Source organism: Candidatus Methylomirabilota bacterium, from assembly GCA_035315345.1.
Lineage (GTDB): Bacteria > Methylomirabilota > Methylomirabilia > Rokubacteriales > CSP1-6 > CAMLFJ01.
In genome coordinates, this window is the sequence record DATFYA010000074.1 from 1 (window position 1) to 56797 (window position 56797).

The 56797-nt window shown below is 70.6% G+C and carries 54 protein-coding genes and 2 tRNA genes (1 of these 56 cut by a window edge); 26 read left to right on the plus strand and 30 right to left on the minus strand.

Annotated elements, in window-relative coordinates; translation table 11 throughout:
- A partial coding sequence (locus tag VKN16_09015) for an Ldh family oxidoreductase (protein ID HME94341.1) occupies window positions 1-1004 on the plus strand: 1004 nt, incomplete at its 5' end.
- Between the two features lie 41 nt (window positions 1005-1045).
- On the opposite strand, the gene VKN16_09020 is transcribed toward VKN16_09015, so the two are convergent.
- Together VKN16_09020 and VKN16_09025 are read right to left on the minus strand one after the other, a co-directional pair.
- Window positions 1046-1975 carry an alpha/beta hydrolase gene (locus VKN16_09020; protein ID HME94342.1) on the minus strand — a complete coding sequence of 310 codons (930 nt, stop codon included), beginning with the start codon at window positions 1973-1975 and terminating at the stop codon, window positions 1046-1048.
- Between the two features lie 98 nt (window positions 1976-2073).
- Window positions 2074-3309, minus strand: coding sequence for an MFS transporter (locus VKN16_09025; GenBank protein ID HME94343.1), 1236 nt, complete (start codon window positions 3307-3309; stop codon window positions 2074-2076).
- Between the two features lie 140 nt (window positions 3310-3449).
- Here VKN16_09025 and VKN16_09030 point away from each other — a divergent pair, with 140 nt between their 5' ends.
- From VKN16_09030 to VKN16_09040, 3 genes are all read left to right on the plus strand, one after another.
- A complete protein-coding gene (locus VKN16_09030; GenBank protein ID HME94344.1) occupies window positions 3450-3701 on the plus strand; it encodes a hypothetical protein in 252 nt (83 codons plus the stop codon).
- A 48-nt stretch (window positions 3702-3749) separates the two neighbouring features.
- Window positions 3750-3944 (plus strand): hypothetical protein, encoded by a 195-nt coding sequence (locus VKN16_09035; protein ID HME94345.1) that lies wholly within the window; start codon window positions 3750-3752, stop codon window positions 3942-3944.
- Window positions 3945-4244: 300 nt separating this feature from the next.
- Complete coding sequence (locus tag VKN16_09040; protein HME94346.1) at window positions 4245-4391, plus strand: hypothetical protein; 147 nt, start codon at window positions 4245-4247, stop codon at window positions 4389-4391.
- On the opposite strand, the gene VKN16_09045 is transcribed toward VKN16_09040, so the two are convergent.
- The 4 genes from VKN16_09045 to VKN16_09060 are packed head-to-tail and all read right to left on the minus strand — an operon-like array spanning window position 4379 to window position 9207.
- Entirely contained in the window at window positions 4379-5446 is a 1068-nt protein-coding gene (locus VKN16_09045) for an ABC transporter substrate-binding protein (GenBank protein ID HME94347.1), read from the minus strand. The genes VKN16_09040 and VKN16_09045 overlap by 13 nt on opposite strands.
- A 23-nt stretch (window positions 5447-5469) precedes the next feature.
- Window positions 5470-6336 carry an aldo/keto reductase gene (locus tag VKN16_09050; GenBank protein HME94348.1) on the minus strand — a complete coding sequence of 289 codons (867 nt, stop codon included), beginning with the start codon at window positions 6334-6336 and terminating at the stop codon, window positions 5470-5472.
- Entirely contained in the window at window positions 6333-8675 is a 2343-nt protein-coding gene (locus VKN16_09055; GenBank protein ID HME94349.1) for a xanthine dehydrogenase family protein molybdopterin-binding subunit, read from the minus strand. The genes VKN16_09050 and VKN16_09055 overlap by 4 nt, the downstream gene beginning before the upstream one ends.
- Window positions 8676-8694: 19 nt before the next feature.
- Window positions 8695-9207 carry a cupin domain-containing protein gene (locus VKN16_09060; GenBank protein HME94350.1) on the minus strand — a complete coding sequence of 171 codons (513 nt, stop codon included), beginning with the start codon at window positions 9205-9207 and terminating at the stop codon, window positions 8695-8697.
- Window positions 9208-9369: 162 nt separating this feature from the next.
- Between VKN16_09060 and VKN16_09065 the strand changes: the two genes are divergently transcribed.
- From VKN16_09065 to VKN16_09080, 4 genes are read left to right on the plus strand one after another with little or no spacing between them, the layout of a single operon-like run.
- Window positions 9370-10215 carry a hypothetical protein gene (locus tag VKN16_09065; protein HME94351.1) on the plus strand — a complete coding sequence of 282 codons (846 nt, stop codon included), beginning with the start codon at window positions 9370-9372 and terminating at the stop codon, window positions 10213-10215.
- Window positions 10212-10427 carry an Os1348 family NHLP clan protein gene (locus VKN16_09070; protein HME94352.1) on the plus strand — a complete coding sequence of 72 codons (216 nt, stop codon included), beginning with the start codon at window positions 10212-10214 and terminating at the stop codon, window positions 10425-10427. Before VKN16_09065 ends, VKN16_09070 begins: the two co-directional genes overlap by 4 nt.
- A gap of 9 nt (window positions 10428-10436) precedes the next feature.
- A complete protein-coding gene (locus VKN16_09075; GenBank protein HME94353.1) occupies window positions 10437-11285 on the plus strand; it encodes a fumarylacetoacetate hydrolase family protein in 849 nt (282 codons plus the stop codon).
- The gene (locus VKN16_09080; protein ID HME94354.1) at window positions 11282-12640 is read left to right on the plus strand and encodes an amidohydrolase family protein; all 1359 of its coding nucleotides are present in this window, start codon (window positions 11282-11284) and stop codon (window positions 12638-12640) included. The genes VKN16_09075 and VKN16_09080 overlap by 4 nt, the downstream gene beginning before the upstream one ends.
- A 27-nt stretch (window positions 12641-12667) precedes the next feature.
- On the opposite strand, the gene VKN16_09085 is transcribed toward VKN16_09080, so the two are convergent.
- Window positions 12668-13465 carry an SPOR domain-containing protein gene (locus VKN16_09085; protein ID HME94355.1) on the minus strand — a complete coding sequence of 266 codons (798 nt, stop codon included), beginning with the start codon at window positions 13463-13465 and terminating at the stop codon, window positions 12668-12670.
- 256 nt (window positions 13466-13721) lie between these two features.
- Between VKN16_09085 and VKN16_09090 the strand changes: the two genes are divergently transcribed.
- Window positions 13722-14558: an SDR family NAD(P)-dependent oxidoreductase gene (locus tag VKN16_09090; GenBank protein HME94356.1), complete on the plus strand. Its 837-nt coding sequence runs from the start codon at window positions 13722-13724 to the stop codon at window positions 14556-14558.
- 91 nt (window positions 14559-14649) lie between these two features.
- Here the strand turns inward: VKN16_09090 and rnhA are convergent, their stop codons facing one another.
- The 13 genes from rnhA to VKN16_09155 form a co-directional block, all read right to left on the minus strand.
- The gene (rnhA, locus tag VKN16_09095; GenBank protein ID HME94357.1) at window positions 14650-15072 is read right to left on the minus strand and encodes a ribonuclease HI; all 423 of its coding nucleotides are present in this window, start codon (window positions 15070-15072) and stop codon (window positions 14650-14652) included.
- An 81-nt stretch (window positions 15073-15153) separates the two neighbouring features.
- Window positions 15154-15861, minus strand: coding sequence for a C4-type zinc ribbon domain-containing protein (locus tag VKN16_09100; protein ID HME94358.1), 708 nt, complete (start codon window positions 15859-15861; stop codon window positions 15154-15156).
- 13 nt (window positions 15862-15874) lie between these two features.
- Window positions 15875-15950, minus strand: a tRNA-Ile gene (locus VKN16_09105).
- 23 nt (window positions 15951-15973) lie between these two features.
- A complete protein-coding gene (gene rpoD, locus VKN16_09110) occupies window positions 15974-17791 on the minus strand; it encodes an RNA polymerase sigma factor RpoD (protein HME94359.1) in 1818 nt (605 codons plus the stop codon).
- Window positions 17792-17815: 24 nt separating this feature from the next.
- The gene (dnaG, locus tag VKN16_09115) at window positions 17816-19741 is read right to left on the minus strand and encodes a DNA primase (protein HME94360.1); all 1926 of its coding nucleotides are present in this window, start codon (window positions 19739-19741) and stop codon (window positions 17816-17818) included.
- Between the two features lie 72 nt (window positions 19742-19813).
- On the minus strand, window positions 19814-22318 hold the full coding sequence (locus VKN16_09120; protein ID HME94361.1) for an endonuclease MutS2: 2505 nt from the start codon (window positions 22316-22318) through the stop codon (window positions 19814-19816).
- A gap of 4 nt (window positions 22319-22322) precedes the next feature.
- The gene (pth, locus tag VKN16_09125) at window positions 22323-22865 is read right to left on the minus strand and encodes an aminoacyl-tRNA hydrolase (GenBank protein HME94362.1); all 543 of its coding nucleotides are present in this window, start codon (window positions 22863-22865) and stop codon (window positions 22323-22325) included.
- Entirely contained in the window at window positions 22866-23561 is a 696-nt protein-coding gene (locus tag VKN16_09130; GenBank protein ID HME94363.1) for a 50S ribosomal protein L25, read from the minus strand. It abuts the gene before it with no gap.
- Window positions 23562-23600: 39 nt separating this feature from the next.
- Window positions 23601-24542 carry a ribose-phosphate pyrophosphokinase gene (locus VKN16_09135; protein ID HME94364.1) on the minus strand — a complete coding sequence of 314 codons (942 nt, stop codon included), beginning with the start codon at window positions 24540-24542 and terminating at the stop codon, window positions 23601-23603.
- A 220-nt stretch (window positions 24543-24762) separates the two neighbouring features.
- Window positions 24763-24836, minus strand: a tRNA-Gln gene (locus VKN16_09140).
- Window positions 24837-24842: 6 nt separating this feature from the next.
- Window positions 24843-25703 carry a 4-(cytidine 5'-diphospho)-2-C-methyl-D-erythritol kinase gene (locus VKN16_09145; protein ID HME94365.1) on the minus strand — a complete coding sequence of 287 codons (861 nt, stop codon included), beginning with the start codon at window positions 25701-25703 and terminating at the stop codon, window positions 24843-24845.
- A gap of 68 nt (window positions 25704-25771) precedes the next feature.
- Complete coding sequence (locus VKN16_09150) at window positions 25772-26554, minus strand: hypothetical protein (protein HME94366.1); 783 nt, start codon at window positions 26552-26554, stop codon at window positions 25772-25774.
- Complete coding sequence (locus VKN16_09155; GenBank protein ID HME94367.1) at window positions 26526-28799, minus strand: DciA family protein; 2274 nt, start codon at window positions 28797-28799, stop codon at window positions 26526-26528. The genes VKN16_09150 and VKN16_09155 overlap by 29 nt, the downstream gene beginning before the upstream one ends.
- Window positions 28800-28928: 129 nt before the next feature.
- Between VKN16_09155 and rlmD the strand changes: the two genes are divergently transcribed.
- From rlmD to VKN16_09175, 4 genes are read left to right on the plus strand one after another with little or no spacing between them, the layout of a single operon-like run.
- On the plus strand, window positions 28929-30302 hold the full coding sequence (gene rlmD / locus VKN16_09160) for a 23S rRNA (uracil(1939)-C(5))-methyltransferase RlmD (GenBank protein HME94368.1): 1374 nt from the start codon (window positions 28929-28931) through the stop codon (window positions 30300-30302).
- Window positions 30299-31216 carry a nickel ABC transporter permease gene (gene nikB / locus VKN16_09165; protein HME94369.1) on the plus strand — a complete coding sequence of 306 codons (918 nt, stop codon included), beginning with the start codon at window positions 30299-30301 and terminating at the stop codon, window positions 31214-31216. Before rlmD ends, nikB begins: the two co-directional genes overlap by 4 nt.
- Window positions 31216-32142, plus strand: a complete 927-nt coding sequence (locus VKN16_09170; protein ID HME94370.1) for an ABC transporter permease — start codon at window positions 31216-31218, stop codon at window positions 32140-32142. The genes nikB and VKN16_09170 overlap by 1 nt, the downstream gene beginning before the upstream one ends.
- Window positions 32143-32145: 3 nt before the next feature.
- The gene (locus tag VKN16_09175) at window positions 32146-33345 is read left to right on the plus strand and encodes an amidohydrolase family protein (GenBank protein HME94371.1); all 1200 of its coding nucleotides are present in this window, start codon (window positions 32146-32148) and stop codon (window positions 33343-33345) included.
- Between the two features lie 36 nt (window positions 33346-33381).
- Here the strand turns inward: VKN16_09175 and VKN16_09180 are convergent, their stop codons facing one another.
- The 8 genes from VKN16_09180 to VKN16_09215 form a co-directional block, all read right to left on the minus strand.
- Complete coding sequence (locus VKN16_09180) at window positions 33382-34836, minus strand: Nramp family divalent metal transporter (GenBank protein HME94372.1); 1455 nt, start codon at window positions 34834-34836, stop codon at window positions 33382-33384.
- The gene (locus VKN16_09185) at window positions 34833-35405 is read right to left on the minus strand and encodes a VanZ family protein (GenBank protein ID HME94373.1); all 573 of its coding nucleotides are present in this window, start codon (window positions 35403-35405) and stop codon (window positions 34833-34835) included. Before VKN16_09185 ends, VKN16_09180 begins: the two co-directional genes overlap by 4 nt.
- A 58-nt stretch (window positions 35406-35463) precedes the next feature.
- Window positions 35464-36528, minus strand: a complete 1065-nt coding sequence (locus VKN16_09190) for a HupE/UreJ family protein (protein HME94374.1) — start codon at window positions 36526-36528, stop codon at window positions 35464-35466.
- Complete coding sequence (locus VKN16_09195; GenBank protein ID HME94375.1) at window positions 36525-37085, minus strand: hypothetical protein; 561 nt, start codon at window positions 37083-37085, stop codon at window positions 36525-36527. Before VKN16_09195 ends, VKN16_09190 begins: the two co-directional genes overlap by 4 nt.
- On the minus strand, window positions 37070-38605 hold the full coding sequence (locus VKN16_09200; protein HME94376.1) for a Gldg family protein: 1536 nt from the start codon (window positions 38603-38605) through the stop codon (window positions 37070-37072). The genes VKN16_09195 and VKN16_09200 overlap by 16 nt, the downstream gene beginning before the upstream one ends.
- Before the next feature lie 7 nt (window positions 38606-38612).
- The gene (locus tag VKN16_09205; GenBank protein HME94377.1) at window positions 38613-39314 is read right to left on the minus strand and encodes an ABC transporter permease subunit; all 702 of its coding nucleotides are present in this window, start codon (window positions 39312-39314) and stop codon (window positions 38613-38615) included.
- On the minus strand, window positions 39311-40261 hold the full coding sequence (locus VKN16_09210; GenBank protein ID HME94378.1) for an ABC transporter ATP-binding protein: 951 nt from the start codon (window positions 40259-40261) through the stop codon (window positions 39311-39313). The genes VKN16_09205 and VKN16_09210 overlap by 4 nt, the downstream gene beginning before the upstream one ends.
- Before the next feature lie 77 nt (window positions 40262-40338).
- Window positions 40339-41148, minus strand: coding sequence for an N-acyl homoserine lactonase family protein (locus VKN16_09215; GenBank protein HME94379.1), 810 nt, complete (start codon window positions 41146-41148; stop codon window positions 40339-40341).
- A 331-nt stretch (window positions 41149-41479) separates the two neighbouring features.
- Here VKN16_09215 and VKN16_09220 point away from each other — a divergent pair, with 331 nt between their 5' ends.
- The 4 genes from VKN16_09220 (at window position 41480) to VKN16_09235 (ending at window position 47900) form a co-directional block, all read left to right on the plus strand.
- Window positions 41480-43831: a DEAD/DEAH box helicase gene (locus tag VKN16_09220; GenBank protein ID HME94380.1), complete on the plus strand. Its 2352-nt coding sequence runs from the start codon at window positions 41480-41482 to the stop codon at window positions 43829-43831.
- A 12-nt stretch (window positions 43832-43843) separates the two neighbouring features.
- Entirely contained in the window at window positions 43844-45103 is a 1260-nt protein-coding gene (locus tag VKN16_09225) for a ribonuclease H-like domain-containing protein (protein ID HME94381.1), read from the plus strand.
- 154 nt (window positions 45104-45257) lie between these two features.
- A complete protein-coding gene (locus tag VKN16_09230; protein ID HME94382.1) occupies window positions 45258-46244 on the plus strand; it encodes an extracellular solute-binding protein in 987 nt (328 codons plus the stop codon).
- A gap of 27 nt (window positions 46245-46271) precedes the next feature.
- On the plus strand, window positions 46272-47900 hold the full coding sequence (locus VKN16_09235; GenBank protein ID HME94383.1) for an iron ABC transporter permease: 1629 nt from the start codon (window positions 46272-46274) through the stop codon (window positions 47898-47900).
- On the opposite strand, the gene VKN16_09240 is transcribed toward VKN16_09235, so the two are convergent.
- Both VKN16_09240 and VKN16_09245 read right to left on the minus strand, forming a co-directional pair.
- Window positions 47897-48955 (minus strand): ABC transporter ATP-binding protein, encoded by a 1059-nt coding sequence (locus VKN16_09240; GenBank protein HME94384.1) that lies wholly within the window; start codon window positions 48953-48955, stop codon window positions 47897-47899. The two genes, VKN16_09235 and VKN16_09240, sit on opposite strands and share 4 nt — an antisense overlap.
- A 2-nt stretch (window positions 48956-48957) precedes the next feature.
- Window positions 48958-49953 carry a D-glycerate dehydrogenase gene (locus tag VKN16_09245; protein HME94385.1) on the minus strand — a complete coding sequence of 332 codons (996 nt, stop codon included), beginning with the start codon at window positions 49951-49953 and terminating at the stop codon, window positions 48958-48960.
- A gap of 158 nt (window positions 49954-50111) precedes the next feature.
- Between VKN16_09245 and groES the strand changes: the two genes are divergently transcribed.
- From groES to VKN16_09290, 9 genes are all read left to right on the plus strand, one after another.
- The gene (gene groES / locus VKN16_09250; protein HME94386.1) at window positions 50112-50399 is read left to right on the plus strand and encodes a co-chaperone GroES; all 288 of its coding nucleotides are present in this window, start codon (window positions 50112-50114) and stop codon (window positions 50397-50399) included.
- Between the two features lie 93 nt (window positions 50400-50492).
- The gene (groL, locus tag VKN16_09255) at window positions 50493-52112 is read left to right on the plus strand and encodes a chaperonin GroEL (protein HME94387.1); all 1620 of its coding nucleotides are present in this window, start codon (window positions 50493-50495) and stop codon (window positions 52110-52112) included.
- Window positions 52113-52257: 145 nt separating this feature from the next.
- Window positions 52258-52611 (plus strand): 30S ribosomal protein S6, encoded by a 354-nt coding sequence (gene rpsF / locus VKN16_09260; protein ID HME94388.1) that lies wholly within the window; start codon window positions 52258-52260, stop codon window positions 52609-52611.
- Complete coding sequence (locus VKN16_09265; protein ID HME94389.1) at window positions 52611-53021, plus strand: single-stranded DNA-binding protein; 411 nt, start codon at window positions 52611-52613, stop codon at window positions 53019-53021. Before rpsF ends, VKN16_09265 begins: the two co-directional genes overlap by 1 nt.
- A 28-nt stretch (window positions 53022-53049) precedes the next feature.
- A complete protein-coding gene (gene rpsR / locus VKN16_09270; GenBank protein ID HME94390.1) occupies window positions 53050-53295 on the plus strand; it encodes a 30S ribosomal protein S18 in 246 nt (81 codons plus the stop codon).
- A gap of 25 nt (window positions 53296-53320) precedes the next feature.
- Window positions 53321-53764, plus strand: a complete 444-nt coding sequence (gene rplI, locus VKN16_09275; protein HME94391.1) for a 50S ribosomal protein L9 — start codon at window positions 53321-53323, stop codon at window positions 53762-53764.
- A gap of 2 nt (window positions 53765-53766) precedes the next feature.
- Complete coding sequence (gene dnaB, locus VKN16_09280) at window positions 53767-55125, plus strand: replicative DNA helicase (protein HME94392.1); 1359 nt, start codon at window positions 53767-53769, stop codon at window positions 55123-55125.
- A gap of 40 nt (window positions 55126-55165) precedes the next feature.
- Complete coding sequence (locus VKN16_09285; protein ID HME94393.1) at window positions 55166-56521, plus strand: sigma 54-interacting transcriptional regulator; 1356 nt, start codon at window positions 55166-55168, stop codon at window positions 56519-56521.
- A 222-nt stretch (window positions 56522-56743) separates the two neighbouring features.
- Window positions 56744-56797 carry the 5' end (the start) of a hypothetical protein gene (locus VKN16_09290; protein ID HME94394.1) on the plus strand. It continues 144 nt past the right edge of the window, so the window shows 54 of its 198 coding nt (coding positions 1-54); it begins with the start codon at window positions 56744-56746; its stop codon lies beyond the right edge, outside the window.

Here is a 56797-nt window from a genome sequence, read left to right on the forward strand (position 1 = left end):
CAATGGTCACCGCCGAGATGATGGTGGAGACCGATCTGCGGGGCGTGGACTCGCACGGCATCTCGATGCTGCCGACCTATGATCGCGAGCTGCGCGCGGGTCGGCTCAACATGCGCCCGCAGTGGAAGACGGTGCGCGACCGTCCCGCCATGGCTCGCATCGACGCGGACCGCTCGCTCGGCCATCCGGTGTCGGCACACGCGATGAACCTGGCGGTGGACAAGTGCCTGGCCACCGGGGTCGCGGTGGTCTCGGTGTTCAACTCGCATCACTTCGGGGCGGCCGGCTGCTATGCCAAGATCGCCGCCGATCGCGGCGTGATCGGCATGGTGACCTCGGCCACCCGCGGCGTCACGCTGGTGCCGACGTTCGCGGCCGAGCCGGTGATGGGCACGAACCCGCTCGCCTTCGCGGCGCCGGCCCGCACGAACGCCCCCTTCCAGCTCGACATGGCCACCACCACGGTGGCCGCGGGGAAGGTGAAGGTCCACAAGCTCAACCACAAGCCGGTGCCCGCGGGCTGGGTGGTGGACGGCGACGGCCGCGCGGTCACCGACGAGACGCAGGCCTTCCGCCACGTGTTCGAGACGCCGGAGGGCGGGATCACCCCGCTGGGCGGCCCGCGCGACCTGGGCGGCCACAAGGGCTACGGGCTCGCGGTGCTGGTGCACATCCTCGGCGGCACGCTGGGCGGCGCGTCGTTCTCGCCGCTGCGCAACCGCACCCAGCGCGACTCGGACCCGCACAACATCGGCCATTTCTTCATGGCTATCGATCCGGGCGCCTTCCGCGATGCGGGCGAGTTCGAGCGCGACCTCGACGACGTGATCGACGTGCTGCACGGCGCCAAGCGCGCCGATCCGGCGCAGCCGGTGCTGGTGGCCGGCGATCCCGAGCGCCTCACGCGCGCGGAGCGGCTCGAGCAGGGTGTGCCGATCCCCGACGACCTGATGACGCAGCTCCGCGCGGTCGTGGAGACCGCGCGGGTGCCCTTCCTGCTGTAGGGCCTCACCCTGCCCTCTCCCGGGAAGGGAGAGGGAGAGCGTCAGGCCAGGGCCTTGCGCAGCGCGGTCGCCACCTCGTCGAGACCCGCGCGGGCCTGATCGAGGATGCGAGTCATGCGCATGAAGCCGTGGAACATGCCGGGATACTGCGTGACCGTCACCGGCACCCCCGAGTCGCGCAGCCGCGCCGCGTAGGCGTCGCCCTCGTCGCGCAGCGGATCGCAGCCCGCGGTCATCACCAGCGCGGGCGGCAGGTCGGCGAGGCTCTTGGCCCGCATCGGAGAGGCGGTCACCTCCTGGCCCTGCTCCTCGCGCGAGAGGTAGTGGCGCCAGAACCACCGCATGTCCTCGGTGGTGAGCAGGTAGCCGGTGGCGTTCTCGACGTAGGATTTCGCGCCGAAGTCGTGGTTGGTGACCGGGTAGACCAGCACCTGCAGGAGGATGCGCGGCCCGCGCCGGTCACGCGCGAGCAGGGCCATCACCGCGGCGAGGTTGCCGCCGGCGCTGTCGCCGCCCACCGCGAGGCGCGCCGAGTCGAGCCCGAGGCGCGGGCCGTTGGCGGCGACCCACTTCAGCGCGGTGTAGGAATCCTCCACCGCGACCGGGAACTTGAACTCGGGGGCGAGCCGGTAGTCCACCGACGCCACCGCGCAGCCCGCCGCGTTGACGATGGAGCGGCAGAGCCCGTCGTGGGTGTAGAGGTCGCCGATGACCCAGCCGCCGCCGTGATAGAAGACCAGCACCGGATGCGGGCCGACGCCGGCCGGCGCATACAGGCGCACCGTGATCTCCCCGCCCTCCACCGGCACCCGGTGGTCGGCCACTGCGGGCACGTCCTCGACCGGGCCCAGCCCGGCGGTGCGGGTCCGCATGGCCTCGCGCGCCTCCGTGGGCGTCGAGTCCTTGATCGGCTTGAGATTGAGCGCGGCGATCGTGTCGACGACTCTCTGGGCCTGCGGATCCAGTGGCATGGGCGCCTCCTTCGCGGCGGCAGGTGGATTCGACGACACTAGTGGCTCCGAGGCGCTCCGTCAAGGGCGCCCCCCGCGCGGGCCCGCCGCGCGTCCCGTCAGTGCGCGGCGCCGCGGCGCAGCCGGCGCGCGCCGATCAGCAGGAGGCCCGCGGCCAGCCACGCCAGCGCGCCGTCGAGGACGAAGGCCCCGGACAGGCTGAGCGCGGCCAGCCCGCCGCTGACCAGCGGACTCGCCGCCGTGCCGATCTGCACGCTCAGCGCGAGCCAGCCGAAGGCGGCGCCGCGCCGCTCGCCGCTCACCAGCGTGCCGCCGATGGAGTAGGCGAGCGTCAGCGCCCCGCCGAGGAAGAGCCCGGCGAGACAGCGCAGCGCCATCAGGCTCTGCCATCCTCCCGCGAACGCCATCAACGCGCACGGGAGACCGCCTCCGAGGAGGCCGACCAGGAGCAGCCGCTCGGGCGGCCATCGCTGCGCCAGCCGGCCCGCGAGCAGGGCCGAGCCGGTGGCGCAGATCGCGGCGAGGGAGATGATCTCGCCCGCGGTCGCCGCGATGCGGGTGACGTCGGGCAGGACCGCGACCTTCAACGGCACGAGCAGGGAGAGCCCGCGATCGATGAACTGCCCGGCGAAGAGCAGGGCGAGCACCACCGGGAACCCGCGGGTGGTCCACACCTGCCGCAGCGTGAAGCCGGTCTCGTCGGTGGCGGTCACCGGCCCGCTCGGGCCGAGCGGCCGGCTCTCCGTGAACAGCGCGATGAGCCCGACCAGCGCCAGCGCGCACATGCCGGCGGTGACGAAGAAGGCGTAGCGCAGGCCGAAGTGCGAGGCGACGTACCCGCCGGCGGCGGGGCCGATGGCCACGCTCAGGAGCTGCGCGCCCTGCACGCGCCCGATGGCCACCGGCACCTTGTCCTTCGGGCACGACACGCTGGCCAGGGCCATCGCGAACACCGAGAAGCCGGCGATGACGCCCTGGAGCACGCGCAGCACCAGCAGCTGGGTGACCGAGGTCACCAGCCCCATCGCGGCCACGATGAGGACGAACCCGGCGAGCGAGCGGATCATCATCATCTTGCGCCCGACCCGGTCCGCGAAGCTGCCCCACAGCGGCCCGAGCAAGCCCGCGACCGCGGGCGTCACCGCGGTGAGCACGCCGGACCAGAGGGCCACCCGGGTGGGATCGGTGACGCCCAGCTCCATCACGTAGAGCGGCAGGAACGGCGAGAAGAACTGGAAGCCGACGAAGGCGATGAACACGACGAGGGCCAGGGCCCAGACGTTGCGCTCCCAGCTCTCGAATGTGAGACGCCGTCTCGGGCCGCCGGTCGTCACGCCACCCGGGAGCCTACTACGCGATCGCGTCGTTGCCCACCGCGGTATCGGGTTCTTGCGGAATCCGGGCGACGCCGGCAGCCCGCCCTCCGGCTCGTTCGTCTCAAGGGTGAGCGGTCAACCAGGAGGAGGATCCGGACATGAGCAGAACAGCCATCGTGACCATCGGGTTGTCGATTCTGGTGGGGACGGGTCTCGGGACCACGGTGAGCGGCCTCGGGGCGCGCCCGGCGAGTGCCGACGTGATCCTGCAGCCGGTGAGCTGGGGCGACACCGGCGGCGAGAAGGGCGAGGTGGAGGCGCCGCGTGGCATCGATCAGATCGCCGACGGGCAGAGCGCGCCGCCGCCGCGCTGGGGCGAGCAGGGTGAAATCGAAGCCCCGCGTGCGTGACCCGCACGCCGATGAGTCCCGCGTGAGTGACCGGCGGAGGCCAGCCCGGTGAGACAGCTGGGGCTGCTGCTCCTAGTGCTCGTGGGGCTGGCCGTCGCGCTGGCCGGGCTCGTGCTCGCACGCGGTCAGCCCGCGGCTGACTGCGCGAGCCGCGTGGTGATCGCCCGCGGACCGCACGGCGAGCCGGTGGAGTGCGTCTGCATCGGCGGGCGCCTGTCCACGTGCTTCGATCCCGGTCCCTGAGCGTCGCCACCGGGCCGGGCGGTGGCCAGGGGCTGGCCGGCACGGAATCTCCCCGAGTCCAGGAGGAGTTACGACGGATCTCTCTTCGCGCCGCCTCGCGGCTGGCCGCCGCCGGGCTCGTGGTGATGACGGTGGCGCCGCCCGTGCTGGCTCACGTGGTGGAAGCGGCCGCCTCGATCCCGTCCGAGCACGGGGGAGGACCGCGAGACGCTCGATCGCGCGATCCAGTCCGCCATCGACGACCTGGTCGCTCACGCGATCGCGTTCGAGCCCACCATCGTCTCGCTGCTCGACGCCAAGGTGGTCGGCGACCGGATCTACCTCTTCGTGCTCATCGCCGGCCGCGACGGCGAGGGGGTGATCCGCCTCCTCCTGGCCGATCGGGCCGCGCGGAGGCCCGGGGCGGCCCCGGCGCCTCGGGAGCCCGAGGCGAGCTACCGGCTGTAGCGGTAGGCCGCGGCCTCCGCGGCGATCTTCGCCGGGTCCATGCGGTTGATCTCGTCGATCATCTCGTTGGTGATGAGGTCGCCGGTCGGCACCTTCTGGGTGATCACGCTCCACTTGACCAGGAAGTCGACGTAGGCGCCGTAGTTGGCCTCGGAGCTCTCGCCCCAGCGCTTGACCCCCGCCGGCTCGAGCTTGTAGTGGGGCATGCGGGCCTCGAGGACCTTGATGTCCTCGCGGACCGCGGTGGCCTCGTCCTTCCCGGTGGGCCTGGTCTGGGGGAACATCTCGTAGACGATCCGCACCGCCGCCTCCGGGTTCGCGATCGTGAAGATCGTGCCCTTGGCGTACGACCGCGCGAAGCCGATCAGCTCCTTGCCGCGCGTCTTCAAGGTCTCCTCGGAGGCGAGGAAGCCGTTGCCGGGGAAGCGCTCGATGTCGCGCCGGTCGAGGTAGCGCACCCGCACCCCCGCGTTCTCCACCATCGCGTACTGGGTGTCGAACTGGCTGAGGGCGTCGACCTGCCGGTTGCGCATCATCGCCGCGGTCTGGGCGCCCTCGCCGGCGACCACGATCTGCACGTCGCGCGCCGGATCGAGCCCCGCCGCGGCCACCTGGGCGCGCGCCACCACCACGCCCGCCGAGGCCAGGCTGGTCACGCCGATGGACTTGCCGCGCAGCTCGGCCGGGCTCCGGATCGCGCTGTCCGCGGGCACCGCGATGCCGTACCCGTTGGTCTGGTAGGCGGTGTAGTAGATCTTGGCCTTCACGCCCTGCGGCCGCCCGTTGGCCAGCGGCTCCACGCTCGGCAGCGAGATCGGCACCTCGCCGGTGGCCACTGCCTTCACGCAGTCGGTCGAGCCCGGCAGCGGCACGATCTCCACCTCGAGCCCCTCCTGCTTGAACCAGCCCATCTTCATGGCCACCGCGAAGGGGGAGCCGACCCCCATGCTGATGGTGCGCGCGCAGATGGCCACCCGCAGCTTGGTGGTCTGGGCGAGCAGGTCGGCGGGCGAGAGCCAGAGGATCAACGCAACGGCCAGGACGGCGTGGCGCATGGGGCGATGGTCTCCGGTCGAGATCACGTGGGAAGTCCGAAGAGCGACGACATGCGCGTCGCGTCGTGCAGGGCCGTCATTGCCTCGTCGGAGGGGCGGCGCTGGAACCGGCTGGCCGCGTCCAGCACGCGCGGCAGCAGCGCGAGATCGCCCGCGGTGTTGAGGAAGATGCCGGGACGCCCGAGCACCCAGTGCACCGCGCGGTCGATGTCCTCCTGGCGCTCCAGCGGCTGGTACCAGGTGGCGTGCGTGCGGTCGGCGGCGCCCCACGCCCCGCGCGCGATGCCCTTGATGGTCTGCACCGCCACGTTGCGCTCGCGGCAGATCGCCGCGACCTCCTCGAAAGCCTCGCGATAGCGCGGGCTCTGGTCCATGAAGTAGTTGTAGGGGAGCAACACCGAGTCGAAGTCGAAGCGGGCGAGGCTCCGCCGGTGCATCGCCGCGATGGTCCAGCCGTGCCCGGTGACCCCGATGGCCCGCACGAGCCCTTGCTGCTTCGCCTCGACCAGCGCCTCCAGGGCGCCGCCCGGTCCCATGGCCCGGTCCCAGTCGTCGGGATGCGCGAGCGAGTGCAGCTGGATCAGGTCCACCGAGTCGACTTTCAGTCGCTCGAGCGAGCGATGCAGGTCCTCGCGCGCCTCCCGGGCGCCTCGCGAGCCGGTCTTGGTGGCGAGGAAGAAATCGCGGCGGTGCCGGGCCATCCAGGGCCCGATGCGCACCTCGGAATCGCCGTAGCGGGCGGCGGTGTCGATATGGTTGACCCCGTAGCGCAGCAGCACCTCCAGCGCGCGGTCGGCCTCGTCCTGGCTGACGCGGGCCAGCGCGGCGGCGCCGAACAGGGTGACGGTGGACTGATGCCCGGTGCGTCCGAACGGCCGGCGCTCGATCATGATCGCGTCTCCTCCCGGGGCCGGGCCGGCCAGCGGCCGGAGGCCCGCAGCAGCTCGAAGACCCGCGCGGAGGTGACCGGCGGCCGGTCGATCTCCACGCCGTAGTCGGCCAGCGCGTCCTCGACCGCGTTGGCCACCGTGGCCGCCGGGGCAATCACCCCGCTCTCGCCCACCCCCTTGATGCCGAGCGGGTTGATCACGGATGGGAAGTCCATGTGCACCACGTCGAGCGGCGGCATCTCGTCCGCGCGCGGCAGCGGGTAGTCCATCAGGGTGCCGGTGAGGAGCTGGCCCGCCTCGTCGTAGATGAGCGACTCGCCGAGCGCGCTGCCCAGCCCCTGCGCGATGCCGCCGTGGAGCTGGCCCTCCACGATCACCGGGTTGATCGCCCGCCCGCAGTCGTGCATGGCGGCCAGCCGCAGCAGCGAGATCGCGCACGACTCCAGATCCACCTCGGCCACGACGCCCTGCACGCCGAAGGCCCACGTCACGGTGTCGGGATAGAAGAACGCGCAGGCGCTGAGCCCGGGGCCGCCGGCCTCGGCCACCGCCCGGCTCCGCACCGCGGCGCGCGCCACCTGGCCGAGGGTCACGCGCTGGTCCGGCACCCCGCGCACGTGCACGTGGCCGTCGGCCAGCACCACGTCGTCCGGCGCGCACTCGAACAGCTCGGCGCCGACCAGCCGGGCCTTGTGGGCGACGGCCGCCGCGGAGCGCTGCACCGCGGGGCCTCCCACCGCGGCCACCCGGCTCGCGATGGTGCCCATGCCATAGCCGACCAGGCTCGTATCGCCCCCGACCACCACCACCGACTCGAGCGGGACGGCCAGCTCGTCGGCGGTGATCTGCGCGAGCGTGGTCTCGTGGCCCTGGCCCTGGGCGCACACGCCCAGGTGCACGAACACGGTGCCGTTGGGATCGACCCGGATGTCGGCGCCCTCGAAGGGCCCGATGCCGGTGCCCTCGACGTAGGCGCAGAGGCCGATGCCGATCGGCCGCGGGCCGCCGCGCCGCTCGGCCTGCCGCGCCCGCCAGCCCTCGTAGTCGAGCGTCTCGAGCAGGCGCTCGAAGGCGGCCGGGTAGTCGGCGGGATCGTAGATGATCGGCGCGCCGTCGCGGTAGGTGAGCCCGGTCGGGCTCGGCATCTCGTCGGGCCGGATCAGATTGCGCCGCCGCAATTCGGCGGGATCCATGCCGAGGCGCCGCGCCGCGCGATCGAGCAGGCGGTCGAGGACGAAGGCGGCCTCCGGGCGACCGGCGCCGCGATAGGCGGCCGCGAAGGTCTTGTGGGTGACCACGTTGCGGCCGGCCCCGCGATAGTGCGGCACGCGATACGGGCCGGGCAGGTGATTGATCGTATTCAGGGTGATGGCCTCGCCCAGGGTGGGTGCGGCACCGTGATCGCGGGTGAAGCGCGTCTCGATGCCCACGATGCGGCCGTCGCGCTCCACCCCGATGCGCGCCTCGTGGACCTGGTCGCGATCGCCCGCGGCGATGAGGCAGTGCTCGGTGCGGGTCTCGGTCCACTTCACGGGCCGGCCCAGCCGTCGCGCGACCGCGGCCACGAGAATGTCCTCGGGATAGACGTGGCCCTTCACCCCGAAGCCGCCGCCCACGTCGGGCACCAGCACCCGGACGCGCTCCTCGGGCAGACCGACCACCGGCGCGATGCCGCTGCGCACCGCGAAGGGCACCTGCGTCGACGTCCACACCGTGAGGCCGCCGCCGATGGGATCGGGCGCGGCCAGCACCCCGCGCGTCTCGAGCGGCATGCCGGCCACGCGCGGATAGGCCAGTCGCGCGGAGACGACCAGCGCGGCGCCGGCCAGCGCGCCGGCCGGGTCGCCCGTGCCGCCGCTCGTGACGGAGGCCACATTGTCGGGCCACTCGTCGTTGACGCGCGGGGCCCCGGGCGCGGTGGCCGCCTCGGGGCCGAGCGCGGCGGGCAGGGGATGGTAGGCGACCGCGACGCGCTCGGCGCCGTCGGCGGCCACGTACGGATCGCTCGCCACCACCACCGCGACCGCCTCGCCCACGTGGCGCACGCGGCGCCCGGCCATCACCGGGTGGATGTAGCGGCGGCCGCCCGGCTCGGGCACGAGCGGCGGCACGGTGGCGGCGGCCAGCTCCGGCAGATCGTCGAGCGTCCACACCGCGACGATGCCGGGCAGCGCGCGGGCGGCGCCGCCGTCGACGCCGAGCACGCGCGCGTGCGCGTGCTGGCTCCGCACGACCACCAGATGGAGCAGGCCGTCGACGCGCACGTCGTCGAGGTAGCGGCCCCGCCCCGCGACGAAGCGGCCGTCCTCCTTGCGCTTCGGCGAGGCGCCGACCAGCATCGGCGAGGGCGCCGGGATCCTAGCCGCGCGAGCCCGCCGCGCGCAGGTGCTCGTCGCGGCGGGATTGCAGATCGCCGTCGGTGTACGTCATCAGCTCGGGCCTGGCCTTGCCCAGCATCACCTGCAGGTACGCCGGCTCGAGCCCCACGTTGGTGAAGCCGTGGATGACGTTGGCCGGGCACGACACGCAGTCCCACGGCCCGAGCACGGTCTCGGCGCGATGACCGGCGCCGTCCTCGAGGAAGACCGCGACCTTGCCCTCGAGGATGAAGAAGACCTCCTCGACCTCGTGGGTGTGAGGCGCGTTGCCCTGACCGGGCGGGACGAACATGATCGAGAGCGTGAAGTGCTCCGCGGGTATGACCGCGGCGTCGGCCTTGCCGGAGGCGCCCGAGCCGATGAAGCGATGCTGGGCCCGCCGGAAGCCCTCCACGCGCGCGTCGGCGAAGGCGTCCCAGTCGGCCTTCCGATCGGTGAAGCGCGCCACGTGCGAGACGAGCAGGTGCTCCAGGGATTGTGCGGTCTGGGTCATGTCGGTCTCCTCCGGGAGCCTCAGTCTAGTCGCTCGGCCGCGAGGTCGCAATACGGCGGTGGCCGCGGGTCGCGGGACCTCGCCTTGATTCGGCCCGGCCCATCCGCTACGATCCGCGCTGCGACGGTTCTCCGCGCGAGATCCGCACCAGGAGGCTCATCCATGGGCAAGATCGTCTTCGCGGGCGCGATGTCCCACGTGCTCGATCCCGACTACTACCAGCGTGCCTGCGGCGACGAGGGCCGCCAGAAGGTGACCGCGTGCATGACCGAGATCGCGCGGATGGGCGAGCGCTTCTCGGCCACCCGGGCGGACGCCCTGATCGTGGTGGCCGACGACCATCTCAACGCGTTCTCGTTCAACGCGGTGCCGGCCCTGTGCGTGCGCATCGGCCGGACGGTGCAGCGCATGAAGCAGGACCGCGCCGAGGCCTTCGACGCGGTGCTCGAGCACATGCCGGACCGCTACCCGCTGCACGAGGACCTGGCCAACCAGATCCTCGAGCGTGGGCTCGCGAGCGGATTCGACCTGGCCATGTCGTGGGAAGCGCCGGTGGATCACGCCTTCCTGAGCCCGGTCAACACCATGCACGGCACCCGCCCGATCCCGCCGCTGGTGCCGATCTGGGTGAACTGCTTCGTGGCGCCCCAGCCGACGCCGAAGCGCTGCTTCGACTTCGGCCGGCACCTGGCCGGCGTGGTCGGCGCCTCGCCCTGGAACGTGGGCATCATCGCCACCGGCGGGCTCTCGCATTTCCCGGAATTGTCGCTGCCGCGGGTGGGCGAGACCGACACCGTCTTCGACCGCCGCCTCATCCACTGGATGGAGCGCGGCGAGCACGAGCCGCTGCAGGAGCTGACGGTGGACGAGCTGCACAAGACCGGCGAGCACGAGTTCCTGAACTGGATGGTGCTGCTCGGCGCGGTGGCGCCCGCCCGCGCGCAGGTGCGCTACTTCGGCGAGCTGCGGCGCATCAACCTGGCCGCGGTGGAATGGAGCCTGCCGTGAGCCGCTACGAGGTCAACAGCCTGCTCTATCGGCTCAAGAAGGATCCCGAGTTCCGGGCGCGCTTCGATCGCGACGCGCGGGCCGCGCTGGCCGACGCCGACCTGACCGAGGCGGAGCGCGAGGCCTTCGTGGCCCACGACATGCGCCGGATCAACGAGCTGGGCGGCTATCTCCATCTGGTCATGTCCATCCCGGGCCTGGCCGCCCACTAGGTCTCGACCATGAAGCTGGTGCGGTTCGGGCGGGCCGGCGCGGAGCGGCCGGGGCTCGTGGACGCCGACGGCGGGCTGCGCGATCTCTCGGGCGTGGTGGAGGACATCACGCCCGAGGTGCTGTCGCCCGCCGGGCTCAAGCGGCTGCGCGCGGCCCGGCCCGATCGCCTGCCGGCGGTGCGGGGCAACCCGCGGCTCGGCTGCCCGCTGCGGGGCATCGGCAAGATCGTCTGCATCGGGCTGAACTACACCGACCACGCCGTGGAGGTCTCGCTGCCGCTGCCCAAGGAGCCGACCATCTTCATCAAGGCCAACAGCGCGATCAGCGGCCCCGACGATCCGATCGCCCGGCCGCCCGGCGCGCACAAGCTCGACTACGAAGTCGAGCTGGTGGCGGTGATCGGTCGCGTCGCGCAGGGCGTGGACGAGGCGCGCGCGCTGGACCACGTGGCCGGCTACTGCCTGATGAACGACGTCTCCGAGCGCGAGTTCCAGATGGAGCACGGCGGCGGCACCACCAAGGGCAAGAGCTGCGACACCTTCGCGCCCATCGGGCCCTGGCTGGTCACCGCCGACGAGATCCCGGACCCGCAGGCCCTCGCCCTGTGGACGACGGTGAACGGCGAGCGGCGCCAGCAGGGCAGCGCGCGGGACATGGTGTTCCCGGTGCGCGCGCTCGTGGCCTACGTGAGCCGCTTCATGACGCTGCGGCCGGGCGATCTGCTCTCCACCGGCACGCCCGCCGGCGTGGGCCACGGGGCCAAGCCGCCGCGCTATCTCGAGCCCGGCGACACGGTGGAGCAGGGGATCGACGGCCTCGGCCGGCAGCACCATCGGGTGGTCCAGCGCCGCGCGTGATCCTCGTCGAGCACGGCACCGTCATCACCGTCGACGGTACGCGTCGGATCCTGGGCGACGGCTCCATCCTGATCGACCGCGGCGAGATCCTCGAGGTCGGCCCGGCCCGCGACGTGCGCCCGCCGCGCGCGCCCGACCGGGTGATCGACGCCCGCAACCTGGTGGTGGCTCCCGGGTTCGTCGACACCCACGTGCATCTGTCGGAGCACCTCAACCGGGGGCTCCTGCTCGACGACATCCCGGTGGATCGCTACCTGCCCGACTGGCTGATTCCGCTGTACTCGGTGATGACCGCCGAGGACGAGCAGCACGCGGCCCTGCTCGCCGGCATCGAGATGATCCGCACCGGCACCACCACCTTCTGCGAGGCGGGCACGCTCTTCGACGTGCTCGCGGTGGCCGAGGCGGTCGAGCGTCTCGGCATGCGCGCGATCCTGGGGCGCTGGACGTGGGATCTCGAGACCGGGCCCGATCGCATGCGCCAGACCACCGAGCAGGCGCTGCGGGCCAACGAGGAGATGCTGGAGGCGATCAACTCCCGCGAGGGCCTGGTGCGCGCCTGGCCGCTGCTGCTGGGCTTCGGCACCTGCTCGGCGGCGCTGATCCGCGGCGCCCATGCGCTCGCGGACCGCTCCGGCGTGGGCTGGGGCATGATGCACCTGGCCTCGCACCCCTCGCGCCGGACGCGCGACCGCCTGCCGCTGGCCACCCTGGACGGCTGGGGCGTGCTGGGCCCGCGCACCAAGCTCTCGCACATGGTCTACCTGGACGACGCCGACATCGCCCTGCTCGCCCGGCGCTCGGTCAAGGTCAGCCACTGTCCCACCGCGGGGCTCAAGCACACCAAGGGGCTCGCCGCCCACGCACGCGTGCCCGAGATGATCGCGGGCGGGGTGTGCGTCTCGCTGGGCGGCGACAGCGGCAACGGCTCCAATCACTTCGACATGCTGCGGATGATGTACCTGGTCGCCAACCTCTACAAGGATGCGCGGCTGGACGTGGGCGTGATGCCGCCCGAGACGGTGATGGAGATGGCGACCCGGCGCGGGGCGGAGTCGCTGCTGATGGAGCGCCAGATCGGCTCGATCGAGCCGGGCAAGCGCGCCGACCTCGTCTTCTACGATCGCGACGCGCCGGAGTGGCGGCCCCTGCTGAACCCGCTCAACAACCTCGTCTACGCGGCGACCGGCTCGAGCGTGCGCAGCGTGATGATCGACGGCCGGCTGGTCCTCGACGAGGGGCGGATCACCACGGTGGACGAGCGGGCGGTGTACGAGCGGGTCGAGGTGCTGGCCCGCCGTCAGGTGGAGCGCGCCGGGCTGCGTATCGAGAGCAGGTGGCCGCGGCTGTCCTGAGCGGGGCCGCGGCCACCCGGTCGGACTCTAGAGGACGAAGCCGCGGAAGCCCTTGCGCGCCAGCGCGTCGCGCGCCGACTCGGCCTGCTCGCGCGAGGCGTAGCCGCCGACCCGCACCACCCACGGAACCGCGGAGGACTCGACTCGCTGCACGTCGGCGCGATAGCCGTCGCGCTTGACGCGGGCGGCGAGACGGCCGGCCTGCTTGGCGTTCTTGAAGGCTGCGATCTGCACCGAGTACGTCCGCTTGGACGCCGCGGGCTTCGTCGACTTCTCGTGGGTCGCGCTCCTGGCGGCCACCGGCGTGGGCGCGGGCGGGGCGGCGCGCACCGGCGCCTTGGGCGGCGCGTCCTGCGTCGGCGCGGCGGGCGCGGGCGCCACCGCCGGGGCCGGGGGCGGCGTGGCGTTCGCGGTCGGCGTCGCGGCCGGGGTGGCCGTCTCGGCGCGCGGCTCCTCGGCCGGCGCGCCGGTCGAGGGCTTGGCGGTCACGGTCGAGATGACCGACTCGGGCGTCGCCTCGCGGGCATCGTGCTGACCGGGCTTGCCGAGGTCGTACCAGCCGAGCCAGTGCGGGATCGCGAAGACGAGCACGAAGGTGGCCGCCGCGGCGGCGACGCCGATCCAGATGCCGCGGAACGCGGAGTCGCGCGGCGGCTCCATGTCCTCGTCGAGATCGTCGTCGAGCCACGAGGGCTCTTCGAGCGTCGGGAACTCGTTCTCGTTTTGCGCGGCGAGCTGCGCGTCGTGCGTCTCGGCGGACGCGCGCGGCGTCTCGCCGTCGCGTGGAGCCTCATGGTCCGGTCGCGTCTCGTGATCGGTGAGCATAGGTTCGTCTTAGCATGGGCCCCCGCGCGCTCCGGCAAGAATAAGCATCGGGGACATCCCCATCCGGTGACGCCGCGCGGCAGTCGAGATCTCGCGCGCCGGTGGCCTTGACTCCCGGCCCCGCGCGGACGTACGGTGCACCGGCGATGTCAATCTGCTGACACCTTCCGGAGGGTAGCATGGGGCAAGCCCCTGATCGTCCAGACGGCGAGCGCGAGCCGGCCCAACGGGCCCGTCCCACGATGGAAGGCTAGCCGTGCGACTTCAAGACCGGATCGCGCTCGTCACCGGCGGCGGCTCCGGGATCGGACGGGCCATCGCGGTGCGGTTCGCCGAGGAGGGCGCGCGGGTCATCGTCAACGACGTCGCGGCGGAGCGTGCGCACGAGACGATCGCGGCGATCGCGGCCCGCGCCGAGTCGCCGCGCGGCCGGGCGATCGCGGCCGACGTGGCCGACTCCGGGCAGGTGCGGCGGATGTTCGCCGAGATCGACCGGGAATTCGGGGGGCTGGACATCCTCGTCAACAACGCGGGGATCGCGGAGACCGCGGCGGGAGACCGGGAGCGCATCAGCGCCAAGGCGGAGGCGCGCGTCGCCGAGACGATGTCGGGGCAGCCGATCACCACCCACTGGGACGTCACGCAGGAGATGTCCGACGAGGCGTGGCATCGCATGATCGGGGTGCATCTGAACGGGACGTTCTTCTGCACGCGCGAGGCGCTGCGGCTGATGGCCCGGCGCAACCGCGGGGCGATCATCAACATGTCGAGTGTGGCCGCCCTGATGGGGCTCGACGCGACGCCGCACTACAGCGCGGCCAAGGGCGGCATCCTGGCCTTCACGCGGGCCCTCGCGCGCGAGGTGGCCTCGCGTGGGATCCGGGTCAACGCAATCTGCCCGGGCTACATCGACACGCCGATGACGGCGCCGATCTCGCCCCTCATGCAGCGGGTGATCTTGAGCCGGACGCCGATGAACCGCATGGGCGCGCCCGAGGAGATCGCCTCGACCGCGCTCTTCCTGGCATCGGACGACGGCTCCTACTTCACGGGCCAGTGGCTCTCCCCCAACGGCGGCCTCCACATCGGATAGTCCGGGGTCAGGTCTTGCATTACGACATTTTCGGCCCGCGTGCCGACACGGCACACGGTGGAAATGTCGTAATGCAAGACCTGACCCCGAGCTAGACGACGCGGAGGATGCCGGCGCGGGCGAGGGCGTCGGCGCGGTCGTTGAGGAGATCGCCGCTGTGGCCGGCGACCTTGTGCCAGGTGACGTCGTGCCGCTCGACCAGCGCGATGAGCGCCTCCCAGAGGTCGCGGTTCTCCACCGGCTTCTTCTGCGCGTTGAGCCAGCCGTTCTTGCGCCACCGCTCGTACCACCGGTCGCGGAAGCAGTTGATCACGTACGCGCTGTCGCTGTAGATCGCCACCCGACGGCGGCCGGTCAAGGTCTGCAGGCCCTTGATGGGAGCGGTCAGCTCCATGCGCTGATTGGTGGTGGGATTCTCGCCGCCCGACATCTCGGTCTCGCGCCCGTCTTCGATCAGGACGACGCCCCAGCCGCCGGGGCCGGGATTGCCCGAGCAGGCGCCGTCCGTGTACATGATCACCGGGGGTGGCGTGGACGTTGAGATCGGAGCGCCCTCACCGTGCCCTCTCCCCCGAAGGGGAGAGGGAGAGGGGGATCAGGAAGGCCAGTAGAGGTAGCGGCCGCAGGACTCGCAGGGAATCAGCGAGGACTGCGCGCGAAGCTCCTGCAGACGCTGCGGCGTGATCGTCATCCGGCAGGCTCCGCAGAAATTCGGCTTCGTCACCGGCACGAGGGCCAGCCCCGCGCGGGCGCGCAGGATCCGGTCGTAGTCGGCCAGGATGTTCGCGGGCAGCTTGGAGGCCAGCTCTCGGCGCTCGGTCCGCACCGCGGCCAGATCGGTCTCGATCCCGCGCAGCTGCTCCTTGAGCGTGGCCTCCTCGCTGCGTCCCTGGCTCTCCCGTTGCTTGAAGCGGGCCTCGGTCTCGCGGATGTCGCCGGTGAGCCGCTCCTGCGACTCCATCAAGACGAGGACCTCCTCCTCCATGCGGGCCTTCTCCTGCTTGATCTCCTCGATCTCGATCAGGACCGCGGAGTACTCCTTGTTGGTCTTGACCTCGTAGAGGCGGGCCTCGTTCTTGGCGCGCTTGGCCTGGACGACCTCGAGATCCTTCTCTTTGGCGCGCTGGTCCTTGCGGGCGGCGTCGAGGCGGGTCCTGGTCTGCTCGACCTGCTTGCGGGCTTCCTCGACGGCGGCGTGGATGGCGGCGATCTCCTTGGGGAGGCGGGCGGCGTCGGCCTCGAGCACGCCGATGCGCGTGTCGATCGCCTGCAGGCTGATCAGGAGCTGGAGCTGCTGGTCCATTTCATATCTAGTTTGGTGGGCCCACTTGGACTCGAACCAAGACCGGACCGGTTATGAGCCGGGGGCTCTGCCAATTGAGCTATGGGCCCGGCGGTCATGATACCACTCCGGCTCACGACTCCAGGAAGCTCCGCAGCTTCTTGGAGCGCGAGGGATGCCGCAGCTTGCGCAGAGCCTTGGCCTCGATCTGACGGATGCGCTCGCGGGTGACCGCGAAATCCTGGCCCACCTCCTCGAGCGTGTGCTCGCAGCCGTCGGAGAGGCCGAAGCGCAGCCGCAGCACCTTCTCCTCCCGCGGCGTGAGGGAGTTCAGGACCCGGTTGGTCTGCTCCCGCAGCGAGAGCCCGATCATGCTCTCCACCGGCGAGCCCACCTGCTTGTCCTCGATGAAGTCGCCCAGGTGGCTGTCCTCCTCCTCGCCGATGGGGGTCTCGAGCGAGATCGGCTCCTGGGCGATCTTGAGGACCTTGCGGACCTTGTCCACCGGCACTTCCATCTTCACCGCGATCTCTTCCGGAGTGGGCTCGCGCCCGAGCTCCTGCACGAGCTGGCGGGACGTCCGGATGAGCTTGTTGATGGTCTCGATCATGTGCACCGGGATCCGGATGGTGCGGGCCTGGTCCGCGATCGCGCGGGTGATGGCCTGGCGGATCCACCAGGTCGCGTAGGTCGAGAACTTGTAGCCGCGGCGATACTCGAACTTGTCGACGGCCTTCATCAGGCCGATGTTGCCTTCCTGGATCAGATCGAGGAACTGTAGCCCCCGGTTGGTGTACTTCTTGGCGATCGAGATGACCAATCTCAGATTCGCCTCGACCATCTCCTTCTTGGCCCGCGCCGCCTTGGCCTCGCCCTGCTTGATGACCTTGACGATGTTCTTCAGCTCCTCGGCCCGCGCGTCGGCCAGCTCCTCGGAGCGCTTGATCTTCTGCTGGGCCACCCACACCAGCCGGTCCTTGATCTGCGGATACTTCGCGGCCGCCTTCTGGTACAGGTCGCGGTCGCCGTCGTCACGATCGTCGTCGGCCAGCGAGGAGAGGAACGCGTCCACCGCGGTCGGAGCCGGGCGGCGGCCGTCGGACCACAGCGCGATCTCGCGCTCGGCCCGGTGGATCTTCTCGACCAGCTTCTTGAGATCGGCGCCCCACAGATCGAGCAGGGACTGCTGGAGGTTGAGACCGCGGAGGATCGAGAGGACCTTGCCCTTCTTGGCTTCGGCCTGCGCTTCGACCTTCTTCCAGGCCGGCTCGGCCTTGCCCCGCTTGCGGCCGCCCGTCTTGGCCTTGAGCCGCCGCCACTGGTGGGTGAGCGTCTCGCGCTCGCGCAGGAGCCGGTCCACGTTGCCCAGCTCGCGGATCACCGAGCGTCGGAGGGCCTCTTCCTTCTCCTCGGTCGACTCCTCCTCGGGGAAGTCGACCACGTCCTTGATCGGGGCTTCGTTCCGGCGCAGCTCCTCGCGGAGCGCGCGAATCTTCTCGACCGCGAGGCTGGTGGAGAGGATGGCGGCGGTGGCCTCGTCCTTGCCCTCCTCGATCCGCTTGGCGAGCGTGATCTCGCCCTCGCGGGTGAGCAGGGCCACCTTGCCCATCTCACGCAGGTAGAGCCGGACCGGATCCTCGGTGCGGCCGACCGGCCCCGGGGTCAGGTCGATGCGGCGCGGCTCCGGCTCCTCGTCGTCCGGCTCGGGATCGGCGGCTTGCGAGGCCATCTCCGACGGCAGTCGCGCCGCCTTGGTCGAGTCCACGAGCTCGATGTCCATCGAGCCGAACATCAGCATGATGTCGTCGAGCTGATCGAGGGTCACCAGATCGGAAGGCAGGGCGTCGTTCACCTCGTCGTAGGTGAGGAAGCCCTTCTGCTTGCCCTTCGCGATGAGCTTGTCCAGCTCCTCGATCTTCGGTTCTTCGGCCGTCTTCGACTCGTTCGCCATGCTTCGCCGTTCTCCTGGTGGGGGTTAGGGTGTCCCTGCCTGGCGCTGGGGGTCTGCCGATCCCTGGGTCGACAGCCCCGGGCGCGCCAGGGCCAACTCCCTGACGGCCTCCGCCTCCCGTTGCAGATCACGCTGCAGCGACCGCAGCTCGTTCTCGAGCGCAGGCAGCGCCGGATCGCCGCCGGCCTGGGCGTCAATGATGGCCCGCGTCACCTGGCGTACCCGATGTTTGCGATGCCGGATATGGTACCGCCTCTTGAGCTCCGCGACGTGACTATGTGTGTCGACCCACTTCCGCTCCTCGACCAGGAGGGCGGCGAGCAGCCCGCGCTCGCGGTCGCCCGGCATGTCGGCCATGAGTGCTTCGGGAGCCCCATCGGGAGTGCGCCGCAACGCATTCAGCACCAGCCGTAGCCCCGGGTGAACGACATCCGCCTCTTCGAGAAGGGGAAGCAGCTCCGCTCTGGCCTCGTCAACTTGCAAGAGCAGGGCCACCAGATCGCGCTCGAACGGAACTGGCGGCGGCCACGAATCTCCGGAGGCGGCCTCCTGCGTCGTGTCGCCGACCTGCTCCGGTCTCCGCCCTCGCGCGCGCGCACCTTGCAGCTGCTGCGCCTCGATCCAGAGCTGGGTGGAGTCCACGCCGAGCCGCCGAGCAGCCTCGCGGGCCAGCGCGGTGGCCTCCTCGGCATTGGCCACCTTCGAGAGGATCAGGGCGACGCGGGCGTGGGCGTTGCTGCGACCGCGGGCGGTCGCCAGGTCTTCCTCGCCGAGGGCCTTCTCCAGCACGAACGACAGGAGCGGACGCGCGGCTTCGAGCCGAGCGGTGAGCGCGGCGGCGCCCTCGGCGCGGAGCAGGCTGTCGGGATCGTGCCCGGTGGGCAGCAGGGCCACGCGGATCGGCAGGTGCCCGGCCTTCTCGAAGCCGCCGGTGCGCGCGACCGACCAGCCGAGGTTCTGCAGATCCATCACGTCGTTCATCATCTCCTCGAGCCGGCTCGAGGCCTTCTGGCCCGCCGCGTCGGCGTCGAAGAGGGCGAGCACCTCGTCGGCGTAGCGCCGCAGCAGGCCGAGCTGCGCGGCGGTGAACGCGGTGCCCAGCGCCGCCACCGTCTCGTCGAATCCGTGCTGGTGCGCCATGAGGCAGTCGAGGTAGCCCTCGACGATGATGGCGCGGCTCCGCTCCCGGATCGCGGTCTTGGCCACGTCGAGGGCGTAGAGCATCTGACCCTTCACGTACAGTGCGGTCTCCGGGGAGTTGAGGTACTTCGGCTCCTCGCCCGACAGGGCGCGGCCGCCGAAGGCCACCACGCGGCCCTGCACGTCGCGGATCGGGAAGAGGAGGCGGCCGCGGAAGCGATCGTAGAAGCCGGGGCCGTTCTGGCGGGGCAGCGCGAGTCCGGCCTGCACGAGCGCCTCCTCGCCGATGCCTTGCCGGGCCATCACGGAGAGCAGCGCGTTCCAGCCCTCTGGCGCGAAACCCAACCCGAAGCGCCGCGCCACTTCGACATCGACGCCGCGCTGGTCGAGATAGGCCTGCGCCTTCTCGCCGCCGCGCTCCCAGAGCGACTGGGTGTAGAACTCGGCCGCGAGGGCCATCACGCGGCGCACGCCCTCGAGCTTGCTCTCGGTCTCGGGGGCGCGGCCGCCCGCGTCGGGCAGGGCGACGCCGGCCCGATCGGCCAGCGCGCGCACCGCCTCCGGGAAGGCCACGCGGTCCTGACGCATCAGGAAGCTGAAGGCGTCGCCGCCGGCTCCGCAGCCGAAGCAGTGGTAGATGTTGCGCTTCGGATTCACGGTGAACGAGGGCGTCTTCTCGGTGTGGAAGGGGCAGAGGCCCTTCCAGTTCTCCCCGGTCCGCTTGAGCTTCACGAACTGCCCGACGATCTCGACGATGTCGATCCGGGCGCGGATCTCGTCGAGGTGCTGCTGGGAGAATCCGCCCGCCATGCGGCTATTCGGATGCGGGGGGCCGGACAGGGCCCCCACGCTCCCCGAGAGTGCGCGCTACCGGATGCGGTCTCATCCCTGAGACAACGTCGCCACGGTGGCGCCGGCGCCGCCTTCGGACGGCGCGCCGGGGCGGTGCTCGGCCACGAGGGGATGACCGCTCAGCAGGTCCTCGACCGCGCGGCGGAGGGCGCCGGTGCCCTTGCCGTGGATGATGCGCACCGAGGTGAGGCCGGCCATGAAGGCGTCGTCGAGATACTTCTCCAGCAGGTCGCGGGCCTCCGCGGTGGTGCGTCCGATGAGGTGCAGCTCCACCGATACGCCGCTCTTGCCCGGGACGGCCACCGTGCTCCGGGCTCGCGAGGTCCCCTGTTCCGTCACCATCCGGGGGGCAGAGTACATGACTCCCTCGCCCCGCGCCAGCACGCGCAGCGCCTGGGCCGGCACCTTGACCGTGATCGCGCCCGCCTGCACGGTGGCGGTCTCGCCGTCGAGGCTCACCACGTGGCCCTTGAGCCCGAGATGGGTGATCTCGACCCGATCGCCCGCCGCGGGCGGCGCCGCGGCGGCATCGGCGGCCGCGGCCGGCGCCGGCTCGCCCACGCGCTTCGCGGTCTCCGTCAGCCGCTTGCGCGCGCGATCGAGATCGGGCCGGCTCTTGTCGGCGCGCTTGAGCCGGTCCCACTCGTCGTTGACTTGACGCCGCACCTCGGCGACCAGGCGCTGGGCCTCGGCCCGCGCGCGGGCCATCGTCTCGCGCGCGCTCGTCCGCGCCGCCTCCATCTCGGCCTGCGCCCGGGCAAGCAGCCCGGCGCTCTCCGCCTCGCGCCGCTCGATGGCCGCGCCGCGCTCGGCGTCGCGGCGGTCCCGATCGTCGAGGCGGGCGAGCAATTCCTGGAGCTGGCGCTGCTGGGTCGATCGCTGGGCGTGAGCCCGCTCGATGAGCGCCGCGGGCAGGCCCAGGCGCGCGCCGATGGCGAGCGCGTAGCTCTGGCCGGGCCGGTCGTACACGAGACGGAAGGTGGGGGCGAGCCGCTCCGCATCGAACTCCACCGAGGCGTTGCGCGCCTTCGGGTACGTGGACGCGAAACCCTTGAGCGGCTCGAGATGCGTGGACGCCGCGACCGTCGCCCCGCGCCCGGCCAGCGCCTCCAGCACCGCCTGGGCCAGCGCGGCGCCGTCATCGGGATCGGTGCCCGCGCCCAATTCGTCGAGGAGCACCAGCGAGCGGTCGTCCACGCGCTCGAGCACCTCGCGCAGCTGCTTGACAAAGGCGGAGAACGTGGAGAGGTTCTCGGCCACGCTCTGATCGTCGCCCACGATGGCGAAGAGCTGCGAGAACACCGGCAGCCGCGCCCCGTCGCGCGCGGGCACGTGGCAGCCGGACTGGGCCATCAGCGCGAGCAGGCCGAGGGTCTTGAGCGCCACCGTCTTGCCGCCGGCGTTGGGGCCGGTGATGACGAGCAGGGGCCGGTCCGCCCCGATCTCGATGTCCATCGGGATGACTGCGAATCCGCTCGGCTCGCCTTCGGCTGCCCCTCGCCCGGCCGTTAATCCGCTCGGCTCGCCGTCGGCTGCCCCTCGCCCGGCCGCTGGCCCGGCAACCCTCCAGGACTGGGCAAGGAGGAGTGGATTGCGCGCGCCGAGCAGCCGGATCTCGCGGTCTTCGCCGACCGCGGGCTCGGTCGCCTCCATGCGCTCGGCGAGGGCGCCGCGGGCGAAGATCAGATCGAGCCCGCCGATGCCGGCCACGAGGGCGTCGAGGTCGGGCAGGGCCTCGCGGACCGCGTCGGTCAGGGCGGCCAGGATCCGGACGACCTCGGCTTCCTCTTCGCGGGCCACCTGCACGAGGTCGTTGTTGGCCTCGACCATCGCCTCCGGCTCGACGAAGAGCGTGGCGCCGCTCTGCGAACGGTCGTGCACGATGCCGCGGAGCCGGCCCTTGGCCTCGGCGCGGATCGGCAGGACGTAGCGGCCGTGGCGGACCGTGACGTAGCGCTCCTGGAACGTGGTGTCTGCGTTGGGACCGTTGAAATAGCTCTCGAGCCGCTTGACGATCTCGCGCCGCAGATCGCGGATGCGCTGGCGCAGCCGGCGCAGGGCGGGCGAGGCCTCGTCGCGCACCTGGCCGTCCGGGTCGAGCGAGCGCCCCAGGAGATCGGCCAGCGGCTGCTGCTGCGGCACGCCCGCGACCGCGGCGGCCAGATCGGGCGCGACCGGCGCGATGGCGCGGCCGTACGCGCGCAGGCGGGCCGCCGCCTCGATGAGCGGCAGCAGGGCGGCCAGGTCGGCGCCCTCCGCCACGGATCCCGGTACCCGCGCGGCCTCCAGCGTGGGCCGCACGTCGGGAATGCCGTCGAGCGGCGGCGCACCCTGCTGCGCCAGCGCGGCCCGCGCCTGGGCGGTCTCCGCGAGCCCGCGGCGGATCGCGGCCAGATCGGTCACCGGGGTGGTCGCGTGCGCGCGCTCGTGACCCATCGCGGTGCGGGTCTCGCGCGCGAGCAGATCCAGCACCTCGGCCCACTCGAGGCCGCCGCTGCCGGCCGAGAGGCGAAGCGCGGTGGTCGAGGCGGTCATGGGGTCACCGCCGCTCCACCAGCCGGAGCGCCTGATCGGCGGCGTCGTCACAGGCGGCGGCGATCGCCTCGTGCTCCTCCGGGTAGAAGGGCGACAGCACGTGGTCGGAGACCTGGGCGCGGTCCTCGCCGGGACGGCCGGGTCGCCCGATGCCGATCTTCACCCGACGCAGTTCGTCGGTGCCGAAGGCGGCGATCAGGGAGCGGACGCCGTTGTGGCCGCCCGCGCTGCCCTTCAGGCGCACGCGTACCTTGCCGAGCGGGAGGTCGAGATCGTCGAAGACCACGATGAGGTCGGCGGGGCCCAGGTGCAGCTTGCGAGCGAGGCGGAGCAGCGGAGGTCCGGTGACGTTCATGAAGCTGCCCGGCTTGATCAGCAGCAGCGTCTCGCCCTGCCAGCGCCCCTGCGCGACGGCGTGGGCGCCGTCGCGCTCGAAGCGCGCATGAATACGGCGGGCCAGCGCGTCCACCACGCGCTGGCCCACGTTGTGTCGAGTGTTGCGGTACTTCGGTCCGGGGTTGCCCAGTCCGACGATGGCCTGGGCCACTTACTTCTTCTTTTCGCCTCCGCCCTTGTCGCCCTCGGCCGCCACTTCCTCCTTGGGCTTGCGCTCGGTGAGCACCTCGGGCTCGGCCGCCGTCGCTTCCGTCGTCACCGCCGCGGTGGGCGCCGCCACCTCTTCCGCCGCCGGCGGGGCCACCGTCACCACCGCCTGGTTCGGATCGTTGAGCACGCGCACACCCTCGGGGACCTTGAGATCCTTGACGGTGAGCACGTCGTGGATGTTGAGGCCGGTGACGTCGGCCTCCAGGTACTCGGGGATGTTGCCGGGCAGGCAGGAGACCCGCACCTCGCGGAGCACCATCTCCAGGATGCCCTGCGACTCCTTCACACCCACCGACTCACCCACGTGGTGGATCGCCACCGAGACCTGGATGGCACGATCCATCGCGACTTCCTGCAGGTCCACGTGGATGAGGTTTTCCGAGACCGGATCGAACTGCATGTCCCGGATGATGGCCATCGTGCCGTCGGTGGATCCCTCGAAGGTCACCCGGAACAACTGGGTGCTGCCCTCGTGGCCGTGGATGAGACGGAGGATGTCCTTCGGCGGCACCGCGATGCTCACCGGGCTCGCCCCGCCGTAGAGGATCGCCGGCACCAGGCCGTTTCGCCGCAGGCGCTTGGCCGGGCCCTTGCCGACGCCGTCCCGCTTCTTGATGGTCAGCTCACGCAATTCCATGACTCTCGGCTCCTTTGGTAGTAGCTCTCGGGTCTCCGCTCACACGAAGAGCGTCGAGACCGATTCCTCGTCGTGAATGCGCCGGATCGCCTCCGCCAGCAGGGGGGCCACCGACAGCACCCGCATGTTCGGCAGCTGCCGCTCGGGAGTGAGCGGGATCGTGTTCGTGATGACGACCTCTTCCAGGGTCGATTCCTTGATGCGGGTGATCGCGGGCCCCGACAGCACCCCGTGGACCGCGCAGGCCAGGATGCGCCGCGCGCCCTCGCGCTGCAGCGCATCCACCGCCTGGATCAGGGTGCCGCCGGTGTCGATCATGTCGTCGATGATCACTACGTCCTTGCCTCGGACGTCGCCGATCAGGTGCATGAACACCGCGACGTTGTTGCCGTCGCGTCGCTTGTCGATGATGGCGAGGCCGGCCTTGAACCGCTTGGCGTTGGCTCGCGCCCGCTCCACGCCGCCCGCGTCGGGGGACACCAGCACCGGATCCTTGAGGTCCTTCTTGGCCAGGTAGTCCAGGATGACCGGCGGCGCGGCGAGGAGATGGTCCACGGGAATGTTGAAGAAGCCCTGGATCTGTCCGGCGTGCAGGTCGATCGCGAGCACGCGGTGGGCGCCCGCCGCGGTGATGAGATCGGCCACCAGCTTGGCGGTGATCGGCACCCGCGGCTGCACCTTGCGGTCCTGCCGGCCGTAGCCGTAGTAGGGCAGCACCGCGGTGATGCGCCGGGCCGAGGCGCGCTTGAACGCGTCGATCATCACGAGCAGCTCCATCAGATGATCGTTCACCGGCGGGCAGGTGGGCTGGACCACGAAGACGTCCTCGCCGCGGACGTTCTCGTTGATCTGCACGTAGACCTCGCCGTCGGAGAACCGCGAGACGTCCGCGTCACCCAGCGGGAGCTGGAGCGTCTTGGCGATCTCCTCCGCCAGCGGCCGGTTCGCGTTGCCCGAGAACAGCTTCAGCTCGTAAGCCATGATGTCTCCGTGGCGGTCGTGCGGCCCGCGTGCGCGGACCCTCGTGACCCCTCTATATATCCGCTCGGCTCGCCTTCGGCTGCACCTCGCCAAGCCACTGCCGGCTCGCCTTCGGCTGCCCCTCGCCAAGCCACTGCCGGCTCGCCTTCGGCTGCCCCTCGCCGAGCCACTGCACCTCGCCAAGCCACTGCGGGGCTGCGTCGTCGCGACCCCCGCGAAGTGGCTGGGGCGGGAGGAATCGAACCTCCATTGCGGGGTCCAAAGCCCCGAGTCCTGCCACTGAACGACGCCCCAGTGGAATCACGTCGCCCGGATCGCCGGTCCCGAGTTCGTTCGCACCGCCCAGCAGGCCCAGCCCGCTCGGCTCACCCGGCTCCGGATCTGACGCGCATGGTCCAGAGACCGCGCCATCCCGAACACCGTCGGCCCGCTTCCCGACATGATCGCTCCGAGCGCGCCCGCTGCCAAGAGCGCCGCCTTCATGCGGCCGATGACCGGCAGCACCGGCTCGACCAGGCCCTCCAGGTTGTTCGTCAGCGCCGCCGCCACTCGGTTGACGTTCCGGGTGCGGAGCGCCTCGATCACCCGGTCGGTGCCCACCGGCTCCGCACGCCAGCCCGTCGGCACCCGCCCGTAGACTTCGCGGGTCGACAGCGGTACCCGCGGATTCACCAGCACCAGCGCGTAGCCGCCTCCGCCCGGCAGCGGGGCCAGCTGCTCGCCCCGTCCTCGCGCCACTGCTCGCCCGGCGCCCAGGAAGAAGGGCACGTCCATGCCGAGCTCGACCGCCAGCTCCTGCAGGCGCGCCGTCGGCCAGCGCAGCTTCCAGAGCCGGCTGAGCCCCCAGAGTGTGGCCGCCGCGTCGCTCGATCCGCCGCCGAGCCCGGCCGCCACCGGGATCCGCTTCTGCAGCCGGATCCGGGCACCGGTCTCGATGCCGGCGGCCTTCTGGAGCAGGCGGGCCGCACGCATCACGAGGTTGCCTTCGTCGGTCGGCAGGTCGGGGTCGTCCGTGTGAAGGGACAGGCTGTCGGCCGTCTCCACCGCGATCCGATCGAAGAGGTCCACCGCCTGCAGCACCGTTGCGATCTCGTGATAGCCGTCCGCCCGCTTTCCCAGCACCTCGAGGGCCAAGTTGACTTTGGCCGAGGCGCGGAGCACCAGCTCCCGGCTACCCCGTGACCGCTTCGACAAGGCCCGCACACGCTAGCACGCAGCGCGACAGAGTGTCAACGGAAGTCTTGAATTCTAACGTGTTCCGGCACAGTCAGGGTCAGCAGGGAGGGATCCAGCGAGATGTTCATCCGAGGGTCGCGATACCGCGTGGTGACCTCGAGCTTGCCGTCCGGGGTGTCGAGCTTCAATCCGGCGGGCGGGCCGTCCGGGGGCGAGGGCGTGAACACCACGCGTGCTGGATTCTTGCCCGTCCACTCGACCTGACGGGCCTGCCCGGTATCGGGGTCGAACCAGATGCGCTGCTCGCCGGAAGCTCCCACCAGCCGGATCGACGGGCCGACGTCGTCGGCGGCGAGCAGCTCGACCGAGGTCGGCTCGGCCATCGGACGGACGCGCCCTCCCAGGAGGGCGACCAGGTCCTCCACGCTCATGGCGAGGCCCAGCCACCGCCGATTGGCGTCGGGCGAGGCGGGCGCGATGTAGGCGCGGTTGTCGAGGACTTCCCACAGCGTGACGCTCTTGGCATCCCCGGCCACGATCAGCACCGGGGTGCCGAAGGGGGAGAGGGCCTCGAAGCGAAGGGCGGCGGGCTCGCCGATCAGCAGCAGCACGCCGGTCAGGCGCTGCGCCCGTCCACTGCGGCGGATCGTCAGATCGGTCAGCGCGCGCAGGTCGCGCAGCGAGCGGCGATGCTCCTCGATGCGGGCGAGGGCGGCGCGGGCTTCCCCGGCGATGGGCTGCACCGGCGGCGGCGCGGTCGTGGCGCAGCCGCCGAGGATGGCGGCAACCAGGACGAAGGCGGGAAGACTACTTCTGCTCGGCCTTGGGCGGGGCACCCTTGACCCGGCTCATGCCTTCCCGCGTCTGCCTGATCTTGTCCCGCACCTGGCTGGCGGTGGGACCGTCCGGGTCCACCTTGAGCGACTTCTCCCACGCCTCGAGCGCCTCGTTGGTGAGGTTGTTCTTGAGATAGGCGTCGCCCAGGTGCTCGTAGAGCACGGGATCTTCCTTGGCCAGGCTCACCGCGCGCTTGAGCTCGCGCAGGGCCTCCGGATACCGGCCCTGCTGGTAGTAGGCCCAGCCGAGGCTGTCGATGAAGTAGCCGTTCTGGGGCTCCAGCGCCAGCGCCTGCTGGATCATCTGGATGGCTTCGGGGAGGTTCGTGCCCTTCTCGGCGTACATGTAGCCGATGTAGTTGTACGACTCGGCGTGCTTGGGATCGATCGCGATGACCTGCCGGAACGAGCGGATCGCGTCGTCGAAGTGCTGCTGCTTCTCCTGCACCACGCCCAGCTGGAAGTGCAGATCCTTGTTCTTGTTGTCGACCGACAGCCCTTCCTTCAGCGTGGCGGCGGCGCGGTCGTACTGGCTGGCCCGCTGCAGCGCGGTGCCGAGATACAGGAACAGGTCGGCGCGCTTGGGCTCGAGGTTCACCGCCTCCTGCAGGGTGGCCACCGCCTCGTCGTAGCGCTTGGCGCGCCCGTAGAGGAAGCCCAGCTGTACGCGCGCGTCCACCGAGCGCGGGTCGGCCTTGAGGATCTTCTCCAGCTCGCTCCGCGCCTCGTCCTCCTTGCCCGCGTCCATCAGCGCGGTGGCCAGATAGTAGCGCGTGCGCATGTTGCCGGGCTCGAGCGCGACGGCCTGCCGGAAGGCGGAGACTGCCCGGTCGTACTGCTTCTGCTCGTAGTGGATCGCGCCCAGCTTGAGCCACACCCGCGGGTCTCGCGGCAGCGACTCGGTCAGGCTCTCGATCTCGCTCTGGGCCTCGCCGTAGCGGCCGAGCTTGACGAGCAGGTCGCCGAGGCGCTCCACGAAGGCCGCGTTGTCCGGGTTGGCCTTCAGCGCCTCCTTGTAGACCGAGACCGCGTCCTCGAGCTTGTTCTGCGACTCGTAGACGAAGCCGAGTGCCGACCACGCCCCGTCGTGATCCGGATCGAGCTCGATGGCCCGCTTGAGGTTGACGATCGCCTCGTCCCACTGCTCGTTCTCGATGCCGATCCGGCCGAGCAGGTAGTAGCCCTGAGAGAGATTCGGACGCGCGGCCACCAGGCGCTTGAGCACCGCGCGGGCCTTGTCGTAGCTCTTCTGCTCGAAGTGGAGCTGGGCGAGGGCGAGATAGCCGTCCGGCGTCTGCGGATCGAGCGCGACCGCCTGCTCCAGCTCGGCTTCCGCCTCGGGCATCTTCTTCGCGCGCTTGTAGAGGTCGGCCAGGGTCATGTGCGCGGCCGCGTTGTTCGGCTCGAGCGCGATGGCCTTCTGGGCCGCCGCGAACGCCGCGGGGCTGTCGTTGGTGCGGGTGAGCCACTGCGAGAGCTGGATCCAGAGCAGGGCGGTATTGGGATCGGACTTGATCGCCTCCCGCAGCTGGGCGATCGCCTGAGGCAGGCGGCCGGCCCGAGCCTCCATCTGGGCGATCGCGAAGTGATCATAGGCCTCGCCCTGGACCGATATCGGCCGACGCGGCGTCGAGGTGGCGACGACCGGGGTCGACCCGGGATCCGACTGCGTGGTGCCGGCGGTGGCGCAGCCGGCGAGCGAGGCGGCCAGGGTCGCGCCGCCCATCGCGAGTACGGCGAGCCCCCGGCCACGCCGCGCGAGCAGGTCCTTGGCCACGATGCGGCGAACCGTGGTGGCGAGATCGCGGTCGTGCACCGGCTCGACCGCGCGCTCGACGACCGCGGCCTCGTCGGCGTCGAGGCTCGGCGCGGCCGCCGACGGGCCGGGTCGGGGCGCGGTCGGGCGCTCGGCGGCCGGTGCGGGTCCGCCGAGGGTCAGCCGCAGCGCGGTGACGGTCGGGCCGAAGCGGGCGCGGACCGTGTCGAGGACTTCCGCCGATCGCATGGAGAGCTCCTGGAGCCAGGGTGAATTGTCGACCGTGATCGTCAGCGTGCCCGCTTTCAGCTCCGCGGGTCGGGTGCGGCGAGCGATCTCGGCGCCCACCGCCGCGCGCCAGCCCCGCCTCATCCGCTCGGCGAGGAGACGCTCTTCGAGCGCGGGGACGGCGGCGGTCAGGACGTCGCCGATGCGAACGGGACGGGAAAAGCGGGCCGAGCCGGAAGCGCTCCGCATCGTGTTCACCATGGTAACTGATCAAGTATCCGCTCGCTACCATCCTGCCCGCGGCCATCGATCCATTGCGGCCATGCGGATCCGACGATCGACCGAGGGCAAATTGACTCCATTGGGACGGACATTTATAGTGTCGCTACCATGGCCCGGCCCAAGCGAGGGGAGATTCTGTCCCTCACGATCGACGACCTCGCCTTCGGGGGGGAAGGGGTCGGGCGGGCCGACGGGTACGTGGTCTTCGTGCCGGGCGGTCTTCCCGGCGATCGCCTGCGGGTTCGTCTGGTGCAGGTCCGCTCGCGATTCGGCCGCGGTGTCATCGAATCGATCGAGGAGGCGTCCCGGCAGCGCGTGGCCGCGCCCTGCCCGTACTTCGGGCGCTGCGGCGGCTGTCGTCTCCAGCACGTGGCCTACGACGCGCAGCTCACCTTCAAGGCCAAGCAGGTCGCCGACGCGCTCCAGCGGCTGGGCGGGCTCCGCGACGTGCCGCTGCGGCCCATCATCGGCGCGGATGAGACGCTCGGCTATCGCAACAAGATGGAGTTCACGGTCGCGCGTGGGCGCACCGAGCCGCTGGTGGTGGGTCTCCACGAGGCGGACCGCTACGATTCGGTGCTCGACATCGACCGGTGCCTGCTGCAGTCGGACCGGATGAACGCGCTGCTCACCGAGGCCCGCGCCTTCTTCGCCGAGCGGGGGCTCACCGTGTACGAGCAGGAGACCGGCGAGGGGCTGCTCCGCTTCCTGATGCTGCGCGAGGGCAAGCAGACCGGCGAGCTGATGACCAACGTGGTCACCTCGGCGCCCGCAGTGTCGGAGCTGGCGCCGCTGGCCGAGCGCCTCGCCGCGCGGGCGCCCGGCACCACCAGCGTGGTGATGAACGTCAATCCCAAGAAGGCGAGCGTGGCGGTCGGGGTGGAGGAGCACCTGCTCGGCGGTCGCGATCACATCCGCGAGGGCATGGGCGGGCTGACCTTCCAGGTCTCGGCCAACTCGTTCTTCCAGACCAACACCCGGCAGGCCGAGCGCCTCTTCGACCTCGTGATCGAGTCGACCGGCCTCACCGGGAGCGAGACCGTCTTCGATCTCTACTCGGGCACCGGCGCGATCAGCCTGCTGCTGGCCCGCCGCGCGCGCTGGGTCTACGGGATCGAGCTGGTGCAGGCCGCGGTGGACGACGCGGGCCTCAACGCGGCGGCCAACGGCATCACCAACTGCACGTTCCTGTGCGGCGAGGTCCGCTTCGTGCTGCCGTCGCTGATCGGCAAGGGCGTGACCGCCGAAGTGGTGGTGGCCGATCCCCCCCGCGCCGGCTTCCATCCCAAGGCGCTGCACGCCCTGATCACCCTCGGGGCTCGCCGCGTCGTCTACGTCTCGTGCAACCCGACCACGCTGGCCCGCGACCTCGGCGAGCTGGTCCGGGGCGGCTACCGCCTCGAGTGGGTCCAGCCGGTGGACATGTTCCCGCACACCCCGCACATCGAGGCGGTGGCCCGGCTGGAGCGCGTCACTCCGTGAAGTCGTACCTGCTGCGCCGCCTCTGGCAATCGCTGCTCGTGCTGTTCGGCGTCTCGGTGGTGGTGTTCCTCATCCTGCACCTCACCGGCGACCCCGCCGCCCTGCTGCTTCCCCCCGATGCCACCGCGGACGACATCGCGAAGTTCCGGACCGCGATGGGCTTCGATGATCCGGTGGCCGTCCAGTACGTGCGCTTCCTCAAGGGGGCGGTGCGCGGCGACTTCGGTGAATCGCTGCGGCACGGCGAGCCCGCCATGGGGCTGGTGGTCGAGCGTCTGCCCGCCACCTTCCAGCTGGCCGGGGCCGGCCTGCTGATCGCGCTCTGCCTGGCGATTCCCGCCGGCATCGTGTCGGCGGTACGCCGCAACACCGCGGTCGACTACGTCTCGACGGTGGTGGCCCTGCTCGGGCAGGCCATGCCGACCTTCTGGCTCGGCATCATGCTCATCCTGGTCTTCTCGGTGCAGCTGAACTGGCTGCCCTCCTCGGGTCGCGGGGGCCTCGAGCACCTGATCCTGCCCGCCATCACCCTCGGTCTCTTCACCACCGCGCGGATCACGCGGCTGACCCGCTCCGGCATGCTCGAGGTGCTCGGGCAGGACTACATCCGCACCGCGCGGGCCAAGGGCGTCGGCGAGCCGCCGGTGGTCTGGAAGCACGCGCTCAAGAACGCCTCGATTCCGATCGTCACCATCGTGGGCATCGAGCTGGGCACGCTGCTGGGTGGCTCGGTGATCACCGAGACCATCTTCGCGTGGCCGGGCGTGGGCCGTCTCTCGGTGCAGGCCATCTTCAACCGCGACTACCCGGTCGTGCAGTCCGCGGTGTTCCTCCTCGCCAGCACCTTCGTGATCGTGAACTTCCTGGTCGACGTGGTCTACACGTACCTCGACCCGCGGATCCGCATCCGCTGATGGCCGCCCCGCCGCCCTCCGTCGCCGCCACCGAGGTCGCCCCCCTGCCGTCGGCGCGCTCGCGCTCGCAGCGTGAGTGGGTGACCTTGCTGCGGCGGCTGGTGCGGCGCCGCACCGCGCTGTTCGGGATGGTGGTATGCCTCGGCGTGTTGCTGGCCGCGGTGCTCGCGCCGCTGGTGTCGCCGTTCGATCCGCTCGAGCAGGACATCGGCCAGCGGCTGCGGTCCCCCGGGTGGCAGGACGCGCAGGGGCGCGTGCACCCGCTCGGCACCGATCACCTGGGCCGCGACATCCTCGCCCGCATCGTGTACGGCTCGCGGATCGCCCTGGTGGTGGGCCTCGCCGCGGTGCTGATCTCGGGCGTGCTCGGCATGGTCATCGGGCTGGTGGCCGGGTATTTCGGCGGGCGCGTGGACGACTTCCTGATGCGGCTGGCCGACATCCAGCTCGCGTTCCCGTTCATCCTGCTCGCGATCGCGGTGATCGGGGTGCTCGGTCCGAGCCTGCGCAACATCATCATCGTCATCGGGGTGTCGTCGTGGGTGGTGTACGCGCGGGTGGTGCGCGGGGAGGTGCTCTCCATCCGCGAGCGGGAATACGTGCACGCCGCGATCGCGCTGGGCAGCCGGAACGGACGGGTGCTGTGGAGCCACGTCCTGCCCAACACCTTCACGCCGTGGCTGGTGGTGGCCACCCTCGACATGGCGCGGGTGATCGTGATCGAGTCCGCGCTGTCGTTCCTCGGCCTGGGCGTGCAGCCGCCCACCCCCACCTGGGGCGGCATGCTCGCGGACGGCCGCGTGTACCTCTCCACCGCGTGGTGGCTGGCCACGTTCCCGGGGCTGGCGATCCTGGTCACCGTGCTGGGCATCAATCTGCTCGGGGACGGCCTCCGCGACACCCTCGATCCCCGACTGAAGGTGTAGACCATGGCGAACGGCGAGGCCCTGGTCCTCAGCGGGGCGCGCATCATCGACGGCACCGGGACCGACCCGGTGCGCGGGCGGTCGGTGGTGGTCGAGGGCGGCCTGATCACCGCGGTGGTGGACGACGCGCGGGCCCCCCGCGGCGCCGGGATCGATCTCGCCGGGCACACCCTGCTGCCCGGCCTCATCAACTGCCACGTGCATCTCTGCTTCGGCGCGGAGGCCGACCCGGTCCGTCCGCTGCGCGAGGAGCCGGTGGGGCTGACCGCGATCAAGGCCCTGCTGCGGGCGCGCCAGACCGTGGAGGCCGGCGTGACCACGGTGCGGGACCTGGGCGGACGCGACTACGTGGAGATCGCGGCGCGGCGGGCCATCCAGGAGGGCCTGAGCGCGGGACCGCGCATCGTGGCCGCGGGCCGACCGGTGTGCATGACGGGCGGGCACGGGCACTGGCTGGCCCGCGAGGCCGACGGGGCCGACGACGCGCGCAAGGCGGTCCGCGAGCAGCTGAAGGCGGGCGCCGACGTCATCAAGATCATCGCGACCGGAGGGGTGATGACGCCCGGGGTGGAGCCCGGCTCGCCCCAGCTCACGCTCGAGGAGATGCGCGCGGCCATAGAGGAGGCGCGAAAGGCGGGGCGGCGCACCGCCGCGCACGCCATGGCCGCCTCGGGTATCAGCGACGCCATCACCGCCGGGATCACCTCGATCGAGCACGGCATCTACCTGACCGACGAGATCGTGGCGCACATGCGGCGGGACGGGACGTTCCTGGTGCCGACCCTCAACGCCCCCGCGGCCATCGCGTCGGGCGGCCTCGCGGCCGGGATCCCCGAGTACATGGTCCGCAAGTCGGAGGTGGTGGTGCCGCCGCACGTGGCGAGCTTCCAGCTCGCCCATCGCGCGGGCGTGCGCATCGCGGCGGGCGCGGACTCGGGCACGCCGCTCAATTTCCACGGCTCCCTCCTCCCCGAGCTGGAGCTGATGGTGAAGTACGGGATGACTCCGCTCGAGGCGATCCGCGCCGCCACCACCACCGCGGCGGACTGTCTGGGCCTGGGCGGAGTGACCGGCCGCGTCGCGGCGGGCTACGCGGCCGACCTCGTCGTGGTGGCGGGCGATCCGGCCGAGCGCATCCAGGCGCTCGGCGAGCTTCGGCTCGTGCTGGCCGGGGGCCGGACCATCCGGCGCGAGATCGATTGACGGCGCGCCCGATCGACCTGACGTCGTGAGACGCGGCTAGAGCGAGAGCAGCAGCCCCACGGTCACCCGCGCCACGAGCGCCGCGAACCCCAGACCGCCGAGCAGCACGACCGCTTCCCGCCATCGGGGCGGCCGCAGCGCGTCGGGCAGGAGCGCGCGGTTGAGGCTCACGGTGTGCACGGACAGCACCGCGAAGTTGAGCGCGGCCACGTTGGCGCCGATCAGGATCACGGTCAGCGGGGGCGCCACCGTCATCGCCGCGCCGCCCATCGCCACGAGCAGGCCGAGCACCGGATAGTAGACCCAGCCGATCCCGGCGCCGGCCGGTCGCACCCCGCCCGTCCACAACATCTCGGTCACGTGACGAGCGAAGCTCTCCACGATGCCGATCTGGGTCGAGACGAAGATCCACAGCGCGGTGAGCAGTGCGGGCACCCACAGCATCGCGCCGTAGCGCCGGGACAGCTCGCGCGCGAAGACCGCGGCGCCGCCGACGCCGCTCATATCGGTGCCGCGCGGCACGGCGTCGAGGGCGAGCAGCACCGGCAGGCCCATCCCGATGAGGCAGGCGGCCGTCCACAGGTAGGAGAGATCGGCCCGCAGGTAGCGCCACCACTCGCGCCACTTGGCCAGATTGGCCTCGTTCGGGGGGAAGATGACGCCTTCGCGCTGGAGGAGGACGGTCTGGCCGCCCGCCCGGGTCGGCTGGGCTCCGACCGTGCCCGCCATGCCGAAGCCCTTGTCGCGGAGCCAGTAGGTGAGCATGGCGTTCACGGTGCCGCCGGCGCCGGAGTACGCCGCGAAGCCGGTGACCAGCGCCCAGTCGAGCGCGCGGTCCGCGGCCGGGACGGGCAGCCACGCGGGCTCCCATACCGGCCGGCCCAGGAAGCTCCACGCGAGCATCGACCAGAGCGCGCCCGGCACGTAGACGGCCCCCAGCACGACGAGCAGCACGAGCATCCACGCCAGCATGATCCACTCGGCGATCTCCAGCGCGCGCTGGACCCGGCGGCCGAGCACGGCCATCGCCACCGCGCCGAGGAAGAGCACGGCCCCGAGCGTGACCACGATGGACCCGTCCTCGGCGCGCGGGACGCGGCCCAGGAGGAGCGCGGCCAGCGCGGCGCCGCCCGCGAGCGCCCAGCCGGGCCAGCCGACCTGGGCCAGGTGCAGCAGCGTGTAGAAGCCGGCCCACCATCCGGGACCCGGGCGCTGGCGCATGAAGCCGGTGAAGATGGGCTCGCCGGTGGCGAGCGTGTAGCGCGCCATCTCGGTGTTGAGAATCGCCTGGAAGAGAATCGAGAGGGTGCAGATCCAGAGTAGCGTCGGCCCGTAGGTGGCGGCCACCGCGGGACCCAGGAGCCAGTCGCCCGCACCCAGTGAGAGGCCGAGCAGGATCGCGCCCGGTCCGATGACGCGGACCAGATTGCTGGGGTTGTAGGCGGGTGCGTGGGGCAGATCGCCCTGCCGCCACCCCGGCAGGTCGCTCACGCGCGGCCCCGACGCCAGTACCAGAGCGACAGCCAGGCCGCGGGCACGCTGAGCCAGAGCCAGCCCGACGGCGCCGCCGCGGCCACGTCGATCGCGAGGAGGATCGAGCCGCCGGCGGCGGCGATCCAGAGCAGCGCCTGCGCGAGGGTCAGGGCGGTGCGGCGGGCGCCGGCCACCGCGACGCCGAGGGCCGTGGTGGCCGCCGCAGTGTCGAGCAGCACGTCGGCCACGCTACCCTCGCGGACGTGGGTGGTGGCCTGGTGCGCCTCGTCCAGGACGGCGGTGAGCGCGGCGAGCAGCAGGGGCCGCCGCCAGGGCGCGGTGCGCGGTTCGGCGGCGAGGGCGCGCGACCAGAGGAGTGCGAGCACCGCGTACTCGATGACGTGGCCGGCCTTGCGCAGCAGCCAGTGCAGCGCGGCGATCTGCTCCGGGCTGGCCCACGGCAGCATCGCGCGCAGCCACGGCTCGAGGAAGGGAGCGGTGGCCGCCGCGCTGAAGCCCGCGCCGGAACACCATCCGATCAGCGCCGACCACACCAGCGGCGGCAGGAAGCGGAGCGCGATACTCACCGCGGTAAGCGTGGCACAGGGGGCCCGGAATTGACAAACGCCGGGCCGACCGCGCCGGTCAGAGGAAGGCGCGCTCGACGAAGAGCACGAGGCCCACCGCCAGGACCGCGAGCGAGCAGGCCGCGACCGCCGGGCTGGCCCAGCGGGTCCGGCGGAGCACGAGCAGCAGCGGCAGGCAGATCACGATCACCAGGGCCTGTCCCGCCTCGACGCCCGCGTTGAAGCCGAAGAGCGAGAGGAGCAGGCCCTGGCGAGGCAGGCCGAGCTCGCGCAGGGCCGAGGAGAAGCCGAAGCCGTGCACGAGGCCGAATCCGAAGCTGACGAGCCAGCGGCGCGAGATCCTCGGCTTGAAGAAGATGTTCTCGGCGGCCACGAACGCGATGGACAGGGCGATCACCGCCTCGATCAGGCGATCGGGCAGGGTGACCACCTGCAGCACCGCCAGGGTGAGGGTGATGCTGTGAGCGATGGTGAACGCGGTGATGATCTTGACGAGGGAGAGGAGCCCGCCGCCCGGCAAGAGCAGGGCGAGCAGGAACAGCAGGTGATCATAGCCGGTGAGGATGTGCTCGATGCCGAGCATGAAGAAGCTGCCGGTGGCGTGCGCACCGCTGCCGGGGTCGTCCACCGCGAACGTCGCCTGTCGGCTATCCGGGGCGAACGCGAACTGCTGGGTGCCGCTCGGGGTCTCGATCTTGGCCAGCGTGTGGTGATCGGGGCCGAGCGCGTCGAAGATGTCGTCCCGGACGTCGAGCTCCTTCATCGCGGTGCCGCACGCGAAGTCCACCGACATCGTCACGGTCGGCGCGTCGACGGGGGCCGGCTGCAAGAGGCCGGGGCCCGGCTCGCATCGGGTGCCGCCCGCCTGGAGCACGATGCGGGCGCGGATGAGGTCGAGCAGCTGCTCGCGGCTCCGGGGGCTCCCGCCCTGGGCGAGGCGGAGGGCGTCGGCCAGGTCCGAGGTCAGCGCCGCGCTCGGCAGGGTGAGGCGGTAGCGTACGGTGCCGCGGTCCACCGTGATCGAGGCATAGCCGGTGGTGCCGCCGGTGTGGGCCGCCGCGGCGAGGGCCCCCGCGAGGGCGAAGCCGAGGGCGAGGGCGACCTGGATCGGCGCGCGGCTCATCCCCGGCTCGCCTCGCGCAGCGCGTGCTCCCACTCCTCGCCGACGAAGCGGGACATGAGATAGACCCGCTCGCCGCCCTGCAGCTTCATGTACTGGAGGACCTTCTGCGGATTCGGGCCGCCGAACTCGGCGCCGAGCACCGCCACGCTCCCGCGATACAGGACCGCGGTGAGGCCGGGGGGATCGAGGCCGAACTCGCGCAGCCCGAGCGCTCCCCATTCGTCGCGCGCCATCACCCGCACCGGGGCGGAGACGTGCATGAATTTGATGCACTCCTCGAGCGAGGCGACGAGGGCGCCGGGCAGGGCGCGGCCCTCCGGCGCGGTCCGCCAACCGTTCGCGGCGCGCACGAACGTGAAGCGCCGGTCACCCGACCGCAGGTCGACCCGATCGATATCGGCGGGGATCTCGCGCATCACGCCGTCCGGCTTGAACCGGACGAGCTGCTGGTTCTCACGCAGGTGGCCGGAGAGCGCCATCGCGGCGAGCAGCCCCACCGCGAGGAGCGCGAGCGCCAGGGGGGCCCAGTGGCGCGGGCGGCCTATCGCCGTCTCCACCACACCGCCGTGCCCATCACGATCACCGACAGGGGCAGGAGCACTTCGATGAACAGGAAGATGCGCTGCATCTGCGACTTGGTGAGGAGCACCAGCGGCGGCACCGGCATGCGGATGGCGACCACGGGGGCCTGGTCCTCGTGAACCGCCCAGCGCACCATGGCGAGTGCGAGATCGCTGTTGGCCATGTAGGGCAAGAAGGAGTTGCTGGCGAAGTCGCCGTCTCCCACCACCACGAGGCGGAACGGCCGCGGCGCCGCCGGCGTGCCCGGCCACGCGCCCTCGACCGCGACCGCGAGCGGACGACGGCCCGGCGCGGAGGGATTGCCCGCGGCCGGCGCGGGGCCTGCGCGTCCGGGCCGACGCTCCTCGACCTCGCGGACCTCGCGCGCGTAGCTCTGCGGACTGCTCAGGAAGAGCGGCGCGCTGGTGACTCCGGCCGGGGGCGGCAGCACGGTGATGGAGCGCACGCCCGGAAAGAAGGTCAGCGCGATGCTCCGGGTGATCGGATGGCGCTCGTACACCGGGACCGCGACCACCTCGGGGTCGGTGGAGTAGTGGTCGAGCGGGTCGATCACCACGTTCTGGCTCATCACGATTCCGATCTGCTCCAGGGCTCCCGCGAGCCGGGGCTCCAGCACGAAGCCCAGGTCGTACATGAGCACCGCCGAGCCGCCCTGCGCGAGATAGGCGGTCAACTGGTCGCTCTCGCCGGGCAGGTAGGTGGTGCGCGGATTGACGTCCAGCACCGCCGCGCAGTCGGAGGGAATCGCGCTCAGCGTCGCCGGGATGATCTTGCGCGTCTCGTAGCCGAAGGACTCCAGGGCGCGCCGCAGCCGGCCCGCGCCGTGGAAGCGCATCTGCACCACCGCGGAGGCGCCCTCTCCGTGTCCGTGTCCCGCCGCGCCCTCGAAGTGGGTGTGGAACTCGAAGTTCTCCATCGGGTACTCGTTGTGGCCCTCGATGAAGCACACGGTGGTGACCCGGTCGCGGGTGACCCGGAGGATGCCGAGGGCGATCTGATTCTCGTCCGTGCTCATCACCTGGATCCGGCGGCCCGCGGTCTCGAGGACGGCCGCGTTGTAGATCCGGATCCCGTAGGTGTCGGCGACCGTCGGCTGCTTGTCGGGATCGACGGTGCGGACGTGCAGCCGGGGGTTGCGGCGCCCGAGGACCTCGACCATCTCCTTGGCGCGGAGCCCCTCCTGGTGCTGCGACTGGTAGAAGTAGGTGAGCGACACGTCCTGGCCGAGCCGATCCACCACGTCCTCCGCCTGCTTCGACGGCGTGAAGACGCCCTCGCGGGTGAGATCGAAGTGCTCGTCGTGCCGGACCAGCGCGACGTTGGCGAGCACGCCGGTGCCGAGCGTCGCGACCACGACGCCGATCGCGTAGGCGAGGGCCGCGGGGCGCCGGAGCCGTGGCTGCAGCGGCAGCCGCAGCCCGAGCGCGAAGAGGGCGAAGAGGGCGACGAGCCAGCCCGCGAACCACAGGAGAGTGAGGGGATCGACGCGGTCCATCGTGGTGCTATCGCCGGGCCAGCGCCCGCACGCTGAGGAAGAGCCCGGCGAGCACCACGGTCAGGAAGAATCCGACGTCGGAGAGGAACATCGCGCCGGTCGCGAACGGGGTGAAGTGGGCGACCAGCGAGAGGTGGGAGACCAGCTGGTCGTAGGGATCGGGCAGGAGATAGCCGAGGGTGTCGATCATCCACAGCAGGATGCCGGCGCCGAGCGAGATCACCGCGGCCACGATCTGGTTCGAGGTGAGCCCCGAGGCGAGCAGGCCGATGGCGGTCAGCGCGGCGGCCAGGAGCAGGAGGCCCAGGAAGCCGCTGTAGATCGGGCCCCAGTCGGGATTGCCGTAGATGCCCAGCACGACCGCGTAGCTCGCGGTGAGCGCCAGCATGAGGGCGGGCAGGGTCAATCCCGCGACGAACTTGGCCAGCACGATCTCGGCCTCGCGGACCGGCGACGTCAGCAGCAGCTCGAGCGTGCCGGCTCGCCGCTCCTCCGCGAAGAGCCGCATCGTGACCACCGGCACGATGAGGAGGAAGAGCACCGCGGCCTGGAAGAACACGCGCACCAGCTCGCCGGTGCGGTTGAGGAACAGGATCGCGGTGAAGGTGTACCCCATCAGCAGCAGGTAGACCGCGAGGGTCGCGTAGGCGATGGGAGAGGCGAAGATCGCCTGCTCCTCCTTGAGCAGCAGCGTGCCGAAGTGCCTCACGGGCCGTCTCCCGCTCGGTCGCCGGTGAGGCCCAGGAAGAGCGCCTCCAGATCCACCGGGGCCGGGCCCATCTCGACGAGCCCGAAGCCGCCCGCGACGAGCGAGGCGGCCAGCGCCTCCGAAACGGTGGCGCCGGCCTCCGCGTCCACGAGATACGCGGCCGGATCCGATGCGGCGTCGGTCGTCTCGACGCGCACGCCACGGACTCCGGGGACGGCGGCGAGGGCGGCCCGCACCGCGTCCGGCCGGCCGCGCACGCGCAGCCGAATGCGCTGGCCGAGCCCGCCGGTCCGGAGCGAGTGCACGCCGAGGAGGCGGCCGTTGAGGAGGATCGCCACGCGGTCCGCCACGCGCTCGATCTCGCCGAGGATGTGGGAGGTGACCAGCACCGTCCGCTCGCCGGCGAGCGCGCGGATGTGCCCGCGCATCTCGATGATCTGGCGGGGATCGAGACCGTTCGTCGGCTCGTCGAGGACCAGCAGCTCCGGGTTGCCGAGCAGGGCCTGGGCGATCGCGACCCGCTGCCGGTAGCCGCGGGAGAGCTTGCCGATGAGCAGGCGGCCGACGTCGCCGAGGGCCAGCCGCTCGATGGCGCCCTCCACCGCCGACCCGACGCGGTCGCCGGCCAGCCCCTTGAGCCGCGCCATGAAGCCGAGGAATTCCCGGACCCGCATCCAGCCGTAGAGCGGGCTGTCCTCGGGCACGTAGCCGACCCGGGCCCGAGCCTGAAACGACTCGTCCACCACGTCGAGGCCGGCGATGCGGGCGGTGCCCGCGGACGGACGGAGGTAGCCGGTGAGGATGCGCAGAATCGTGGTCTTGCCGGAGCCGTTCGGGCCGAGCAGTCCCATGACCTCGCCGGTCTCGACCTCGAGCGAGATCCGGTCGACGGCGAGGCGGGGCCCGTACCACTTGGTGAGATGGTCGGCGACGATGATCGGGGGCATCGGGAAGAACGACGCCGCCGGACGGCTCGACCGTCCGGCGGCGCGGGCTAGTTCAGGATCTCCGACCCGGAGTCCGCCTACTCGAACATCTGGGGCGCCTTGGTCGAACGGGCCTTGCCGGCCGGGCCGTCCGGATCGTGCGCGGTCATGAAGCTGGCGTTCTCGCGCCCCTGCAGCATCCGGATGTACTCGTACGCGTTCAGGATTCCGGCGGGATAGTACGCGAGCGAGATGTCGGGCAGCAGGTTCTTGGTGACGTTCTCGGAGAAGTACACGTTGTCGCTGGTGAGGACGACCGTGCCGGTCTTGGGCAGGCGGACGATCGCCATCTGGCTGCCCGGAGTATGGCCGGGCCAGTTCTTGACGACGACGCTGCCGTCGCCGAACACGTCCAGATCGCCGGTCAGCTGCTCCATCTTGAACTTGTTGGGCAGCGCCTCGCCCAGGTCGTTGCGGAGGCACGCCACGTCACCGGGGATGTAGGGACCGGCGGTGCCGGGCTCGGGCCAGGCCGCGTTCTTCATCTCGTCCTTCTGGACGAGGAGGGTCGCCTTGGGGAACTTGCAGACGTTCCCGCCGTGGTCGAGATGCATGTGGCCGACCGCCACGTACTTGATGTCGTCGGGGCTGAGCCCGATCTTCTTCAGCTGGGTATCGATCGCCACGTCCGGACCGCGCTCGGGAGTGAGGCCCTTGATGAACGGCCCCCAGTAGCTGGGGTCGCTGATGATCTTGTCGTTGTTCCCGGTGTCGAACAGGAAGTTGCCCTTCGGGTGCCGGACGACGAAGAAGCCGACCGGGACGGTGATCGGGTTGGTGGAGGCTCCCGACTGCAGAGCGCTCTTCGCGATCGTCAGCCCTCCGGAGCTGAACGCGTACATCTTCATTCCGGCGGGAGCAGGGGTCTGCGCGAAGGCGGGAGAGGCGACGAGTAGGATTGCGACTGCCAAGCACGACACCGTAGAGACGATCCTTCGGATCATTCGGTTCTCCTCAGCGGCCCGATGCTTCCGCTCTGAAGACGTGAACGCGCCAGGAACTTTCCGCGACGGCTGCATCCTCCCTTCCGGGCTGGCAGGCCCGTCGATGGGGCGGAGTATAGAAATGCCTCGTGAAGCTGTCAAGGTAAGCTGTTGATGTCGCTTCACAAGTTGTGAAGTTCGTCGGCATCTGCAAAATTTGACAAATCTCGCTCACTAAACATAGGATGAGCGCGCCATGCAAATCCGAGAGCTCCTCGACGAGCTCTTGACGTCGCTCGAGACCGGTCCGCTGATCACCGCGGTGCGCCACTTCGAGTCCCGGCCCGCGGTCTTCGCCCCGTTTCCCTCCTCGCTCGACCCGCGCATCGTGGAGGCGCTGAAGGCGCGCGGGATCGAGCAGCTCTACTCGCATCAGGCGCGCGCCTTCGAGACGGCGGCCAAGGGCGAGCACCTGGTGGTGGTGACCCCGACCGCCTCCGGCAAGACGCTCTGCTACAACCTGCCGGTGTTGCAGGCGCTGGTGCAGCAGCCCGAAGCCCGCGTGCTCTACCTCTTCCCCACGAAGGCGCTCGCGCAGGATCAGCTCGCCGAGCTGACCGAGCTGGCCAAGTCGCTGCCCGACATGCGGATGTTCACCTACGACGGCGACACCCCGCAGGACGCGCGGCGCTCGGTACGCGCGCGGGCCAACCTGGTGCTCACCAACCCGGACATGCTGCACTCCGGGATCCTGCCGCACCACACGAAGTGGGTGAACCTGTTCCAGAACCTGAAGTACGTGGTGATCGACGAGCTGCACGCCTACCGGGGCGTCTTCGGCAGCCACCTCGCCAACGTGCTGCGCCGGCTCAAGCGCATCTGCCGTCACTACGGCGCGACTCCGCAGTTCATCATGGCCTCGGCCACCATCGCCAATCCCGGCGATCTGGCCCAGCGCTTGACCGGCGAGCCGGTGGCGGAGCTGAACGAGAGCGGCGCGCCCACCGGCGAGAAGACCTTCATGGTCTACAACCCGCCGGTGATCAACCCCGACCTGGGCATCCGCGCGCCGTATCTCGGCGAGGCGTCGAGGCTGGCCGCGCGCTTCCTCAAGCAGAAGGTCGCCACCATCGTGTTCTGTCAGAGCCGGCTCTCCACCGAGGTGGTGCTGGCCTCGATCAAGAAGGAGGTCGAGGACAAGACCGGCGACTCCGGGATCGTGCGCGGCTATCGCGGCGGCTACCTGCCGCTCCGGCGCCGCGAGGTGGAGCGCGGGCTCCGCTCGGGCGACGTGCTGGGCGTGGTGGCGACGAGCGCGCTCGAGCTGGGCATCGACATCGGGCATCTCGACCTGGCGGTGCTCGCGGGCTACCCCGGGACCATCGCCTCGATGTGGCAGCAGGCGGGCCGCGCGGGCCGGCGCAGCGGCGAGTCCGCCGCGGTCATGGTGGCGACGAGCTCCCCGATGGATCAGTACCTGGCCGCGCATCCCGACTACCTGTTCGGCGCGCCGCCCGAGCACGCGCGGGTGAATCCCGAGAACCCCTTCATCCTGATCAACCACGTCAAGTGCGCGGCGTTCGAGCTGCCCCTGGGCGCCGACGAGCCCTTCGGGGGCGACGTGTCGGCGCATCTGGCCGCGCTCGAGGAGGAGGGCGTGCTGCACCGGGCGGGCGAGCACTTCCACTGGAGCTCGGAGACCTACCCGGCCGACCACATCTCCCTGCGCACGGTGACCTCCGACAACTTCCTGGTCATCGACACCACCGCGCGCGATGCTCAGCAGGTGAAGCGGCGCCAGATCATCGCGGAGGTGGACTGGAAGAGCGCCTTCGCCATGATCTATCCCAAGGCGATCTACATGGTGGAGGGCGAGCCCTTCGAGGTACAGGAGCTCCACTATCGCGAGGACGAGGAGAAGGTCGCCTACGTGAAAAAGGTGGTCGTCGACTACTTCACCGACGCGATCACCGCCAAGGGGGTATGGATCCTCCAGCGCTTCGGCCGCCAGGAGACGCCGGGCCTGCTCGCCGAGCAGGGCGAAGTGCTGGTCGCCGAGAAGGTGGTGGGCTTCAAGAAGATCAAGATGGGTACGCTCGAGAACGTGGGCTCGGGCGAGGTCGAGCTGCCGCAGCAGGAGATGCAGACCACCAGCGCGTGGCTGACCCTCGACCCGGGACTTCTCGACCAGATCTCCTCGCGCCGCGACGACCTGGTCGACGGGCTGCGCGCGCTCACCCACCTGCTACACCACCTGGCTCCGATCTTCCTGCTCTGCGACATCCGCGACGTCGGCTCCTGGCTCGGCGACGGCTCGCCCGCCCAGGCCGGCCAGGTGGTGACGCGGGAGACCATGCGCGCGCAGCTGCTCCAGGGCGAGACCTTCACGCCGACGATCTACCTCTACGACAACCAGCCCGGCGGCATCGGCCTGGCCGAGCGCATCTTCGAGGTGCTCCCGGACCTGCTCGCCCGCGGGCTCGAGACGCTCGAGGCCTGCGGCTGCCGTAGCGGCTGCCCGTCCTGCGCCGGCCCGGTGAACGAGGTGGGCCGTCAAGCCAAGCCGGTGGCCCTGGCGATCCTGCAGCGCCTCGTGCGCCGGCGCTGACCGCCCGCTCCGTTGGGCCGCGATCTCACCGAGCTGACCCGGATCATCCGCCGCATCGAGGCCAAGACCCGCGCCTCGAGCCCGGCCGCGTCTCCGCCGCGGGCACGCGCCACCATCGAGGACCTGTTGGAGGGCGCCATCGAGGAGACGGAGCGGGGCCGGCTCCTGGTGGTGCGCCGGCGGTTCCCGGTGGACCATCGCCACGGGGCCCAGTCGCTGCTCGCCGCCCGCGACGCGGCCTCGCCGGCGCTCGCCCTACTGGCCCGCGCGGGCGCCGCGCCGGCGGAGGGCCGCCGTCTCCTCTATCTCGACACCGAGACCACCGGCCTGGCCGGCGGCACCGGCACCTACGCCTTTCTGGTCGGGGTCGGCTTCTTCGACGGCGACGACTTCGAGGTGCGGCAGTTCTTCATGCGCGACCTCGACGAGGAGCCCGCGCTGCTCTGCGCGCTGGAGACGATGTTCCGGCGGTTCGACGGCTTCGTGACGTACAACGGCGGCGGCTTCGATCTCCCGCTGCTGGAAACGCGCTTCGTGCTCGGCCGTCGGCGCTTTCCCGGCGAGGAGGTCTTCCACGTCGACCTGCTGGGCGCCGCGCGGCGCCTGTGGAGCGCGCGGCTGGCCGACTGCCGGCTGGGCACGGTGGAGCAGCACGCGCTGCGGTTCGCGCGCGAGCACGATCTGCCCGGCGCGCTGATCCCGACCGTGTACTTCGAGTACCTGCGACGCAAGCAGCCGCACGCGCTCCCGCGCGTCTTCGAGCACAACCGGCACGACATCCTCTCGCTGGCCGCGCTCACCGGCTGGGTCGCGGACGCGATCACCCGGGCGCCGGTGCCCGATCTGGAGCCGGAGGCCCTGGCCGGCCTCGGCCGGCTGCTGGAGGCGAGCGAGCCTGCGCGGAGCCTCGCCTGCTACCGCATGGCCCTCGACGCCGGGCTGCCGACCCCGTCGCGCGAGCGGCTCCTGCTGCGCCTGGCCCAGGGCGAGAAGCGACGCGAGCGCTGGGACGAGGCTCGCGCCCTCTGGGAGGCCGCGGCCCGGGGACCTCGTGACTTCGACCCGCGCCCGTGGGAGGAGATCGCCAAGGTCCACGAGCATCGCCGGCGCGACCTCGCCGCCGCCCGCCTGGTCGTGGAGGAGGCGCTCGACCTGGCCCGGCGCCATCGCGCGTCCGAGCGCGTGCTCGCCGCGTTCGAGCATCGGCGGGAGCGCCTGGCCCGCCGGCTCGAGCGGGCGGTCGGTCTCGATAGCGCTCGACAGTCCGCCTGATCGCCGCTCGCGGCGGACGCCGCCAACGTCTCGTGAATTAGGTTTGACACATCTTGTTCATTAGGGTAGCCTCACACCTCGTTTCAGTCTTCCACGAAGCACCCCAGGAGGCGGGGCCATGGCGACACCTCGGACGAGGCGAGCGTGGACGATCATGCTTGCGGCAGGGCTCGCACTGGCCGTCGGGATGCCGGCGGCGAGCGGACAGAGTGCGGCGGTGACGGTGTACTCGGCGCGCTCCCACTACGGGCAGGAGCCGGCCATGGAGGCCTTCACCAGGAAGACGGGCATCCAGGTGAAGAGCTTCGGCGGCGAGTCCGGGCCGCTGTTCGAGCGGCTGAAGGCGGAGGGTGACAAGACGCCGGCCGACGTGCTCATCAGCGTCGACGCCGGCAATCTCTGGAACGCGGCGCGCGCCGGGCTGTTGTCCAAAGTGGACTCGCCCGAGATCGCGGCCAACGTGCCCGCGCACCTGCGGGATCCCGAGAACCGGTGGGTCGGCCTGACCGTGCGGGCCCGCACGATCATGTACAACACCGCGAAGGTGAAGCCGGAGGAGCTGTCCACCTACGAGGCGCTCGGCGATCCCAAGTGGAAGGGCCGTCTGTGCCTGCGCTCCTCGACCCACATCTACAATCAGTCGCTGATCGCCACCATGATCAAGCGCCGCGGCGAGGCGAAGGCGGAGGCGATCGTGCGCGGCTGGGTGGCCAACAACCCGACCCTGATCAACGGCGACACGAAGATCCTGGAGGCGGTCGCGGCCGGCCAGTGCGACCTGGCCCTGACCAACACGTACTATCTCGGACGAATCGTGGCCAAGGACGCGGCCTTCCCGGTGGCCGCCTTCTGGGCCGACCAGCCGACGCCGGGCACCCACGTGAACATCTCGGGCGCCGGGGTGACCGCGCATTCCAGGAACCGCGCGGCCGCCATCAAGCTGATCGAGTTCCTCACGAGTCCCGAGGCGCAGCAGATGTTCGCGGACTCCAATTTCGAGTACCCGGCCAATCCGCAGGCCGGCGTGAATCCGGTGATCGCCAAGTGGGGCACGTTCAAGCAGGACGATACCAACGTGGCCGCGGCGGGCGAGTACCAGGCGGCCGCGACCCGGCTGGCGGATCGGGCGGGCTACAAGTAGACGTGTCGATCCCGCCTCGCTGACCGCATGCTCGCGCTGCGGCCGGCGAGGCCGGCCTTGTGGTCCTGGCTCGCCGTGGGCATCGCGGCGACGCTCGCGGTGCCCATCGCGGTCGTGCTCTCCGCGCTCGCGGCGCCCTCACGCGACATCTGGCTGCACCTCTGGCGGACCCAGCTCCTGGAGCTGATCGCCCATACCGTGTGGCTCCTCGTCGGGGTGGGGGCGGGCACGCTGATCGTCGGCGGTGGCCTCGCCTGGCTGGTCGTGCACCACCGGTTTCCCGGCCGCTCGGCGCTCGAGTGGGCGCTGATCCTCCCCCTGGCCGTGCCGGCCTACGTGATCGGCTTCGCGTTCCTCGGGCTCTTCGAGTATTCGGGGCCGCTCCAGACCGGGCTGCGCGGCTGGTGGGGACCCGGCGCGCGGCTGCCCGAGCTTCGGTCCCTCGGCGGCGTGGCTCTGATGATGACGCTGGTGTTCTATCCGTACGTGTACCTGCTGGCCCGCGTCGCCTTCCGCGAGCAGGGCACCGCGGTGGTGGAGACCGCGCGCAGCCTCGGGCGCTCCCGCTGGGGCGCGTTCCTGCGCGTCACCGTGCCGATGGCGCGGCCCTCGCTGGCCGCCGGCGTCGCGCTGGCCATGATGGAGGCGCTCGCCGATTTCGGCACGGTGGCTATTTTCGGCTACCGGACCCTCACCGAGGCGATCTACCGCGTCTGGTACGGGATGTTCGACCGCATCGCGGCCACCCAGCTCGCCAGCGTCCTGCTCCTGTTCGCGCTCGCCCTGCTGCTCCTCGAGCGCCGCGCGCGAGGCCGCGCCCGGTTCACCCAGGCCGCGCGCGGGACCGCCACCGTCGAGCCGCGGGCGCTTCACGGCTGGCGCGCGGCCGCGGCCACCGCCTGCTGCGGCGTGGTCCTCTTCTTGGCGTTCCTGCTCCCGGTGGGTCAGCTCGGGTGGTGGGCGGTGGCGGTGATACGGGCCGGTCGGATCGCGCCCGACTTCGCCGCACTCCTGGGCCGTACCGGTCTCCTGGCAGCCAGCGCGGCCGTGGTCGTCTGCGCGCTGGCGGTGCTGCTCGCCTACGCGGGCCGGCTCGACGGCGGCGGCTCGGTGCGCCTGGCCACGCAGCTGGCCTCCATGGGCTACGCGGTCCCCGGCGCGGTGATCGCGGTCGGGGTCCTGCTGCCGCTCGCGTGGGCCGACCACGCCCTGGTGCCGCCGCTCGAGCGCGCCCTCGGCCGCCCGCTCGGCCTCCTGCTCACCGGCTCGGCGGCCGGGCTGATCGTCGCCTACGTCGTCCGCTTCCTGGCGGTGGGGCTGCAGACGGTGGAGGCGAGCCTCGGCAAGATCTCGCCCGCCCTCGACGATGCCGCGCGCATGCTGGGGGCGCGCGCGGGAGCCGCCCTGCGCCGCGTGCACCTGCCGCTCATGCGCGGGGGCGTCCTCACCGCCGCGGCGCTGGTCTTCGTCGAGACGATGAAGGAGATGCCGGCCACCCTGCTGCTCCGGCCCATCGGTCTCAATACCCTGTCGGTGGAGATCTGGGAGCGAACGTCCGAGGCGATGTGGCAGGAGGCGGCGGTGCCCGCGCTGACCCTGGTCGGTGCCGGCCTGCTGCCGGTGATGCTCTTGATCCGCCTGACGAGCCGCCGCTAACCGCCGCTCGTGGCGACGGCGGCGGGGAATGCCACCACGTGCGGGACGTGGGCGGAGAGGGCGACCCGCGTCCCGGTCGGCAGCATCGAGGTCGAGGGCTGCGAGGAGTGCACCCGGTAGCCCGACGGCAGGCGCACGCAGTAGACGGTCGCCGAGCCGCGGAAGTAGCGGCGCGTGATGGTCCCGGCGCCGCTCGGCTCGGGCACGAACGAGATGGCGTCCGGCCGGATCATCACCTCGACCGGCTGGCCTTCGGGGAGCCGATCGACGTTGGCGAAGGTGCCCACCTCGGTCACGATTCCCTCGCGGCCGACCACGCCGGCGAGGAAATCGGCGGCCCCCACGAAGGAGGCGACGAACCGGGTCGCGGGGCGGTGATAGACCTGCTGGGGCGAAGCCATCTGCTCGACGCGGCCGGCCCGGAGCACTCCCACCCGGTCGGCGAGCGTGAAGGCCTCCTCCTGATCGTGCGTGACGAACACCGCGGTGGTCGCGGTCTCGCGGAGGATCCGCTCCACCTCCTCCCGCATCTGCGCGCGCAGGTCGGTGTCGAGATTCGAGAAGGGCTCGTCGAGCAGCATCAAGGCAGGCGCCGGAGCCAGCGCGCGGGCGAGGGCCACGCGCTGCTGCTGGCCGCCCGACAGCTCATGCGGGTAGCGCGACTCGAGCCCGTCGAGCCCGACCAGGGCGAGCACCTCCGCGGTGCGCGCCCGGCGCCCGTGGCGTCCGGGCCGCGGGAGCCCGAAACCCACGTTGTCCTCGACGGTGAGATGGGGGAACAATGCGTAGTCCTGGAACACGATGCCGATGCCGCGCTCCTCGGGCGGGACGAAGCGCCCGGGGCCCGTGACCACCCGGCCGCGCAGGGTGATGGTGCCCGCGTCGGCGGTCTCCAGACCGGCGATCAGGCGAAGCGTGGTGGTCTTGCCGCAGCCCGATGGTCCGAGGAGCGCGACGATCTCGCCTTCCGCGACGTGCACGGACAGGCGGTCGACCGCGGGCGGCTGGGCGGGCCGGTAGCGCTTGCTGATTTGGTCGAGGACCAGCAGGTCCACCGCTAGCGCCGGGCCAGCACCTCGGGATTGACCGGGGTGGGTGGCGTCCGCCCCTCCAGCACCGCGAGGCAGTTCTCCACCGCCAGGGTGGCCATCTTGAGCCGGGTCTCGAGCGAGCCGCTGCCGATGTGCGGCGCCAGCACCACGTTGGTGAGCCCGATGAGGCCGGGATGGACCGTCGGCTCCTCCTCGAAGACGTCGAGACCCGCGCCGGCGATCCAGCCCTCGCGGAGGGCCTCCACCAGCGCTGCCTCGTCCACCACCGGGCCGCGCGCCGCATTGATCAGGAAGGCGGTCTTCTTCATGGCGCGCAAGGTCTCCCGGTTCATGAGATGCCGAGTCTCGGGGATGAGTGGAGTGTGGAGGCTCACGAAGTCCGACTCGCGGAGGAGTGTGGCCAGGTCGACCCGGCTGGCGTTCAGCTCGCGCTCCGTCGCCGCATCCGCGGCCACCGCATCCTGGTAGAGCACGCGCATGCCGAAGCCGAGCGCCCGGCGGGCCATCGCCCGGCCGATCCGGCCGAAACCGACCACGCCCAGGGTCTTGCCGTGGACGTCGCGCCCCAGCTGCAGCATGTACTCCCACTGCGTGAACCGGCCCTCGCGGACGTAGCGATCGGCCTCCACCAGCCGACGCGCGGTGGCCATGAGGAGCGTCCAGGCGAAGTCCGCGGTGGTATCGGTGAGCACGTCGGGGGTGTTGGTGACCACGACGCCGCGCTTCGTGCAGGCCGCCACGTCCACGTTGTTGAAGCCCACCGCCACATTGGAGACGACGCGCAGCTTCGGGCAGCCGTCCAGCAGCGCCTGATCGATGGCCTCGCTGATGACGCAGATCAGCCCCTGCCGTTCGCGGAGGCGCTTCAGCAGCTCGGCGCGGGGCATGGGCGCGTCCTGGTCGTATGCATCCACGGCCGCGCGGCTGCGGGCCAGCGCGACCGCCGGCTCCGGAAGGAGTCGAGAGATCAGGACCGCCGGCTTCTCATTCGCAGACGTCATCGTGAGTATTCCTAAGTAGTTAGGAAATAGTAATTTTTTCCATTTGACACCACCGAAAGCGCTGCTATATTAGCACTCGCCTTGGTTGAGTGCTAAGGCTCCCAGGCGCGGGATTCGCCGCAAGGCCCAACATCTTACTATCGGGAGGCGAGTTGGCTATGAAGATTCGTCCGTTGCACGACCGAATCCTCGTGAAGCGCGAAGAGGAAAAGGAGGTCAAGAAGGGCGGCATCATCATCCCGGACACCGCGAAGGAGAAGCCCCAGGAGGGGAAAGTCATCGCGGTCGGGAACGGGAAGGTGAACGACGAGGGCAAGAAGGTGCCGCTCGACGTGAAGGCCGGCGACAAGATCCTCTTCGGCAAGTACTCCGGCTCCGAGGTCAAGCTGGACGACGAGGAGTACCTGATCCTCCGCGAGGAGGACGTGCTCGCGATCATCGAGTAGCCGGAACCGTAGCGCGATCCAGCAATTCAACCCGACCGGGCTCCCAGGAGGCGCCGCGGTCAATTCCATCGAACGTCGAGGAGGAGAATCAGCATGCCGAAGCAGGTCATGTTCAGTGACGAGGGACGCGCGGCCCTGCTCCGCGGGGTCAACATCATGGCGGCGGCCGTCAAGGCGACCATGGGCCCCAAAGGCCGGAACGTGGTCATCGACAAGAAGTTCGGCAGCCCGACCATCACCAAGGACGGGGTGACCGTCGCCAAGGAGATCGAGCTGAAGGACAACTACGAGGACATGGGCGCCCAGATGGTGAAGGAAGTGGCGTCCAAGACCTCCGACATCGCGGGTGACGGTACCACCACCGCCACCGTGCTGGCCCAGGCCATCGTGCGCGAGGGCCTGAAGAACGTCACCGCCGGCGCCAACCCCATGGGGCTGAAGCGCGGCATCGACAAGGCGGTCGAGGCGGTGGTCGCGGATCTCAAAAAGATGTCGAAGTCGACCAAGGACAAGAAGGAGATCGCGCAGGTCGCCACCATCGCCTCCAACAACGACAAGACGATCGGCAACCTGATCGCCGAGGCGATGGAGAAGGTGGGCAAGGACGGGGTCATCACCGTCGAGGAGTCGAAGTCGGCGGACACCGTGCTGGACGTGGTCGAGGGCATGCAGTTCGACCGCGGCTACCTCTCCCCGTACTTCGTCACCGACGCGGAGCGGATGGAGTGCGTGCTCGAGGACGCGCTGGTCCTGATCCACGAGAAGAAGATCAGCGTCATGAAGGACATGCTGCCGCTGCTCGAGCAGGTGGCCCGCTCGGGCAAGCCGTTCCTGATCATCGCCGAGGACATCGAGGGCGAGGCCCTGGCCACCCTGGTCGTCAACAAGCTGCGCGGCACGCTGCACACCGCGGCGGTGAAGGCCCCCGGCTTCGGCGACCGCCGCAAGGCCATGCTGGAGGACATCGCCATCCTGACCGGCGGCAAGGCCATCACCGAGGACCTCGGCATCAAGCTCGAGAACATCAAGCTCGAGGATCTGGGCAAGGCCAAGAAGATCGTGGTGGACAAGGACAATAGCACCCTCGTCGAGGGCGCGGGCAAGACCGCGGCCATCGAAGGTCGTATCAAGCAGATCCGGGCCCAGATCGAGGAGACCACCTCGGACTACGATCGCGAGAAGCTGCAGGAGCGGCTGGCCAAGCTGGCCGGCGGCGTCGCGGTCATCAAGGTAGGGGCCGCCACCGAGACGGCCATGAAGGAGAAGAAGGCCCGCGTCGAGGACGCGCTGAACGCGACCCGCGCCGCGGTGGAGGAAGGCATCGTGCCCGGCGGGGGCGTCGCGCTCCTGAGGGCGGCCAGCGCGGTCGACGCCCTGAAGCTCGAGGGTGACGAGAAGGTCGGCGCGCACATCGTGCGGCGCGCGCTCGAGGAGCCCATCCGTCAGATCGTGGAGAACGCGGGGCTCGAGGGCAGCGTCATCGTCGAGAAGGTGAAGGCCGAGAAGGTGGTGAACCGCGGCTTCGACGCGGAGTCGCTCGAGTTCGTGGACATGATCCAGGCCGGTATCATCGACCCCACCAAGGTGGAGCGGGTGGCGCTGGAGAACGCGGCGTCGGTGGCCTCGCTCCTGCTGACCACGGAGGCGCTGATCACCGATCTGCCCGAAGAGAAGCCGGCGGCGGCCCCGCCGATGCCTCACGGGGATTTCTAAGGCGTATCGCGCGAGACCCACGGCCCTTGCCGGAGACGGCAAGGGCCGTGCTATTTCGTCCACTCTTGACCCGAGATTGTCTTTCGCGGCAGGCTCTGGTAACGTTAAGCGCTTTCAATCGGGACAAGCGCTGAATTCTGGGGAGGTGAGTGGTTTGTATCCGTACGAAATCCTATTGATCTTCGACCCGCGACCCACCGAAGAGGAGGTGACCGCGCTCCTGACCAAGCTGCAGGAGACGCTCCGTTCCCTCGGCGGCGAGGTCACGAAGGCCGAGAGCTGGGGGAAGCGCCGGCTCGCCTACGAGATCCGGAAGCAGCGGGAAGGCACCTACGCGGTGATCGAGTGCAAGGCGGTGCCGGCGGTCGTCAAGGAGTACGAGCGCCAGCTGACGCTGAACGAGCAGGTACTCCGGCACTTCACGACTCGCGTGCCCGTGCGCAAGCGGATCCGGTCGGCGCCCAAGCCGCAGACCCCGGCGGTGGAGGAGGTCGTCTGATGGCGAGCCTGAACCGGGTGTTCTTGATCGGCAACCTGACGCGCACGCCCGAGCTTCGGTATACCCCGAGCGGTACCGCGGTGGCGGACCTGCGGCTGGCCGTCAACCGCAACTACACGACCCAGGGCGGAGAGAAGCGCGAGGAGACCTGCTTCCTCACCGTGGTGGTGTGGGGCAAGCAGGCCGAGAGCTGCGGCGAGTACCTCGACAAGGGTAGCCCGATCATGGTCGAGGGGCGGCTGCAGACGCGCGACTGGGAGACGAAGGACGGGCAGAAGCGCAGCGTGGTCGAGGTCGTCGCGGAACGGGTGCAGTTCATGGGTCGCGGCAAGACGGCGGGCGCGCCCGCGGTGCCCGAGCCGGTTGAAGCCGGCGGTGGGGGAGACGGCGACGACGAGGTCCCGTTCTAGCTTCTAGCTTCAACAGGAGGAACAAGCCATTCCGCCAGCATCGAAGCCAGTCAAGCGGCGCCGGTTCGGACGTCGCAAGGTTTGCAAGTTCTGCGTCGATCGCGTCGATCTGATCGACCACAAGGATATCCGCCGCCTGCGCAACTTCGTCTCGGAGCGCGGCAAGATCACCCCGCGCCGCATCTCCGGCAGCTGCGCCCGGCATCAGCGGCAGCTCACCCGCGCCGTCCGCCGCGCTCGCACCGTCGCGCTCCTGGCCCAAACCTCGGAGTGACACGAGGCCCATCGGGGAACGGGTAATGAAAATCATTCTGATGGACGACGTGCCCACCCTCGGCCGGCGCGGCGAGGTCCGCGATGTCTCGGACGGCTACGCGCGGAATTTCCTGCTGCCCCAGAAGCTGGCCCTGCACGCGACCGCGACCAATCTGAAGAACCTCGAGCAGATCAAGGCGCGCCAGGACTCCCGGGCGGCCAAGCTGAAGGCCGACGCCCAGGGGCAGGCGCACGCCATCGAGGCCCTGCACTTCTCCCAGCGCCGGCAGGCCTCGGACGAGGGGCGCCTCTTCGGCTCGGTGGGCCGGGCCGACCTGGCCGCGTTCCTGTCCCAGCACGGCATCGAGGTGGAGCGCCGCCGCATCGGGCTCGACGAGCCCATCAAGAGCCTCGGCGAGTTCACGGTGCCGGTCCGCCTGCACGCCGACGTGACCGCCCAGCTGAAGGTGTCCGTCTCGCGCGAGTAGCCGTGGCCACGCTCACCGACCTGCTGACCTCCAAGATTCCTCCCCACAGCCTGGAGGCCGAGCGGGCCGTCCTGGGAGCGATCCTGCTGGAGCGGGAGAGCCTTCCCAAGGCGATCGAGCTGCTCAAGGCGGCCGATTTCTACAAGGAAGGCCACCGCAAGATCTTCGACGCCACCCTCGCGCTCTTCGAGCGCAACGAGCCGGTGGACCTGCTGACCGTCTCGGAGGAGCTCAAGCGGAACGCGTCGCTGGAAGAGGTCGGGGGGCCGGCGGCCCTCGCGAGCCTGGTGGAGGAGGCGGCCACCGCGGCCCACCTGCTCTCCTACGGGGCCATCGTTCGCGAGAAGGCGCTCCTGCGCGACCTCATCCGCATCGCCACCGAGATCATCGGGCAGAGCTACGAGGCCCGCGACGACGTGGACAAGCTCCTCGACGACGCGGAGCGGCTGATCTTCCAGATCTCCGAGCGGCGGATGCAGGGCTCGGCCTTCCCGGTGCGGGCGATCCTGAAGGACACCTTCGAGCACATCGAGAAGCTCTACGACCGCAAGGAGCACATCACCGGGCTCGCCACCGGCTTCGACGAGCTCGACCGGATGACCTCGGGCTTCCAGCCCAGCGACTTCATCATCATCGCGGGCCGGCCGTCGATGGGCAAGACCGCCTTCGCGCTCAACATCGCCAAGTACGCGGGGGTCGAGGACCACAAGCGGGTGCTGGTGCTGAGCCTCGAGATGTCGAAGGAGCAGCTCGTGCAGCGGCTGCTCTGCTCCGAAGCCAAGGTGGACTCGCACAAGGTGCGCACCGGCTACCTCGACCCGCGCGACTGGACGCGCCTCACCAACGCGGCGGGGCGGCTCGCGGAAGCGCCGGTCTACATCGACGACTCGCCCGCCCTGACCGTGCTGGAGGCGCGCGCCAAGGCGCGGCGCATGAAGGCCGAGCACGGGCTCGACCTGATCGTCATCGACTACCTCCAGCTCATGCGCGGGCGTCACCAGCAGGAGAACCGCCAGCAGGAGATCTCGGAGATCTCCCGCTCGCTCAAGGCCCTGGCCAAGGAGCTGAACGTCCCGGTGGTGGCGCTGTCACAGCTCTCCCGCGCGGTGGAGACCCGCGAGCGCAAGGAGCCCCAGCTGTCGGACCTGCGGGAGTCCGGCGCGCTGGAGCAGGACGCCGACGTGATCCTCTTCCTGTACCGGCCGGAGCGCTACGGCCTGCAGTCGGAGGAGGGCGATCGGGTCGCCGACGTCATCATCGGCAAGCAGCGCAACGGGCCGACCGGCAAGGTCCAGGTGACGTTCATCCCCGAGTACGCTTCGTTCGAGCGCCTCGCCAAGCGCGAGGCCCAGCCCTTCTAGCCCGACCTCCGGGCCGGCGCGCTCCGGAGCGAGTTCCCGGATGACCAAGGTCGTCATCGTCGGAGCCGGCAAGGGCGGGCGAGCCCTGCTCGAGATGTTCAGCGGCGACCCCACCGTGACCATCGTCGGGATCGCCGACGTGAACCCCTGGGCGCCCGGGATCGAGCTGGCCCGGCGCCTCAACATCGCGGTGAGCACCGAGCTGCGGGAGCTGATCGCCGATCCCCGCGTCGACCTGATCATCGACGTCACCGGCAGTGCCGAGGTCCAGGCCGCGATCCAGCGCCTGAAGCCGTCCGGCACCGAGGTCATGGGTGGGGCGAGCGCGAAGTTCATGTGGGACCTCCTCGCCGAGCGCAAGCGCAGCGAGGAGCTGGAGGACCGCTACTCCCTGATGCTGCGCGAGCTGCAGGCGAAGGCGGACGGCGACTTCATCATCGGGCAGAACCCGAAGATGCGGGAGCTGGCCGAGCAGATCATCCGGGTCGCCCAGACTCCGACCACCGTGCTGATACGCGGCGAGTCCGGCACCGGCAAGGAGCTGGTGGCGCGGGCGATCCACCGCTATTCGAATCTGCGCGACAAGCCGCTGGTCACCGTGAACTGCACCGCGCTGACCCCCTCGCTGATGGAGTCCGAGCTGTTCGGTCACAAGCGCGGGGCGTTCACTGGCGCGGTGGCCGACAAGGCCGGCCTCTTCGAGAAGGCGGACGGGGCCACCATCTTCCTCGACGAGGTCGGCGACATGCCGCCCGAGATGCAGGGCAAGCTGCTGCGCGTGCTCCAGGCCGGCGAGGTGAAGCCGGTTGGAGACGTGATTACCCGAAAAGTCCGCGTCCGGGTGATCGCGGCCACCAACCGCGATCTCGAGAAGGCGCTCGCCGCCGCCGAGTTCCGCGAGGATCTGTTCTACCGCTTCAACGCCTTCACGGTCGTGCTGCCCCCGCTCCGGGAGCGGAGCGAGGACATTCCGGTCCTGGCCTATCACTTCCTGCGAAAGGCCGAGGCGAAGGTGAACAAGAAGGTGGACCGGTTCTCCCAGGACGCGCTCGATCAGCTCCGGCGGTATGCCTGGCCGGGCAACCTGCGCGAGCTGGAGAACATCATCGAGCGCGCCGTCGTGCTCTCGGAAAGCCAGCAGGTGGAGGTCACACACCTGCCGCTCTATCTTCAGGAATCGGGCTCCATCCAGGTCACCACGAAGGAGGGCTTCGCCCAGGCCAAGGAGCGGGTCATCTCGATGTTCGAGCGTGAAGCGGTGGCCCGCTTCCTCTCCGAGGCCCGGGGGAACGTGTCGGTGGCGGCGCAGAAAGCCGGGATCACGCGCCGCAATTTCCATCGCTTGCTTTCCAAGCACTCGATAAGTCCGAGGAAATACAAGAAAGAGTCGCAGTAGACTCAGTAGTGAGTCGGCAATGACTCACCAGATGGCATCGTAAATCTGCCATGGCGGCGGCATGTTATCTGGCAATACGCAACAATGGCCTGACTATTTATGAGACGTGTGTGTCCCTTTTACAGTGACATCTTGCTGCACAGGTCCAATAGAACGAGCACTTGAATCGCTGGAACGACTCTTGATTCCTCCTTGGCTCATCTCGTGGTCAAGGAGGAGTGCATGGCGGGACAGTGTCGTTGCGGGACGGAAGTGGAGTTCGCGTTCAACCATCTC

Bases quoted from the DNA above. Each gene is read 5' to 3' on its own strand.
- VKN16_09020 (HME94342.1), bottom strand. From the start codon at position 1,975: ATGCCACTGGATCCGCAGGCCCAGAGAGTCGTCGACACGATCGCCGCG.
- VKN16_09030 (HME94344.1), top strand. From the start codon at position 3,450: ATGAGCAGAACAGCCATCGTGACCATCGGGTTGTCGATTCTGGTGGGG.
- VKN16_09045 (HME94347.1), bottom strand. From the start codon at position 5,446: ATGCGCCACGCCGTCCTGGCCGTTGCGTTGATCCTCTGGCTCTCGCCC.
- VKN16_09050 (HME94348.1), bottom strand. From the start codon at position 6,336: ATGATCGAGCGCCGGCCGTTCGGACGCACCGGGCATCAGTCCACCGTC.
- VKN16_09055 (HME94349.1), bottom strand. From the start codon at position 8,675: ATGCTGGTCGGCGCCTCGCCGAAGCGCAAGGAGGACGGCCGCTTCGTC.
- VKN16_09060 (HME94350.1), bottom strand. From the start codon at position 9,207: ATGACCCAGACCGCACAATCCCTGGAGCACCTGCTCGTCTCGCACGTG.
- VKN16_09065 (HME94351.1), top strand. From the start codon at position 9,370: ATGGGCAAGATCGTCTTCGCGGGCGCGATGTCCCACGTGCTCGATCCC.
- VKN16_09075 (HME94353.1), top strand. From the start codon at position 10,437: ATGAAGCTGGTGCGGTTCGGGCGGGCCGGCGCGGAGCGGCCGGGGCTC.
- VKN16_09085 (HME94355.1), bottom strand. From the start codon at position 13,465: ATGCTCACCGATCACGAGACGCGACCGGACCATGAGGCTCCACGCGAC.
- rnhA (HME94357.1), bottom strand. From the start codon at position 15,072: ATGTACACGGACGGCGCCTGCTCGGGCAATCCCGGCCCCGGCGGCTGG.
- VKN16_09100 (HME94358.1), bottom strand. From the start codon at position 15,861: ATGGACCAGCAGCTCCAGCTCCTGATCAGCCTGCAGGCGATCGACACG.
- rpoD (HME94359.1), bottom strand. From the start codon at position 17,791: ATGGCGAACGAGTCGAAGACGGCCGAAGAACCGAAGATCGAGGAGCTG.
- dnaG (HME94360.1), bottom strand. From the start codon at position 19,741: ATGGCGGGCGGATTCTCCCAGCAGCACCTCGACGAGATCCGCGCCCGG.
- VKN16_09120 (HME94361.1), bottom strand. From the start codon at position 22,318: ATGACCGCCTCGACCACCGCGCTTCGCCTCTCGGCCGGCAGCGGCGGC.
- VKN16_09130 (HME94363.1), bottom strand. From the start codon at position 23,561: ATGGAATTGCGTGAGCTGACCATCAAGAAGCGGGACGGCGTCGGCAAG.
- VKN16_09135 (HME94364.1), bottom strand. From the start codon at position 24,542: ATGGCTTACGAGCTGAAGCTGTTCTCGGGCAACGCGAACCGGCCGCTG.
- VKN16_09155 (HME94367.1), bottom strand. From the start codon at position 28,799: ATGGTGAACACGATGCGGAGCGCTTCCGGCTCGGCCCGCTTTTCCCGT.
- rlmD (HME94368.1), top strand. From the start codon at position 28,929: ATGGCCCGGCCCAAGCGAGGGGAGATTCTGTCCCTCACGATCGACGAC.
- VKN16_09170 (HME94370.1), top strand. From the start codon at position 31,216: ATGGCCGCCCCGCCGCCCTCCGTCGCCGCCACCGAGGTCGCCCCCCTG.
- VKN16_09175 (HME94371.1), top strand. From the start codon at position 32,146: ATGGCGAACGGCGAGGCCCTGGTCCTCAGCGGGGCGCGCATCATCGAC.
- VKN16_09190 (HME94374.1), bottom strand. From the start codon at position 36,528: ATGAGCCGCGCGCCGATCCAGGTCGCCCTCGCCCTCGGCTTCGCCCTC.
- VKN16_09200 (HME94376.1), bottom strand. From the start codon at position 38,605: ATGGACCGCGTCGATCCCCTCACTCTCCTGTGGTTCGCGGGCTGGCTC.
- VKN16_09210 (HME94378.1), bottom strand. From the start codon at position 40,261: ATGCCCCCGATCATCGTCGCCGACCATCTCACCAAGTGGTACGGGCCC.
- VKN16_09215 (HME94379.1), bottom strand. From the start codon at position 41,148: ATGAAGATGTACGCGTTCAGCTCCGGAGGGCTGACGATCGCGAAGAGC.
- VKN16_09220 (HME94380.1), top strand. From the start codon at position 41,480: ATGCAAATCCGAGAGCTCCTCGACGAGCTCTTGACGTCGCTCGAGACC.
- VKN16_09230 (HME94382.1), top strand. From the start codon at position 45,258: ATGCTTGCGGCAGGGCTCGCACTGGCCGTCGGGATGCCGGCGGCGAGC.
- VKN16_09235 (HME94383.1), top strand. From the start codon at position 46,272: ATGCTCGCGCTGCGGCCGGCGAGGCCGGCCTTGTGGTCCTGGCTCGCC.
- VKN16_09245 (HME94385.1), bottom strand. From the start codon at position 49,953: ATGACGTCTGCGAATGAGAAGCCGGCGGTCCTGATCTCTCGACTCCTT.
- groES (HME94386.1), top strand. From the start codon at position 50,112: ATGAAGATTCGTCCGTTGCACGACCGAATCCTCGTGAAGCGCGAAGAG.
- groL (HME94387.1), top strand. From the start codon at position 50,493: ATGCCGAAGCAGGTCATGTTCAGTGACGAGGGACGCGCGGCCCTGCTC.
- VKN16_09265 (HME94389.1), top strand. From the start codon at position 52,611: ATGGCGAGCCTGAACCGGGTGTTCTTGATCGGCAACCTGACGCGCACG.
- rplI (HME94391.1), top strand. From the start codon at position 53,321: ATGAAAATCATTCTGATGGACGACGTGCCCACCCTCGGCCGGCGCGGC.
- VKN16_09285 (HME94393.1), top strand. From the start codon at position 55,166: ATGACCAAGGTCGTCATCGTCGGAGCCGGCAAGGGCGGGCGAGCCCTG.